We start from the raw sequence: 41,430 nt of genomic DNA, 5'->3' as shown, positions 1-41,430 counted from the left end.
TTTTGTCGGAGGTAGTATCGAACTTAATTGCGTATACATTCCAACCGAAAAAGCCGAGCTTAAATTTACATTATTTTGAATGTCGTTATCATTGATACTTGATACTTGATACTTGATACTTGATACTTGATACTTGATACTTGATACTTGATACTTGATACTTGATACTTGATACTTGATACTTGATACTTGATACTTGATACTTGATACTTGATACTTGATACTTGATACTTGATACTTGATTCTTGATTCTTGATTCTTGATTCTTGATTCTTGATTCTTGATTCTTGATACTTGATTCTTTTCTCTCCCCATTGGCTAACTGTTCGGGTGAAAAACCTGCATTATCGCCTCTATCATATTGACTATTCATATAAGAAAACTGCTCATCTGTAATCTTCTCTTTCACTACTGAAAAGCCAGATGCATTCTCTTTGGCAACGTAGAGACCTTCTTTATAAAACTGATTTAACACGACTTTAGCCTGCTCTTTCATTGACGTATTTGCGTTTGACACGCCAATTTGTCGGCCTGTTCGGTTATTCAGCATATCAATCGTTTCATCAGCAGATTCGGACGTTTTGAAGTGGCGAACACTCAAATCTAACGTGCCATATCGTTCATGTGCATCAGCAACACGAGAGGCTGTTTCCTCACCGAATTTAGCGGTAATTGCAGATTGCCATAGTGTATGTCGAAAGGCATTAACTTAGCTACCCTCCATGCGGGAATTGTCCTGGAGGACTCCGGCAGGGTTTATATTATGCTTTCCCTGCGTTGCAAAACGTATTGCACTACTTGTAATATTCGTACTTCCTCTAGTTGGCTTCCCTATAGTGAGTGCTGTTTCCATGTTACCAAGGAAAAACAGGCCTTCCTGTATGTTTCGCTGCCAATCAGCTTTCCTTCCTGAGAAGTAATCATATTGGTTTTCGACAATATCTTTATTGTCGTTATTGCGATATTCACTTCCAAGAAAATCTGTAGCTAACTTACCAATATTTTTTACATATGTGCTCATTTGACCAGATTTATTGAACTCCTTGACAAATTCATCTAACACAAAAAAGTTTTTCATTGTAGGAAGCATATTGTTATATAATTCTTTAATGGCTGAATTAATATCTCTTTTACCAAATTGGGAACTCCTTCCAGAGCCTTCCACACTACCCATATGGTGGTAAAAGTTATTATATTTTTGGTTCCCTGGTTCCCTGGTTCCCTGGATTCCTTTCCATAAGCAAATATTTGTAATGTAGTTTGATAATTAGATGATAAACTCTTAAATGAGCCTATACTAGTATCTAGTAAACATCGATCTTCAAAAAGCCCTTTTAGATTATCCGAAGTTGAATGAAATCTATTATCTTCAAGCATAGATAAATGACCCATAATAACAGGCGCCGTAGAGTTAAACATATTTTTAATATTTAACAACGGTTGACTAAAATGGTAATCACAAGTCATTAGTGCCTTGGTTTCACTATTACTATGTTTATCCAACGCTCCTAATGCCTTCTCTATTTACTTCTCTATAAAAGGACACTGTTTCCTTGAACAAACTGGACATATTCCATCTTTTCCATTTTTTTCCAAGAATTAATCATATTACGAGCGCTAATTCCTCCGCCTGGTGTATAGATGGCACCATCCGTTAGAGTTTGACTCGGCTTAGCATATGAACCATACCCAATATCAGGTAGAATGTTAGGGGGTTTGCGCCCAATTCAGCGAAAAGTTCCATGATGTTAAAATTATCTAACTATTTCAAAATGTTGAATGAAAATAATCAGCCTGCTTCCTCGTAATCATCATACTCATCATTATCATCCATCTTTGATTCGAGCAGTGGGTCTACATTTTCTAGCAGACTGTCAAGACTGAATGTGTCGTTTTGTTCTGCGAAGATGTAGTTCCCTGCCAACTGGATATGGTTCCAGGCCACTGGGGAGAGATTGGCCAGTATTTCAATTGCCTCTCTGTTACTTTGTTTTTCAAATCGTTCTACCAGTCCGGATAACAAGGCTGAATTGTAGTAGATAATGCAATTGGCGATCAGACGGGCGCAATCGTTCCATTGTTCAACCTGATAATCATTTCCACCTCGAAACTGATTTCCATTGACAGACGCGATGGCTCTTCTGAGCTGATGATAGGCTTCTCCCCGATTCAATGCCTGTTGTACAAACTGTCTCAGTGTCTGATTGTCCACGTATTCAAGCAAATAGATACATTTAACTAACCTGTCATACTCACGTAGGGCAGACAATGTCGAGTTAGTTCTCTTGCCATTTGACAGCTTTCTGACCATGGTACTCTGATTGGTTGCCTTGCGGCTCAATGAACAAACAATATGCTGGATATGTTCCCATTCATCCATGATTAACTTGTGCTTTATCGGTTTTTTCAAAGAAATATGGAGTTTTTCACTTAGCAAGGTGATATCGAACAATTCTTCAAAGATTTTTTTGAACTTGGCATAACGAGGGGCAAACTGGTAACCGAAAATATCCAGCAAGGTAAAATTGACATTATTGATCCCATGATTATCCGTCGAAACCGAGAGCGGCTGGATATCACTGCTGTTGTTATAGAGCAGGTCAAAAGCAAAATGCCTCTCAAACTCATTCGGTGCGTTCACGGTAGTATTGATTGGAACATGATTGACGACCAGCGATAATGCTGATACCTCTTTACCTTTGCGGAAATACTTGGCAGAAAAGCGAGCCTTGAATGTGTTTATCCGGCAACCGTGTTTTTGTCCATCGATACTGCCAAAAGGCGCGGCCTCATTGATGGTGTAATACTTGAATATGGATAAGCGGGCGATCGCATTGGAAATAATATCATTGGCGGCATGGGTCGTTTCCGGCCGGATATAACTATCATTGATAGCCCGGAGTGCTCCTACGCTGCGATCGGAAACGGCGGCTATTCGATGTAGGCCATAGTTTGCTCCGTTGCCGAAAATACAGGCAATCAAATCGCCTTGCCGTGCCTCTGACTCTTTCTTATAGGTTGTCAAGTTTTCAAGGGCGCTGAGATAACCTGTTTTGCGGTTGACGTAACTCATAATCTCAATAATCTCTTTGTGCTTGAGCTGGCTGTAAACCGGGTTGTCAATACCGGCTTTCCAGCGACGGTTCGCCAGACTCCATGTCAGACGATTAGAGCGGGGCTGGCATTTTACGAAATCATTGGCATCAGCATTAATGTTAGCTGTTACGCGATCAAGCAAGGTATTTAACCTCATTTCCAACTGCATCAGCGTCTGGGTAATGGGATCACTAAGACGATTAAGTCCTGTTTTTTCAATCAGCTCTGGTTTTTCCGTCATCCAGACATCCACCGGAATAAGGTCATCTTCCAGACGTTTATTCTTTTTACTCTCACTCACATAGATTCTGCCGCTGTTGATCATATGATCAATCCGGTGATACAAATAGAACTCAAACTGCTGGAGATGGACGTCATCGCCCTCAAGAAGATAACGCAGGTCGCGTGGACGGATGAATTCCTGCGTCACACACGTGATTCGTTTGTGTTTGTCCAGATCAGCTTTTGCAGTGGTTACTTGCTCAGCCATCAGAGGCTGGTCAGGGGAACACTCAATATCGATAGCCCTGAACAGCTTGCGCAGAGAGTTTGATGTTCTGCGGGCATTGATAGTCAACCAGATCAAAATTCTCCTTATAAAGATGCTGGCTGATTTTTCTCATATCAGCTTCATCAATCAGTGAAAATGCCTGCTTGCGAATTTCACCAAACGGAACATTGTCACTGAGTGTATTATCAACAAATAAGTTCAGAACGTTGCCAGCATACTTAAGCTTATTTCTGACCACTTCCAGTTCTTCAGCGACTTCTTGCTGGGAAAACGTTTTTGCGGATTCATGATGTTTTGTTACAAGATGGCAAAATGCGGTCACCATCCTGTCATTGTTTTCCCTGTATCGAAAAAAGAGATAACAACTCAGATAGAGCAGCCCCTGCCACTTGGGCATTCGCCTGATTTTATAAACTGAACGGTGCTTTACAACGGAGGCATAATAGAGCATGTTTCCACGGGATAATCGAAGAGCCTCAAGCAGAGATTTTAATTCAGGGTAAATACTTTTTATGGTTCTGTGCGTATTCAGCTCACGCTCCAGCTCTGAGGGCGAAAAGCTGCGGGCTGATCCCTTATATCCGGACAGACTGTTAAGCAGTCCTTTGTCTGCCATGATGCTCTGTAGGGTGTTAACCGTATTTTCCGACATTTATCGGGACAGAATGGCTTCGGTTCGCTTTCTTTCGGCACTGAGCGTCCGGGTAACAAGCGTCTGGATAGTGCTGTATGCCGGAAGGACAATACGCTGCTGACTAAAGAATGCGATGCATTCATCGAACATATATCGGGGATCAGTATAGATGGTTGCGACGTCCTGGAGACGTAAGACCAGATTGTCAGTCATGGGGGGTGTTAGCTGCTCAAAACTAAGCAAGGCCAGAACCTGATTGATTAGTCGGGATCGGGTTGATTTGACCAACTCAGTGTACCGTGGTTTTGCGCCTGAAAAGTAGGTCTGGCAAATATACTGAACATCCGGCCTGACGTCCTTCAAATGGAATTTGGGAATAACTAGCTTAGCCCGGAAATACCCAATAAAGAGAATGAAATAAATACGGTTTTCGAGTTTCTCCATTGCGTGGATGTGTTCAAGAAGTGTGTCATTCAGGGCAAAATATTCTTCACGTCCTGTCTGACTGAATTCCGGGCGGCGATATAGCTCATCAATTTCATCGGTTTTAAGAATTTGTATCCGGCTTGGGCGCGTCGGCTGCAAGTTTTTCCTTATAGATCTTTTTACCAAAAAAGGTTGTCAAAAACGTTCACGGCGAGTGCTGATAGGGTGTATCTTTAATGCACTGACTAAAACTCAGTGCAGAAAATAGCTCAGACTGATGTATAATGCACCGTAATAATAACACCATGTATAGTGCACTGGTGAACACCAATATGCGGATTTACGGATACCTGAGGGCATCGACTGATGAACAGGATGCTTCAAGGGCAAAAAATGAGCTGATTGAATTTGCAAGTGGATTGGGAGTTCAGGTTACTTGCTGGTTCGAAGAAAATGAATCCGGTGCCCAACTTCATCGTCCAGAATTATTTCGTCTACTTGATGTTGCTATGTCGGGCGATGTGATCTTGGTTGAACAAGTCGATCGTCTCAGTCGATTGAATACAGCTGACTGGGAAAAACTGAAATATATGATTAACCATAAGGGCCTGAAAGTCGTTTCTCTGGATCTTCCAACCAGCTACCAATTCATGAAAAATACAGACGATTTCACTGAACGTATGCTTACAGCGCTCAACAGCATGATGCTTGATATGCTTGCGGCGATTGCCAGAAAGGACTACGAAGACAGACGTCGCCGTCAGGCTCAGGGTGTAAAGAAAGCCAAGCGGGAAGGTAAATACAAAGGCCGCCCGGTGGATAAAAAACTGCATCAAAAGATAGAAGACCTTCTCAGAGGGCAGAAGAGCTATAGTTATATCGTCAATTGGCTTGGCTGCTCTAGACACACAATATCCAGAGTATCAAAAGCGATTAGAGATACAAAAAAAACATAACATTATGATTTAATTTTTTATTTATGCGTAATCGTGGAACTTTTCGCTGAAATGGACGCAATACCCCTGTGCTAGCTTATATTCGATTAAGCACATAATATATGTGCAGTCCTTTTAAAAATTTGGTGAGTGCCAGCCCTGAATACGCGTTAGGGCACCCTCCTAAACGGGAGGTTATTATTCTTGACCTGCTCTTTGAACAATTTAGGTGTGCTGACAAAGTACACACTATGCCGGAATGCTCTAGGCTTTCTTGGAGCAAGCAACCCTCTAAAAAAGGCTGGCTAATTACAATTAATGCCCCGCCCGTGTGGGGAGTCCTCATTCTTTAATATCACTGTACTGAAAAAGCACAAACTATCTTAGAATTAATGCACTCATTATATTTTCATATATAAATTATAATGCAGATTAATAATTCTATGACTTAAGCAGAAACACTAACCTTTACTCACCCCATAATCTAAAACCACGTAATTAACCTATGCAATTATTTTTCATCGGTCATTTTTGCATGTTTTTTTCACAATTAAACCAAATAAAAAAGCCAGTATTTCGCTACTGGCTTTTGGCGTCCTATTGAAAGGAGAAAACAAATATGTTGGATATAAATTTAGCAAATCAGTCAGTCGTTGTCACTATGTCAAGTATTGACTTCTTAAATGACATTATCAATCCAGCTCGTGTAGAAGCGGGAGAAAAACCAGTACGACCCTCTGACTTTCACGTTCGGGTGAATGATGAGATTGGCGAAAATATAAACTACGAAAATTTCGTAGTTGGAAATTCCTGTTTGGAGATTACAGCGTGGCAATAGCGCAATCATTATGAATCCTGTTCCGGGCGATATTGGGTTAATTGCGGTGTGTGATCAGGATATAAGCACAGTAAAGGTAACTAAAAAATCTGCTATGCCCGGCACTGGGCGAACACATAACTATTCAGATGCCATCTATCTTGGCGGTGTATTGAACTCTGAGCCAACCCAATATGTTGAGTTTACTGACAATCAGATAAATATTGTATCACCGAATAAGATTAACGTTAACGCACCTCAAGTCGAAGTAACGGCAAACACCTCCTATACTGTAAATGCCCCCGTTATTATATTGAACGGCGCTGTAACTCAGGGCGGTGGTAGTCATGGTGGTGATGCTAAGTTCGGTGGTTCTATTGATGCCAAGGGTGAAGTTACGGGGAATGGTATCAACCTCTCAACTCATGTTCATGGTGGCGTTAAGTCTGGTGGTGATAGCACGAATAAGCCGAGTTAATTTCCGGTAAGCCACGGATGGCTTTAATTTCGATGTTTTTATAACCAATGAGTGCTAAAATTGAAGTAACTTAACTCAGGATACAGAGAGGTAAACATGGGAGTGGTTATAACAAGAATTGAAGCTTTTGTTGTAAATGTTATCCATGATGACATGTGGATTGCTGAATGTGATGAACTTGGGTTGGTTACAGAAGCTAAAACTTACGATGAACTGACAGAAAAAGTTTGGGAAATAGCGCCTGAGCTTTATGAGATTAATGGACTTGGCGATCATTCTGAGGTTTTCCGCCTTAAGTTCGTCCAAGAACAATCATCTGATTCAAGAGTAGCTCTCTGATGGGTTCCGGCTTATATCCGCAACTGAAAGAAATTCTATTGGCACACGGATGTTATTTTGTAAGACAAGGCAAAGGTAGCCATGAGATATGGCGTAGCGACATAACCAACAAAGCATTTAGTGTGCCATATACAATAGTCTCCAAGCATACCGCTAATGCGATTCTGAAACAGGCAGGTATTAAAGAAAAAATCTAATGCTCGTTGCTTGCCATGCGAGCATTACCATGATGGGGTGGTAACAATGGACAATAAATTATTTTCCAGACTTACTGAAAGTATGGCGCAAATGAATGAAATGATTGACAGCGAACACGTCCTATCTAGCAAAATCACTGCTGATGCCACTAACTCTATTAATGCTCGTTCCGAAGCGTTCAGGAAAGCCTTGCTGCATACTCAAACTAAATATGCAGATATCATTAAGGCACTGGAAGATAAATAGTAAATAAATAGTAAAATTTGATTAATCACATAACGCCACTTAACTGCGTTTTTTTATCAGTACCAAACTTCAAATATACAACTCACTGAATCATGCACTCGACCAATAGACAGATTTTATAATACGCTACCCTATTTTAATGCGTATTAATTCTGTTAATGGTTATTAAATTGAGATAAAAATCCGACCTAAGTAATATTAACTGGCAATTTAGCAGTAGGGTGAAATTACCTTTATTAATAAATAATTAAGTGAGGGATTTATGTCTGAAATTAATAAGCTGGATAATAAACAGTGTCCGTTTGACTCTGAGCAATATAAGGTCAAAGTTAATGATACAGTTGCACCTGTCGGTTCATACCCATGGGCAATGATTCAAGTGTATTTAGGTAAGAAAGTATATCGTAGCAATTGGAATTTTCCTGTTGAATATACACGTCTTGCTGGTGTACCTGATGATTCACCCTATATTGAGAAGTATAATTCAGGTAACTCAACACACTGGCAGCCAACACAGAAAGATATGCTAGCTTGTGATTGGAACCTGATGGACTGCCTGTTGTCTTTTGACCTTACGTCAGGAACTGAAATATCTAGTTATTTTGGGAATGTAGGTTGGGGATATATATCAGAAAGACTAGTTGGCTGGCCGCGTACTATGGGCGCTTTAAATATTAGCCCAAACAATGAGATAGATATTACGGAAATAACATCATTCAGTTGGGGTGAAAGAAGTAATACATTTTATATTAATACATCTACTAAACAAGATAAGGAGAGTTACCAAAATGTAGGGTTCCTCTTCCAAAATAAAGAACTTCGGGTAATAGTTAATAATGAGTCTTATAATCTTGGAAAGGCACAACTAGGTCACCATGAGGGAGATGGACCTTATGATTACGAATTTTCGTATCAAAACTCTGAGGCACAAAAGTTAGGCGCTTTATTGCAACAAATGCAACAAACTGGTCAAATTAAGCTCTTCTGCCTTAACTGGGTTGATAAATAAATTATCCCAATCTATATACTGAATTCAAGGCTGCGCATTGCGTAGCCTTTTCCATATATACCGCCTCGTGCGGTTTTTTTGTATCTACCAGCAGTAAACTATGAGCTTACAACTATTTTATTGGATTATTTACCAATAACTTCATGGCATCATTGAATGCCTCGCATTGTTCATCGTAGGCACCTGAATATTCAGCATGAAAAATACAAAATATAACCTCGGCGATGGTTTCGTTACATATCGGTGTGTTTTTATCCAATAACTGACAGGTAGCGCGCCCAATCAGGGTATATGCGTTAGTGTTCATGATAAACCTTAGTGATTAAATTTTAATCTAATCTAATCCTACTGTGGCACAATTTTGCCAGTTTCTGGAAGTAGCAAGCTAGCCGGTCTGCAGGGCCTTCTGGCTTAGTCAAGGTAAAGCAGGATGTCAGGCTCGGCATCCTGTTGATGACCTTAATGAGTCACAGGGCTTAATTGTTTAACATTGCCCAGTGTTCACCTACACCTAGAGCATGCCAGTCCTTCAATACACCCCATTCGGGTGCACTCCCGTCTGTGACCAAGGGGGTATTTTGCCGTAGTGATTGTTCAACCAACGGCCAGGAAATCAACAATGCAACTTTCAGACGATTAATGATTTCTTGTTCACCATCTTCAAAGCGCCAGGTGATGTACAAATGTTTTGTTGCTCCGGAACCATGGACCTGGGGACCTGGGAGCCGAAACATCTGGCCATGCCGTCAACATCTTTGATCCGTACTTTGGTGTCAAATGCAAGCAAACCATTCAGCTCTTTCCCGCTGTGTAACAAAAATTTTTCTTTTTCCTGTAAGCCAAACAATGTTGGGCGATTGCGGTGCACAGCCGGTGCTTTTCTAGTCAATATTCTTAAATTGATTTCCACTTGTTTATTTTCTGTCATGGTAAACACCCAATAGCGAATCAGCCGACTATATCACCTAATACTACAGTCGTGCTTACTATATCGTCTATGCCCGCGAAGACCAGGCCGACCTCAACACGCTGGTTCAGGTGGCCGGACATCGCTGGGAAATCGAAAGGGGAATGCGGTCTGGATCATTACGAAGTGCGACAATGGAAAAGTTGGTACCGGATATGACAATTTGCCGAACCGTTGACGATAAATTCTGGGAATATGTCCCTGATTACCGCGGCAAAATGGCGTATCGCACCCAAACCCGTCAACCGGTAGAAATCACTGAAATTGGTGACATCGCCATCGGACTCACCTTTTTAGCCCCACAGACCCCGTTCGATAACTGGGACGGTAAACAGTGGGTAACCGATGTTCAGAAAGTACAGCAGTTACGGGTTCAGGATGCCGAACAACAAAAACGGCAATTCCTGTGGACAGCCAGAGAGAAAATTGATATCTGGCAGGATGCCGTTGATTTAGGTATCGCTACCGGTGCCGAGAAATCCGCCTTAACGGCCTGGCGAAAATATCGGGTAGAACTCTATCGGGTGGATTGCACTACTGCACCGGATATCGCATGGCCGGAGGTGCCCAAATAAGAACAAAACCGGGCGACCGGCTTATGTGCCAAGTGAAATAATATGATTTTTCACTTGGCATTGTATCAATTAGAATGTTTGTATTTTATTGGTAATATATGTTCACCCAGTTTTTAATTTATTTACTCTAGAGGGGAATACCGAGACTCTATTATGACATCGACGTGAAATTCACCTGAATTATCACCATACATACCTTGGCCATCAAGGAATAAAAGTATTAGTTCTCCATCAACAGGAACCGTTTTATGAAGCACACCATTTCCTATTTCATAGGTTTTATCGCCGATTTTAGCAATGAGTGTGACGTATGATAGATTTGGTTTTACAGGTATTTGACTCTGAGGTGCGGCCCATTGATTGTCTCCACGTCCGTACTTCACCCATCCCTTAGCAACAATAGATATAACATCTCCCTTTTTGAGAATAAGCCCTGTAGGTTGACCTTTTTCGGCTTTTCCTGGCACAGCTCCAGACCAATTGTACATAGGATTACCTCCAATCATTATGTTTTGAAAGCGACTTTATCAGTGTCTATGAAGGTGGGCTACTTCTCCACCTGTGAACATCAATAAAAAGGTTCATCAATACTGGAGAGAACTTCTGATTAGAATGGCACGGAATGGTTGGGGAAACATTAACAAAATCTATTTGCCTATGGCTGACTGATAAGTTTAGCATTTAAAGGGGCAATTATCCCCTTTAACCCAACCCCTTGATATCCCTTATTTCCGTCAGAAAACCGGAATTCCTGTCCTGAACAGTAATTAAGTAAAATAAATATGTTATGCTAAATGGGATTTGAAAGCCCACTTACGTATAGGGCAGAATTCTGCCCTGTAGTGATAGTAGCTTGCCTTTCCCCCACTCCACAATTTCCCGCTTTTCTTTCAGGTAGTCGCGGGGTCGATATCTCATCAATGTAATCAGTGAGCTGGTGGTGGGGTGGTAGCAAGTGGACAAACTCAGTAGATGAAAGTAGTATTTATTTATGTTTTTTGTGTTACTCGCCCCAATCCTATCAATTTAGTGCCTCAGAAACGCATAACACAAACTATAACACATGATTTTAGTTGATTGATTTTGCTTGCTTATATCACATGGTTCACACATATCACAATTGATGCCGCGTTTGGTAATTAATAGTGCCATTTCAGTCTCTTGCAAAAAAATCACTTAAATTAATAAGTTAATCCAATATCGTATTTGTTACATTTTCTCAGATATTATAATAAACCATTTAGATAATCCACGTCGAACTATTGTGGTATATACTTAAGTATGTTTTAACTTTTTTAAGAGAAAAACATGATTGAGTACATAGTAAAACATGGTAATGACATAGTGAAAGTCTTGGGTTCTATTGGGACTTTTATTGGCATTATTCTCTCTGTATTGAAGAAACTTTATTCTGATGTGAGTATGTTTAGAGAACGGAGAGCAGTAAAATATATTAAATATTTAAATCAGTACAATAGCTACTTAAGCGAAAACAATAAAGATTATATTAAATACGAAATTGTATCTGAAATCATGTTTGATATTACCAAAATAAAGTCTGATAAATTCAGACAAATATTTATCAAGCTAAAACAAGCTGGGTTGAGTTCTGAATATATAGATAACCTTAAAAAATTAAAGACATATACTGTTTTAAATTCAGGTGTGGTTCAGATAAATATTAAACCTTTTTATTATATGACTTATTGGTTTGAAAAGATATTTTCAATGTACTTTTTTACATTGGCATTTGTTGTATTGATTGTGTTTTTATTGCAATTCGATGGCTGGAGTGATGTGGTTGGGGGAGCTTTAGATTTATTTCTGGTTATTTTAAGTATGGTTTTTCTTATGGGAATTGGTATTTATCTATTAGTATTAAGTCCATCAAAGTATCAGATTCAAGAGCTGAATGAGGAATTAGCCAAATATAAAATTGAAAATCCAATGAGGTAAATGTCCTTTTTATCAATCAATGTTCTGTTAGTATAATCCTCTATCTTTTAAGTAGTGCCTTTGTTGGCTGCAACTTGAAGTCAATCAGACAGCTATTCCAATTATGTATGCCTTGGGAGTTTTCGTAATGAAAGTGAGTTCTTTGACGGAAATTGTGTTACCGAGTAATTATCATACGAGCGGCTTTTTGGCATTTCATCAACGAGATGAAATGGGCATTTCTGAAATTGTGCAGCAGAATCAAATTAAAAAGGGGATTATGTGGCACGACAATCCGGCTCTTTTGACGATAACCATTGAAGAAAACAGAGCTAAGCTACAACTTGATATTGATGGTGATAAGTCCCGTTATTCACATGAAGCGTTATTGGATCTGGTTTCACATATGCTAGGGTTGAAACAACCCGTTGAAAAATTTGAAACCATATATCAAGACCATCCCGTTATTGGAGAGTTGATTACCAGACAAAAAGGTTTACGGATTTATCAATCAGCGACACCTTTTGAAGCATTAAGCTGGGCAATAATGGGTCAGCAAATTAGTTTAAGTGCAGCAATATCCATCCGTCGGCGCTTTATTCAAGCCATCGGTATTCAACATTCTTCTGAATTATTGTGTCATCCAACCTATAAGCAAGTAATACAGTGTTCGGAACATGATCTGCGCCAGTGCGGTTTTTCTGTGGGGAAAGCGAATGCCTTGCTGAGTGTTAGTCGGCTGATTGATTCTGGTGAGTTGGAATTAGCTATTCCAGAGGAAGAAGATGCAGTTAACAGGCTAGTGGATAATTTACTGGCTATCAAGGGAATCGGCATGTGGACAATCAACTATGCCTTGCTGAGGGGATTTAATCATTTGAATGGTTCACTGCATGGTGATGTTGCTGTCAGACGCAATCTCCAATATTTGCTCAAGCAGGAAGATAAAGTGAGTGCTGAACAAGCTGAAACATGGTTGGCGCATTTTTCACCTTGGAAGGCACTGGTGGGTGCACATTTATGGCAGCAGCAGTCCAGTAGTGGATATTGATAATCAGGGTTCAATACCACACTAACTCTTGGTAAGGCGTTTTTCGTAATGTATCAAGACGGCTAGCAAGAGAGCCGACGTGGATTTCAAGTTGATGTCCATCAGGATCAAGCAGGTAAATAGATTCTCCTTCGCTGAGATTTTCTTTCCATTGCGGTATACCCACAAACAGTAGTTTTTCCTTGAAAGCAGGGAAATCCTCAGCCGCGATGCTAAAGGCTATGTGGGTATAATCCCTTGCGGGTTTGGCTTCATCACAAGAAAGACAAAGCCATAATTCACCCAGGCTCAAGTAAGCTCCATTTTGCCAGCGAACATGTGGGGTAAATCCAAGTTGATTAATATAGAAATTCAGACTGAGCTCAAGGTTCGATGTCGCTAATGTTAAGTGGTTAAGTCCCGTCAGCATGGAAATACCCCTTTAGAGTTAAAATGGATGAAAATTTCTTTAGGTATCAAATATCGCACATATTAGGAGAAGGTTGTTTGACACGCAAATGTTGTGCAAATGATAGACTGAATATCGGTGATATATTTTTGTTAAGTCTAGTTTTCCATTCATTGAGGAATTTTTAGTTATGTTATCTTTTTCACCGTTTGAAGCTTTAGCTCAACAACTTTTACCTGTGGCAATAGAAGGTGATGATGGAGCTCATGATGTTGCCCATCTCCATCGAGTATGGCGAAATGCTAAACACATTTGTGAGGCGGAATCCGGCGATTTACGATTAGTGTTAGCGGCTGTTTTATTGCACGATTGTGTGAATGTTGAAAAGAATTCGCCAAGTCGACCTTTTGCTTCGCGCATGGCAGCAGAAAAAGCGACATTAATATTGGAAGAGTTAGGATGGAGTGAAAAGGATATCGCTGCCGTCTATCACGCGATTGAAGCACATAGTTTCTCCGCCGGATTAACGCCGAGAACATTGGAAGCCCAAATTGTACAAGATGCAGATCGATTGGATTCCATTGGCATGATTGGTGTTGGGCGCTGTTTTTATACCTCAGGCCGCATGGGTTCCGCGTTGTATGATTTCAATGACCCGTTGGCAACACAGCGCGAATATGATGATAAAGCCTATACGGTCGATCATTTTTATACCAAGCTATTTAAGATAGAAGCTGGTTTTCAGACTGATTCGGGCAAGAAAATAGCCCGTGAAAGAACAGAGCGCATGAAACAGTTTCTTGATGCTTTTCTTGATGAAATACAGTTTGAATCAGTAAATTGAGACGAGTGAACAATATTGATGTTGGGTATAATTAGCGAGATTTTTATAAGTAAGAGAACATGTAGTGACAGAAATATATACAGTGACCGAACTCTATAGTGATGAATATTGGATGCGTCGGGCAATCTACTTGGCAATGCAGGCACAAACACAAGGTGAGATTCCGGTGGGTGCTGTATTGGTGGCAGATAATAAAATAATTGCTGAAGGGTTTAATCATCCGATTACCAATCATGATCCCACGGCCCATGCGGAAATTATTGTTTTGCGTCAGGGGGGCCTCCGATTACAGAATTATCGTTTGCTGAATACGACACTGTATGTCACGTTGGAACCCTGTGTTATGTGCGCAGGAGCGATGGTACATAGCCGGATACAGCGGCTGGTTTATGGTGCCAGCGACATGAAAACAGGAGCGGCGGGGTCATTGATTGATATATTGCGCCACCCGGGCATGAATCATCAAATTGAAATTACTGGCGGTGTACTGGCGGAAGAGTGCTCCACTATGTTGAGTTATTTTTTTAAACAACGTAGGGAGCAGCATAAGGCATTGAAGAAATTGAAACAGCAGGCAATGCTATAGCCATTCATGGATTAAGTGTTTTTTCAGATTGCGCCGGTGTTTTTTCTTCCGGCGTCTTTTCATGAGATTCGGTGTTGGTATCTGTTATTTGTTTACTTTCATCTTGAATTTCGCTGTCCGTAGTTTTATTGCTGATCGTAGTTTTATTCGCGGTGGTTTCATGTTCTTCTGCTTTTTCGCGGTTAGCTTTGGCCTGTAGATAGCCTTCTAAGCTCAGGTAATAACGCCGAATATTTTCAACATAGCGGTAAGCTTCATAGCCCCGGGCATAACCATAGGTTGTATTGGTATAGTATTTTTTCTTGCTCAGCAGAGAAAGACGCGTTTTAACATCCAACCAGCTTTCAGAATTACCTTTTTGCTCGGTAGTTAATTTCTGGGCATCAAGAACATGTCCATATCCCATATTATAAGAGGCGAGAGCAAACCAGATACGTTCATCGTCGGGAATCGTTTTTGGGAAACGATCCATGAGATGGTGCAGATAAGCCATTCCACCTTTTACACTCTCTTCAGGATCTAGCCTATCCTTGATCCCAGCCCATTCTGCTGTTGGACGAGTAAGCATCATTAAACCACGAACCCCAGTGGGTGATGTTGCCTGCGGATCCCAATGTGACTCTTGCCATGCAATGGATGCCACTAATCTCCAATCAATAGAGCCCGCGTATTTTTCAAAAATGGGCTGATATGTTGGCAAGATTTTATTGATGGCACGGATAAATGTGAGGGTATCAAAGTAGTCGAATGAACCGATATGGCTGAAGTATTTTTCTTGCAGCCTTGACATGATACCGTTTTCAGCCAGATCACTAAAAAAATCTAGCGTAGCGGAATAGAGGCTGTAATCGCCATTGCGCTTCAAGTACCAAGTCAGCGGACGTTCTTCACCGACATCAAAAGCAACAGCCAAATTGGGATGAATACGCTGTTGAAGGGCTAAGCTGATAGAATCGCTGATAGTATAGTCGATTTTTCCTTCGGATAGCTGTTCGAGTAGGTTTTGTATGTTTCCGTCTGGTGTTTCTTCCCAAGTTAAATCAGGGTAAGACTTCTCTTTCAATTTCCTCAGTTCGCTTGCATGTGCTGAACCTGCCATGATGACGAGCTTGCTTTTTACGTCATTAAATGAGCGTGGGCGTATCGCCCCCTTACGGTAAACCAGTTGTTGTAAGACTGAATAATAGGCAGGGCCTGTGCGTGTTTGATCGAGTCTTTCCTGATTATAGAGGAGACCTGCGGCCAAAAAATCAGCTTTATCGTTTTCCAAGTCTTCAAAGAGCTGATTAATGTTGGAACGAAACTTAATCACAAGTTTAACACCCAAGTAATCAGCAAATCGTTTGGCTAGTTCATAGTCGAATCCTATCGGTTCATTCTTATGGTTAAGAGAAATCAGAGGAGAGCTGATAGTGCTAACCCGAAGTTCCCCTCTTGTCAGGATCTTGTTTATCTGCTCCTGCTGTTTGTTGGGCCAATTAATGTTGAGGCCAATGATGGCAGCAGAAAGGAGCGCGATAATAACGATAACAAAATAATTTATCTTTATATTAATCAAAAAATTATCTCTTTTTAGCGCAATTAGGCTCCGAGTGAAACGTAAGATAATAGCATGGTTAAATTTCCAGTAATCGGGAATTTTGCTTAACAAAATTGGGATGTGCAAGTCTATTAAGTTAATTAAGGAACACCGTTGAGTGTATTGCTTGGTTGATAAATAGACACGCAAACGGTTTCGTCGGAGCGAACATTCCTCTATAATGTCAGGCGTTTCCCCCTGAGGCATCAGTCAGGCTTTGCTTCTAAGATGAGAGAACCTACAATTATGGAAATTCTGCGTGGCTCGCCCGCTTTATCAGCGTTTCGTATTACTAAGCTCCTTTCCCTGTGCCAAGAACAGCGTCTTCCCGTGACAGAAATTTATGCAGAATATGTGCATTTTGCAGAGATTAACGCTCCAATAATGGGGGATGAACGGGAAAAATTAAGTCGATTATTAAAATATGGCCCCTCTTTGGCTGAACATGAGCCTAAAGGTCAACTACTGTTAGTTACGCCTCGTCCGGGCACCATATCTCCTTGGTCATCGAAAGCGACAGAAATTGTCCATAACTGCGGGCTAAACCAAATTGTCCGTTTAGAAAGGGGAATTGCTTATTATATTCAGTATTCCAGGATAAATAGTGTCGGGATGAATGATGAGCAATGGCAAGCATTATCGGCGTTATTGCATGATCGCATGATGGAAAGTGTGTTCACTGAGTTTGAACAAGCTAACGCTCTGTTTTCTCACCAGCAACCTGCCCCTTTGAAGCAAATTGATATTTTACAATCAGGTCGTGCGGCGCTGGAATCTGCCAACGTTGAGTTGGGATTGGCTTTGGCCGCAGACGAAATTGATTATCTGATGAGAGCGTTCCAGACGTTGGAACGCAATCCAACTGATATTGAACTTTATATGTTTGCACAGGCTAATTCTGAGCATTGTCGCCACAAAATCTTCAATGCCGATTGGGTTATTGATGGACAGGAACAACCCAACTCTTTGTTCAAAATGATTAAAAATACATTTGAACAAACGCCAGAGTATGTACTGTCTGCTTATAAAGATAATGCTGCAGTGATGGAGGGTTCTCATGTCGGGCGTTTTTTCCCTGATCCTGATTTCGGTGTTTATGATTACCACCAAGAACCCGCCCATATTTTAATGAAAGTTGAAACGCATAATCATCCAACGGCAATTTCGCCTTGGCCCGGTGCCGCGACTGGCTCGGGAGGCGAAATTCGTGATGAGGGTGCAACCGGGCGGGGAGCCAAACCCAAAGCAGGATTGGTCGGTTTTTCGGTTTCAAACTTGAAAATTCCGGGATTTGAACAACCGTGGGAAGAGGATTTCGGTAAGCCTGAGCGGATTGTCAGTGCGTTGGATATTATGCTGGAAGGCCCTTTGGGCGGCGCGGCGTTTAACAATGAATTTGGGCGTCCGGCATTGTTGGGTTACTTCAGAACCTATGAAGAAAAGGTTTGCTCCCATAATGGTACAGAATTGCGAGGTTACCATAAGCCCATCATGTTGGCGGGTGGGATCGGGAATATTCGCGAAGATCACGTTCAGAAAGGCGATATCCCAGTCGGTGCAAAATTAATTGTGCTGGGTGGGCCAAGCATGAATATCGGTTTAGGCGGCGGGGCGGCATCTTCCATGACATCAGGTCAATCTGACGCTGATTTGGATTTTGCATCTGTGCAACGTGACAATGCAGAGATGGAGCGTCGTTGTCAGGAAGTTATCGATAGCTGCTGGCAATTGGGAGATAAAAACCCGATTCTGTTCATCCATGACGTAGGCGCTGGTGGTTTATCAAATGCCATGCCAGAGTTAGTCAGTGATGGTGGACGGGGTGGGCGTTTTGAGTTACGTAACATTCTCAATGATGAGCTGGGGATGAGTCCGTTGCAGGTATGGTGCAATGAATCTCAGGAGCGTTATGTTCTGGCTGTGGCACCAGAGCAGCTTCCTCTGTTTGAGGAAATGTGCCGCCGTGAACGTGCTCCCTACGCTGTAATTGGTGAAGCAACGGAAGAGCGGCATTTGCTGCTGAACGACGATCATTTCGATAACCAGCCAATTGACCTACCATTGGATGTCTTACTTGGTAATACGCCAAAGATGCTGAAAAATGTGCAACGACTGAAAGCGCAGGGGCAGCATCTGGAGCGTAAGGGCATTGAGCTTGCAGATGCAGTAAAACGTGTTCTGCATTTACCGGCTGTTGCAGAAAAAACATTCCTGATTACGATTGGAGACCGCTCCATAACAGGCATGGTTGCCCGTGATCAAATGGTTGGCCCGTGGCAGATTCCAGTCGCGGATTGTGCTGTCACTACCGCCAGTTTGGACAGCTATTATGGTGAAGCCATGTCAATCGGGGAGCGAGCACCGATTGCATTACTGGATTTTGCGGCATCGTCACGTATGGCAGTTGGGGAAGCTCTGACCAATATCGCCTCTGCTTATGTGCAGGATCTGAAACGAGTGAAACTATCGGCTAACTGGATGTCGGCATCCGGTCATGCAGGTGAAGATGCTGGTTTATATGCAGCAGTGAAGGCAGTGGGTGAAGAATTGTGCCCGGCGCTGGGATTGACCATTCCGGTCGGCAAGGATTCAATGTCAATGAAAACCCGTTGGCACCAAAACGGGGAAGAGCGTGAAATGACTTCACCGCTTTCATTGGTGATCAGTGCGTTTGCCCGGGTGGAAGATGTGCGTCGCACAGTCACACCAGAATTGTCTACCGAAGAAGGCAATGCCTTACTGTTGATCGATCTGGGGCAAGGGCAGAATGCGCTGGGAGGAACCGCCTTGGCTCAGGTTTATCGTCAGCTTGGTGATAAAACTGCCGATGTTCGCAATGTTGAACAGCTTGCAGGTTTCTTTAATGCGATTCAGCGATTAATTTCAGAACAAAAATTACTGGCTTATCATGACCGATCTGATGGTGGATTACTCGTGACCTTGGCTGAAATGGCTTTTGCGGGACATTGTGGATTACAGGCCGATATCAGTGTATTTGATGAAGATATTTTGGCGGCTCTATTCAGCGAAGAATTAGGAGCAGTGATCCAAATTCGTGCAACTGACCGAGAGCAGGTTGAAAATCTGCTGGCAGATAATGGCTTGAGTGAATGTGTGCACTATTTGGGGCAAGCTCAAGTCGGTAATGATTTCGTTATTTCCAGTGGCAATATGGAAGTTTACCGCCAAAATCGCAGCACATTGCGCTTATGGTGGGCGGAAACTACATGGCAAATGCAACGTCTGCGTGATAACCCTGAATGTGCTGATCAAGAGCATCAGGCAAAACAGGATGTGAATGATCCCGGTTTAAACGTGAAGTTATCATTTGATCCCGCCGAAGATATTGCAGCTTGTTACATTTCGAAACAAGTGCGTCCGCGTGTTGCTGTACTACGTGAACAAGGCGTTAACTCTCATGTTGAGATGGCGGCAGCATTCCATCGGGCAGGTTTTGAAGCCGTGGATGTTCACATGAGCGATTTATTGAGTGGCCGGGTAACACTGGAGCAATTCCAAACATTAGTGGCATGTGGTGGTTTCTCCTATGGGGATGTGCTCGGTGCGGGTGAAGGTTGGGCGAAATCTATTCTGTTCAATTCTCGTGTACGTGATGATTTTGCGAACTTTTTCGCAGGGCCGGATACTTTAGCGCTTGGCGTATGTAACGGTTGTCAGATGATGTCTAATCTGCATGAGCTGATTCCGGGAACAGAACATTGGCCACGGTTTGTCCGTAACCGCTCCGAACGCTATGAAGCACGTTTTAGCTTAGTGGAAGTGGCTGATAGCCCTTCACTATTCTTGAAAGATATGGCAGGTTCCCGCTTACCGATCGCGGTTGCTCATGGTGAAGGTCAGGTTGAATTCAGAAATAGCCAGAACTTAATTGAGCTTGAAAAAAATCAGCAAGTTGCAATGCGTTTTGTAGATAACCGCGGTTTGGTAACAGAAAATTATCCGGCAAACCCAAATGGTTCTGTGAATGGCATTACCTCAGTGACTAACTTAGATGGACGGGTGACGGTCATGATGCCTCATCCTGAAAGAGTATTCCGCACGGTCAGCAATTCCTGGCATCCTAAAGAATGGGGTGAAGATAGTCCTTGGATGCGTATTTTCCGTAATGCACGCAGACAGTTAGGCTAATTTACCTAGTTGTTCTATTCTTTCTTTGTAAAGGCCCTGAAAATTCATCAGAGCCTTTATTTTTAGTGCATTAATGAACGTGTCTCTATATAGCGACAATGGCCTTATTGGATGTCTCAAATAAGAGACATTTAATTGGTTGATATTAATATGAAAATTTATAGGTGTGGTTAGGTGTCATAAATAGGAGACAAAAATTCATATCCGTCGTTAAAAAATATGACTAAAAAACACCAGTGAATTCGGTATCTTATAAATTATCAATAAAATCAATGTAGTATAAATTATTTTACAAGTTGGCATGTAATGTGCATAATATAAAGCAGTTGCTCATTCAATTTTTTATGTCGGCCCACAATCAGGTGGAAACATGCCACATAAGCCCAGAATGACGCCGAAGTAAGGTGCCTACCGTCCAACTTAATGATACTCGCTTTCGGGCCTTATCAAGCAAAGGGCGACACGTGGAGTGAGGCACCACCTACATGCTTAATTTATTTATCAAATGGCATGGCGGCTCCTCACTGGCGGGATGGTAATAAAGCTGCTATCCCGCCATCATTATTACAGGTAAATCCTGCCCATCGTGTTCATGTATGCTCATCGCTTGCAATAGCCAACAATTTTCAACCAGTTCAAAAAAAGACAAAAAGTAACTTTAGAATTCATCATTTGGCAGACTTTTTTCTATGCCTTATGTTGATAAGCAACAATGTTATTGTAGGTTATGAGATGATTTCTTTGAAAAAATGGCGTTTATTTCCGCGTTCATTGCGTCAATTAGTTTTAATGGCTTTCTGGTTGGTATTATTGCCACTATTGGTTTTGGCCTATCAAGCCTATAAAAGCCTCGATCAACTCAGTACTCAAGCGGCTGAAATTAATCGTTCAACCTTGGCGGATGTCCGTCGGAGCGAAGCGATGATAGGTGTTGCACTTGAGATGGAGCGTAGTTATCGCCAATATTGTGTATTAGGGGATATACGGCTGGAAAAACTCTATCAACGCCAATATCTTCAGTACACGAATATGCTTGGTAAGCAGATAACCATGTTGGCAAATACAGTGTATACAAAAAAACTCAATGAGTTACTGCCAGGGTTGACCAAAATTTCCTGTAGTAATGGTGCCCCTGAACCAGCTACCAATAAACTGCTTGAACAATTCTCCACTGCCAATAACCATTTAGTACAGGAAACTCGCAACATCATTTTCAGTCGTGGTGAACAGTTACAAAAAGATATTGCAGATAAGGGGCGTTTTTTTGGTTGGCAAAGCCTTATTTTATTCCTGTTAAGTGCATTTTTGGTCACCCTGTTTACGCGTATGATCATCGGGCCTGTGAAAGGTATCGAACGGATGATCAATCGACTGGGAAAAGGACTATCGTTGGAAAATCAGATCGAATCCTTTAAAGGTCCCCGGGAATTACGCTCGTTGGCACAGCGTATTATTTGGCTGAGCGAACGCCTGTCTTGGCTTGAATCGCAGCGCCATGAATTTTTACGTCATATCTCCCACGAATTGAAGACACCTCTGGCAAGTATGCGTGAAGGGACAGAATTACTGGCTGATGAGATTGCCGGGCCACTGACCGCAGATCAAAAAGAGGTCGTGAGTATTTTGGATAGCAGCAGTAGGCATTTACAGCAGCTTATCGAACAACTACTCGAATATAACCGTAAATTGGCAGATGGCCCTGCTGAGCATCAGAGTGTATCTTTAAGAGAACTTGTTGGTGGTGTTGTATTATCACATCAACTGCCTGCACGAACGAAAAATATTTATACAAACATTCAGCTGGATATAGATTATTGCTGGGCGGAACCCAACTTATTAATGAAGGTGATTGATAATCTCTACTCCAATGCAGTGCACTATGGAGCTGAATCCGGTAACATTTGGATTTCCAGTCGGCAAATGGGGAAAAATCTTCAGATTGATATTGCCAATACAGGAACGCCTATTCCTGAATTAGAAAAAAGCATGATTTTCGAGCCATTTTACCAAGGAAAACTTCAACGAAAAGGTGCAGTTAAAGGTAGTGGACTTGGCTTGAGTATTGCTCAAGATTGTATTAAACAGATGGGAGGAGTGATTCATCTGATAGAATCTGAATTTGCTGATGTATGTTTTCGAATTGAACTGCCATTAACCGCAAAGAATGATTAAATAATATGTATAACAGGTTTACTTACCACTTTATGATGGAGATGAAACAGCAAGATATTGTGACTAAACCAATCAAAAAATCTGCTGTTAAGCAGCCCATTATGGCAAGGGTTTCAACCCTGAGTTTCCGTGCTGTGTTGCTATTGTTCGTTCCTTATTTGCTGGTAGGGTGTGCTAAAACTACCGGGGCAGATAATTTAGTTTCGATAGCGCAGTCTATTCTGCCAGAGCATCAGGTCACGGATTATCGCCTTAAGAATTGTGACTCAATTTGGGATATAACAAAATTAACGGCAATGGAAAACGGGCTTTATTGGCTGAGATTTATGGATTGTACCGATCGACTGCCTCCGTCGGAAGCTCGTGAAGTAGCGAAACGTTTCAGTTTGACTGATTGGGAACAAGTATTCAAACAGAGCATTCTGATTAACAAATCCACTCCTTCATTGGCTGAACGTCGTAAAATTGTCGAAAATCTTAATCGGTATGGTGTTCAATTTCCTGTAGTTTTGCGGCCATTATTACAATTATGGCGTGAGCAGCAATATCTGAAAATTAATCTTGCCGAAGAAAAAATGAGGTTCCAGCGATTCCAGTTTGATAGCGATAGCAAAATTGACCGCTTGAAAGAAACACGAACACATTTAGAAAATGAACTTCGTTCAATATCTCGTAAATTAGAAAATCTAACTGATATTGAACGCCAACTTTCCTCTCGCAAGCAAGATCAAAGCAATGTTGTCACTTCCGGTGAAACAGGGAATGTGGATGGCACAGATAGCTCACCCCGTAAAAGGGATACTTTATCCAATCAATTAGAGCCGGAAGATAAATCGGCAACGCAGCCGGAAACACAAACAAAAGCGACTTCCCCAGAAGAAAAAGGAGCCAAATAACAATGACAGTGCGCAGCCCTGCCCATCTTCTTTTGGTTGATGATGACCCTGGTTTACTAAAACTATTGGGAATGCGTTTGACCAGCGAAGGGTTTCGAGTCACGACCGCAGAGAGTGGCCATGAAGCGTTACGTATACTGGCAAAAGAAAAAGTAGAGCTAGTGATCAGTGATTTACGCATGGATGAAATGGATGGTATGGCACTGTTTGCGGAAATCCAAAAACAACATCCTGGTATGCCAGTGATTATTCTGACTGCGCATGGCTCTATTCCCGATGCTGTGGCTGCAACGCAACAAGGTGTATTTAGCTTCCTGACCAAACCTGTGGACCGCGATGCATTATATAAGGCTATTGGTGATGCATTAGCACTGTCGACACCAGCTATAGATGGGCAATGGAGTGAGCAAATTGTCACCCGTAGCCCCCTGATGCTGCGTTTATTAGAGCAAGCAAAGATGGTCGCTCAATCAGATGTCAGTGTGCTGATTAATGGACAGAGTGGAACCGGTAAAGAAGTGTTGGCTCAAGCTATTCATCGGGTCAGTCCCCGGGCGAAAAAACCTTTTATCGCGATTAACTGCGGAGCCTTACCTGAACAATTGCTCGAATCTGAACTATTCGGTCATGCCAAAGGTGCATTTACTGGGGCGGTCAGTAGCCGAGAAGGGCTATTTTTGGCGGCTCAGGGAGGAACATTGTTCCTTGATGAGATCGGTGATATGCCGTTAGCACTGCAAGTGAAGCTATTGAGAGTGTTGCAGGAGCGTAAGGTGCGCCCCTTGGGAAGCAACCGTGATATAGACATTAATGTCAGAATTATTTCTGCAACTCACTGCGATTTGCCAAAAGCAATGCAGCGTGGTCAGTTTCGTGAAGACCTCTATTACCGCTTGAATGTCGTTAACCTGAAAATTCCTGCCCTGAATGAGCGTGCGGAAGATATTCCTTTATTGGCAAATCATCTGTTGCGTGAATCTGCCAAGCGCCATAAACCTTTTGTTCGTAGTTTTTCCACCAATGCGATGAAATGCCTGATGGCAGCAAGCTGGCCGGGTAACGTTCGTCAATTGGTCAATGTCATCGAACAATGTGTGGCACTGACGACGGCTCCAGTCATTAGTGATGCCTTGGTTATGCAGGCGTTGGAAGGAGAAAATACGGCATTGCCGACATTTGTAGAAGCCCGTGGGCAATTTGAACTGAATTACCTACGTAAACTGCTGCAAATGACCAAAGGTAATGTGACGCATGCGGCCCGCATGGCAGGGCGTAACCGGACCGAGTTTTATAAACTACTGGCTCGTCATGAGCTGGATGCTAATGATTTTAAGGAATAACTTTCCTGCTACTTCAGAAATTCTTACACTGAATAGAAATTGGAGATACCCAATAGATTTCAAGTTGCAACTTGAAAGATGAAGGGAACATAAATGAATTGTCTTGCTAAAGCTTGTTTTGTTAAGGCTTGCCTTATTAAGGCTTGTCTTATTGAGATCCAGTAAGACGGAAAGATGAATTATGGCCCAGGAGAGCCGCATTTTATGAGTCGTACTCTTAATATCGGTCTTGCCCAGTTAAATTGGCTGGTGGGAGACATCGAAGGAAACTGTGAAAGGATATTGCAGACAGTAAAAGAACAGCAAGAAAAAGGTGCTGATCTAGTGATGTTTTCTGAATTGGCACTGTCTGGTTATTTTCCCGAAGATCTCTTGTTCCGTTCTGACTTACAGCTACGTTGCCGTGAACAGTTAGTACGTTTGCAAGAGGCCAGTTCTCAGATCGGCATTCTGGTAGGACATCCGTGGCAACAGGACGGTAAGCTCTACAATGCACTTTCCTTGTTTTGGCAAGGTGAAGTTGTTGCCCGCTATTTCAAACAATTATTGCCTAATTATGGCGTCTTTGATGAAAAGCGTTATTTCAAGGCAGGCGACCAAAGCTGCGTTATACCATTTAAGGGGTATAATCTCGGTTTATTAATATGTGAAGACTTGTGGTTTGATGCGCCCATTGACACTCTGAAACAGGCCGGAGCCGAAATTATTCTGTCGATTAACGCTTCTCCTTATAACCATGAAAAACCAAATATTCGCAGTGCATTAATTAAATCCCATTGTCAGCGTACCCAACTGCCCATCATCTATCTCAATCAGGTTGGCGGGCAAGATCAGCTTATATTCGATGGTTGTTCAAAAGTATTTGCTGCAAATGGTGAAATTACTCATCGCATGGCTGCTTTTGAGGAACAAATTGAGCAGTGCCGTTTCAATGATATGAATATTGAGTTGATGGCGGAGCCTATTCCTCAATTGTCGCCGTTGGCGCAAATCTACAAGGCACTGGTGCTTTCAGTTCGTGATTATGTACAGAAAAATGGCTTTAAAGGCATATTACTTGGCTTATCTGGCGGTATTGATTCAGGTTTGACACTGGCGATTGCGGTGGACGCGTTGGGTAAAGACCATGTACAGGCGATCATGATGCCATTCCGTTATACTTCCGAAATGAGTATCCACGATGCCAGAGAACAGGCGGAATTGCTGGGTGTTGAATTTGATGTGGTATCCATTGAACCGATGTTTGATGCGTTTATGACACAACTTGAACCGATGTTCGCAGGAACAGAAAAAGATACGACAGAAGAGAATTTACAGGCACGTTGCCGTGCGGTCATTTTGATGGCGATGTCCAACAAGCGCCGCCGCTTAGTGTTGACGACCAGCAATAAGAGTGAATCAGCCGTAGGATACTCGACGTTGTATGGCGATATGGCGGGGGGCTTTAATGCTTTGAAAGATGTCCCTAAAACTATGGTATTTGCATTGTCTAAATACCGTAATACAGTATCCCTTGCTATTCCTCAGCGTGTGATTGATCGTCCGCCGTCTGCTGAATTGGCTCCGGATCAACTGGATCAGGACAGCTTACCTCCGTATGACATGCTGGATGCTATTCTTGAGGGATATGTTGAAAAAGACAAATCAGTGGCTGACTTGGTTGCTGAAGGTTTTGACGAAGCCATTGTTCGCAAGGTGATCCGGTTGGTTGATGTCAATGAATATAAACGCCGTCAGGCACCTATCGGCCCACGTATTACGCAGCGTGATTTTGGTAAAGACCGGCGCTACCCGATTACTTCCGGGTTCGGGCGTAAAAACTGGTAATAACAGGAAAACTTCATGAAAAAGATTGATGCAATTATCAAACCTTTTAAGCTGGATGATGTGCGTGAAGCTCTGGCTGAAGTGGGTATCACTGGTATGACAGTGACTGAAGTGAAAGGGTTTGGTCGTCAGAAAGGGCATACGGAGCTGTATCGCGGTGCAGAATATATGGTCGATTTTCTGCCGAAGGTAAAAATAGAGATTGTCGTACCAGATGATATTGCTGATACCTGCGTCGAGACGATCATGCAGATTGCCCAAACCGGCAAAATCGGTGATGGTAAAATTTTTGTTTTTGATGTTGACCGTGTTGTACGTATCCGTACTGGTGAGCAGGACGAAGAAGCTATTTAGTCAAAACGTCGATCCCCTTCATTTTTCTGATAACAGAAATATGAGTAGCCAGACCACCCTTGCATGGTTATGAAATGCAAGGGTGGTCTGGCTTTGTTACTGTTATCAATTAAGTTTTTTATCAGGCGCTATACAACTGACACTGTTAAATCACTTTATGTGGGCCAAAACATTCATAATGGATGTGCTGTTCATCAACTCCCATCTCCAGAAGCTGTTTGGCAATATATTGCATGAAAGCCACAGGTCCGCAGAAATAGAATTGCATCCCTTCAATCATTATCGAATCTTTTACGAGAGAGAGATCCATAAGTCCGGAGTGTTGGTAATGTGTACCTTTTTGGTCTACATCTCTTGGCTCGCGATACCAAACCTGTGAATACAAATTAGGCATGGAGCGGGATACTTCATTGACTTTGTCTGCGAAGGCATGATAACTGCCATGTTCTGCAGCGTGGAACCAATTCACCGGGCTGGTATGATGCTGACTATGCAGATGTTGAAGCATACTCATCATCGGGGTCAAACCAACGCCAGCAGAGATCAGCGTAACGGGCGTATCATTCAAGGTATCGAGGAAAAAATCACCGCGTGGCGCTGCCAGCATGACGATATCTCCTTCTTGCACGTTATCGTGCATGTGGTTTGAAACTTTACCCAGATACTCACGTTTAATGGCAATTTGGTAACTGGTGCCATTTGGGGCTGCGGTCAGTGAATATTGACGAATTTCGCGGTTTTCAAATGCCGGATCATCCAAATAAATTCCTAAATATTGCCCCGGTTTATAGTCCATTATCTTGCCACCATCTACGGGAACAAATTCAAAGCTGGTAATTACATCACTTTGTTGCTGCTTCCGATTGACCCGGAACTGGCGTAGCCCACGCCAACCGCCTTCTAGAAATTCACCATTTTGATATATTTCTTCTTCCCGATTGATAAAGACATCGGCCAGCACATTGTAAGCTTTCCCCCAAGCGCTGAGAACTTCATCACCAGGATGAAACATTTCATCAATCGTTGCCAGTAAGTGCGTGCCCACAATTTGGTAATGTTCGGGTTGAATGTTGAGGCTAGTGTGTTTATGAGCAATTTTTTCTACAGCCGGTAATAAGGCAGATAGATTATCGATATTGGCAGCATAAGCGCAAAGAGCATTGAAAAGCGCTTCACGCTGATCACCATTGATTTGATTACTCATATTAAAAATATCTTTTAATTCAGGGTTATGCTTAAACATTCGCTCGTAAAAATGCGCAGTTAATTTTGGACCTGTAGAGACAATGAGTGGAATGGTGGATTTTATGGTTGTAATAACCTGATTATCTAGCATGAATAACTCCTGAATTTCTCAAATGATGCCGAACTTTATAAGTTGCATTTTAAATGCATCTTATTGTGTTTGGGAATACATTAAATTGAGAAAAGAGAATGATCTTGATTTAAATCAAAGAATCAGAATTTATAGTTAGGCAGATCTCGACTAAGATCACAAATATCATTAATAAATCTAAAATCGCTAACACTACAATCAATTACTCAGCTTCCATTGCGCAGTTAATGCGAGAGCAATCGTTTGCGTAAAATGGCTTGTCAAGACTATCTCATTTGATAAAAAGAGTTTACACTGTGTGGCATTCTGGCCCTCATGGGTATTTTTTAGAGACGTAGCTGAGTCAGGAGAACCAAATGTTAAAGCGTGAAATGAATATTGCGAATTACGATCCCGAACTGTGGCAAGCGATGGAACAAGAAGTCTGTCGTCAGGAAGAACACATTGAATTGATTGCTTCTGAAAACTACACCAGCCCAAGAGTTATGCAGGCTCAAGGGTCTCAGCTCACTAATAAGTATGCGGAAGGCTATCCGGGTAAACGCTACTACGGCGGTTGTGAATACGTCGATGTGGTTGAACAACTCGCGATTGACCGTGCGAAAGAGCTGTTTGGTGCAGATTATGCTAACGTCCAGCCACATTCTGGTTCTCAGGCAAATGCTGCGGTGTACATGACTCTGCTGAACCCCGGCGATACTGTTTTAGGGATGAATCTAGCTCACGGGGGCCATCTGACTCACGGCTCTCCAGTGAATTTCTCCGGTAAACTTTATAACATCGTGCCTTATGGCATTGATGAAAGCGGTAAAATTGATTACGACGATATCCGTTCCCAGGCACAAAAACATAAGCCAAAAATGATTATCGGTGGTTTCTCTGCCTATTCGGGTGTTGTTGATTGGGCAAGGATGCGTGAGATTGCCGATGAAATCGGTGCTTACCTGTTTGTTGATATGGCTCACGTCGCTGGTTTGATTGCTGCGGGCGTTTATCCAAATCCAGTTCCTCACGCACACGTTGTTACAACAACGACTCACAAAACACTGGCGGGGCCACGCGGTGGCTTGATTCTGGCGAAAGGCGGCGATGAAGAACTGTATAAGAAACTGAATTCTTCTGTTTTCCCTGGCAGTCAGGGTGGCCCATTGATGCATGTGATTGCGGGTAAGGCTGTTGCTCTGAAAGAAGCGATGGAGCCTGAATTTAAAATCTATCAGCAGCAAGTCGCTCAGAATGCAAAAGTGATGGTAGATGTGTTCCTGCAACGCGGTTATAAAGTTGTTTCCGGGGAAACTGAAAACCATCTGTTTTTGTTGGATCTGGTGGATAAAGACATTACGGGTAAAGAAGCTGATGCTGCATTAGGGCGTGCCAATATTACCGTTAACAAAAATAGCGTACCTAACGATCCTCGTAGCCCATTTGTTACTTCTGGCATCCGTATCGGAACACCAGCTATTACGCGTCGTGGTTTTCAAGATGCAGAAACCCGTGAACTGGCTGGCTGGATTTGTGATGTGTTAGATAACATCAATGATGAAGCGACGATTGAAAGCGTTAAACAGAAAGTATTGGCGATCTGTGCAAGATATCCGGTTTACGCATAAATTATAACAAAATATCGATTAGAACTATCGAGATCAGTATCATCAAATAGTTCTGTCGATAATATTAAAGCCCGACTCATAACGTTAGTTTTGAGCGGGTTTTTTTGCATTTGAAAAAATGGGGGCATTTGGATGGTTGTTCCATCAACATTTTGGTTAGGATTAGGTTATTTCACATATTTTTTCTCTTTTGGCATATTTTTACCTTTTTGGTCTGTTTGGTTGAAAGGTGAAGGCATCGAACCTTCAATGATAGGAATATTGCTTGGAGCAGGATTAGTTTCCCGTTTTATCGGCAGTTTAATTATCTCTCCTACGGTAAAAGATCCTTCAAAATTAATTAAAGCGTTGCGGCTTCTTTCCCTGTTGACATTGATTTTTGCTATCAGTTTTGTATTTGGTAGCCATTGGGCATGGCTTTTCTTAGTCATGATAGGTTTCAATTTATTTTTTTCACCATTGGTACCTTTATCCGATGCACTGGCTGGAACATGGCAAAAACAATTTACGTTTGATTATGGCAAAGTCAGGGTTTGGGGATCGATTGCTTTTATTATTAGTTCTTCGCTAACGGGCATATTAATGTCTGCCGATGGAATAAGCTTCTCAATCAGCAGTCTCAATTTTGGATGGAATTTGTCATTTGACAGTCTGAATAGTTGGATTGGCAGTGATTTATTTGGAACACACCATATCATTCTCGTCTTTTTGATTTTTAGCATTACGGTCATGTTACTGGGAATGATGTTGAAACCCTCGATTATGCCAGTAGGTAAAATCAAAGTTGCAAATACTAATACGATCTCTTTTAAAGAACTTTTGTCTGAAAAGCCTGTATGGCAATTTTTAGTGTGTGTAACGCTATTACAGGCAGCACATGCTGGTTATTACAGCTTCGGTTCTATTTATTGGGAGAATGCGGGTTATTCTTCATCAACCATTGGTTATCTTTGGTCATTAGGTGTTGTGGCAGAAGTTGTTGTCTTTACTTTCAGTAACCAACTGTTTCGTCGTTGGAGCGCGCGTAATCTGTTATTGTTGTCGGGTATTTGTGGTGTCATTCGCTGGGGGTTAATGGGAACCTCTACTGAATTAGCAGCGCTAATTCTTATTCAAATTTTGCATTGCGGTACCTTTACCGTTTGTCATTTGGCAGCGATGCGTTTTATTGGTGCCAGAAAAGAAAATGAAATCATCCGATTGCAGGCGACTTATTCTGCTTTGGCGATGGGAGGCGGTATAGCAGTCATGAGCATAATTGCTGGTTTCATGTATGAAAGTATGGGGAACGGCATCTTTTGGATTATGGCATTGGTTGCATTACCTGCACTATTTCTGCGGCCGAAAGTGGAAGCTCATGTTCACTGATTAAAAATCATGGCAATAAAAAAGGGCACCCAGGAGGTGCCCTGAAACATTTTTGCTTAAAAAAGCATTCTTGCTCAAAAAACATTGCTCAAATTATTTTTATTTAAAGATTAACGTTTCAGTGCTTCAGTTAATTCTTCACGTATTTCTGACAGAATGTCTTTAACGATACGTGGGTTACCCGCTACGATATTTCCAGAGTTGATATAGTTATGACCACCAACAAAATCGGTGACGATGTTGCCTGATTCACGCACCAGCAATTCACCGCCCATGAAATCCCATGGTTTCAGGCCAATCTCGAAGTAACCATCTACACGCCCAGCAGCAACATAAGCCAAATCCAGTGCAGCAGATCCTGTGCGACGGAAGTCTGCACAGCGATCAAATAATTTACCCAGTACATTCATGTAAGGAGTTGTGTGCTGCTTGGCTTTGAATGGGAAGCCTGTTGCAAGGACAGTACCATCCAGACCACGGGCATTGGCACCACGCAGACGATAGCCGTTCAATTGAGCACCTTGACCACGAACCGTAGTAAACAGCTCATTGCGCATTGGATCATAAACCACGGCAACTTCAGTACGGCCTTTAATGCGCACAGCAATGGAAACTGCAAAATGGGGGAGACGTTTAATAAAGTTGGTGGTGCCATCCAGTGGATCGATAACCCATTGGAAATCGTCTTCTTCACCTAAGTGCTCACCACTTTCTTCAGTGATCAGTGTATGCTTAGGATAAGATTTGCGGATAATGTCAATGATCAGCTTTTCTGCTTCACGATCAACATTGGTGACGAAATCGTTACTGCCTTTTTGGCTCGCTTCAATAGCATCAGGAGTTTCGTAACTTTTGGCAATATAATTGCCGGCTTTACGCGCTGCGCGTATAGCGATGTTTAGCATCGGATGCATGGGGTATCTTCCACCAGGATTTTAAAGAACGGGAAACAAATCGGCGCGCAGTATAGCAGTAGTTCGTCAAAATGACTAATGCTGTGTTAAGATATTCGATTCTTATACTGAACTTAAAAGCCGTCATGTTAGAGAATATTCGCATTATTCTGGTAGAAACCTCCCACACGGGTAACATGGGGTCAACCGCCAGAGCCATGAAAACCATGGGATTGACCAACCTATATCTGGTGAATCCGCTCGTTCAGCCTGACTCTCATTCTATCGCACTCTCAGCCGGTGCAAGTGACGTTATTGGCAATGCAACCATTGTAGATACGTTGGATGAAGCGTTGGCAGGTTGTGAATTGGTTATAGGAACCAGCGCACGCTCCCGAACCCTCTCTTGGCCAATGGTTGCCCCTCGTGAATGTGGGGAGCTTTGTGTCAAAACAGCCAGCCACTCTCCGGTTGCAATTGTGTTTGGCCGTGAACGTGTTGGTCTGACTAACGAAGAACTGCAAAGATGTAACTATCACCTTTATATTCCAACTAATCCGGAATACGGTTCATTGAACTTAGCGATGGCTGTTCAATTGGTTAGTTATGAAATTCGCATGGCACACCTTGCGGCTGAGGAACAACCAGAACAAGCAGCTTCTCCAGATCATGAGGCAGAGTATCCTGCTATCGAAGATATGGAGCGTTTTTATCAGCATTTTGAGCAGATACTGAACGAATCTGGCTTCATCCGCAAAGCGCATCCAGGTCAGATAATGAACAAATTAAGACGTCTTTATACCCGCGCTCGACCAGAGACTCAAGAGTTGAATATTCTGCGTGGTATACTGACTTCCATGGATAAATGGGCCAAAAAATAATCGTTTCTTTGCAAAAAACCGCCGTAAAAACGTAGGTAAACGGGTGAAAAAAGGCGTAGGGCAGCCAAATAATAGTTGAGTAAATTACTAGGTTAAATAGTTGACTAAAATAGTCAGGAATGTCACAATTTGACCCATATTTCACCATGGAGTTTTTGTTATGAGACTGACATCAAAAGGACGTTATGCGGTAACTGCCATGCTAGATGTGGCGTTGCATTCACAAGAAGGGCCGGTGCCATTAGCCGACATTTCTGAACGTCAGGGAATTTCCCTTTCCTATCTTGAGCAGTTGTTTTCCCGCCTGCGTAAAAATGGTCTGGTTTCTAGCGTCCGTGGTCCAGGTGGCGGTTATTTGCTGGGCAGAAATGCTGGTAAGATTTTCGTTGCCGAAGTGATTTCAGCTGTTGATGAATCCGTTGATGCAACTCGCTGTCAGGGCAGAGAAGGCTGCCAGGGCGGTGATCGCTGTTTGACTCATGCATTATGGCGTGATCTCAGTGATCGTATCACGGGTTTCCTAAGCAGCATCAGTTTAGAAGAATTAGTGAACAACCAAGAAGTGTTAGACGTTGCTGATCGTCAAGACAGCGATAAGCGCCGTACACCTAACGGCAGGCCTCAAGAGACGATTAACGTTAATCTGCGTGCGTAATTGTGGCAAACAGAAGTATTAAAAGTGTCTTACGGAGCATGTGAGCAATGAAATTACCCATTTATTTGGATTATTCAGCAACAACACCAGTCGATCCACGTGTTGCTGAAAAAATGATGAACTATCTAACTATTGACGGGATCTTTGGTAATCCGGCTTCCCGTTCACATCGTTTTGGCTGGCAGGCAGAAGAAGCCGTTGATATTGCGCGTAATCAAATTGCTGATCTGATCGGCGCTGACCCGCGTGAAATCGTGTTTACTTCTGGTGCAACAGAATCAGATAACCTTGCAATTAAAGGTGCTGCAAAATTTTATCAGAAAAAAGGCAAGCACGTTATTACCTGCAAAACTGAACACAAAGCGGTTTTAGATACTTGTCGTCAGTTGGAGCGCGAAGGTTTTGAGATCACATATCTTGCACCAATGAGTAATGGCATGATTGATCTGAAAGAGCTGGAAGCCAGCATGCGTGATGACACTATTCTGGTTTCCATCATGCATGTCAATAACGAAATTGGCATTGTTCAGGATATCATGACCATCGGTGAAATGTGTCGCAGCCGCGGTATCATTTTCCATGTTGATGCGACTCAAAGTGTCGGTAAATTGCCTATTGACCTCAGCAAACTGAAAGTTGATCTGATGTCGTTTTCTGCGCATAAGATTTATGGGCCAATGGGTATTGGTGGTCTATATGTTCGTCGTAAACCCCGCGTTCGCATTGAAGCACAGCAACACGGTGGCGGTCATGAGCGCGGTATGCGTTCAGGTACATTACCTGTTCACCAGATCGTTGGCATGGGCGAAGCCTATCGTATTGCGAAAGAAGAACTGGAATCAGAGGCAGAACGTCTGCGTGGCTTGCGTCTGCGTTTGTGGAACGGTATCAAAGATATCGAAGAAGTTTATCTAAACGGTGATTTAGAATTAGGCGCTCCGCACATTCTAAATGTCAGCTTCAACTATGTTGAAGGTGAGTCCTTGATGATGTCACTGAAAGATTTGGCGGTTTCTTCTGGCTCGGCATGTACTTCAGCGAGTTTGGAGCCTTCTTATGTCCTGCGTGCATTGGGCATGAATGATGAACTGGCACACAGTTCTATTCGTTTCTCTTTGGGGCGTTTTACCACAGAAGAAGAAATAGACTATGCAATCAAGTTGATTCACAACGCGATTGGTCACCTGCGCGATCTTTCTCCATTGTGGGAAATGTTCAAACAGGGTGTGGATATTAGCACCATCGAATGGTCTCATCATTAATCAGACGGTTTCAGGAGTAACGATATGGCTTACAGCGACAAAGTAATTGATCACTACGAAAACCCACGTAATGTTGGTTCATTCGACAGTGAAGATCCTTCAGTTGGTAGTGGCATGGTAGGTGCACCTGCTTGTGGTGACGTCATGCGGCTGCAAATCAAGGTCAACGATTCAGGTATCATTGAAGACGCACGTTTCAAAACCTATGGCTGCGGCTCTGCGATTGCATCCAGCTCTCTGGTAACAGAATGGATGAAAGGAAAATCGCTGGAACAGGCAGAAGCGATCAAAAACACACAGATCGCTGATGAATTGGAATTGCCACCAGTGAAAATTCACTGCTCTATTTTGGCAGAAGATGCGATTAAAGCTGCCATTGCAGATTATAAGAGCAAGCGTCAAGCCAAGTAATGCGTTTAGCGAAAAGCAAATAACTCTGGTGGATATTGGTTCAATATCCACCTTTACTAGTTTTAAAAGTGAGGTGTTGTATGTCAATTTCCCTGACAGAAAGTGCAGCCCAGCGTATTTTGGCCTTTCTTGACAATCGCGGAAAAGGTGTCGGGTTGCGTTTGGGAGTGAGAACATCCGGCTGCTCTGGTATGGCATATGTGTTTGAATTTGCTGATACAGTTAATGAAGAAGATCAGGTTTTTGAAGATAAGGGCGTGAAAGTTATCATTGACGGTAAAAGCATCCTTTACCTTGATGGCACTGAGCTGGATTTTGTCAAAGAGGGCCTGAATGAAGGCTTTAAATTCAACAACCCCAACGTTTCCAGCGAATGTGGTTGTGGGGAAAGTTTTCACGTTTAACCTCGTTTAATACCACACTTTGCGAAACTATCTGTATTTGCAAAACAAGAGTAATTTATGGACTATTTCACCTTATTCGGGTTGCCTACCTGCTATGCGATTGACCGTGAACAGTTGGCGACCCGTTATCAGGAATTGCAGCGTCAGTTTCACCCTGATCGTTTTGCCAACCAACCAGAACGTGAAAAAACGCTGGCACTTCAACAAGCAGCTACCATCAATGATGGTTATCAGACGCTGAAACATCCCCTGAAACGTGCAGAATATATGCTATCTCAGCAAGGGTTCGATCTATCCAATGAACAGCATACGATGCAGGATATGGCTTTCCTCATGCAGCAGCTAGAGTTGCGCGAAGAGCTTGATGCCATTGAGCATAGTGCAGAGCCTGAAACAGAACTTGCTGGTTTTTCATCTCGCTTGAATAAAATGATTAAAACTCGCAGTGAGCAGATGGAACAGCAGCTTGATGCTTCTGAATGGACAATTGCAGCCGATACAGTCCGTAAATTACGCTTTTTAGATAAATTGCAACAGCAAGTTGAACAACTGGAAGAACGGCTGCTGGATGATTTTTAGCTGAACAGCATTTATTTGAATAGCTTTAGCTGAATGGATTTCGGTTGAATACATTTCAGTTGAATAAATGTCGGCTGATATAGATTTATAGGGGCACACATGGCTTTATTACAAATCAGCGAACCTGGTTTATCTGCCGCACCGCACCAGCGTCGCCTGGCTGTGGGAATTGATCTTGGTACCACTCACTCTCTGGTTGCGACTGTCCGAAGTGGTCAGGCGGAAACGCTGGCTGACAGTGAAAACCGTCACTTGCTTCCTTCTGTTGTGCAATATCGCAAAGAGAACATTCAGGTTGGCTGGCTGGCGCGCCAGCAGGCGGCATCTGATCCTGTCAATACAGTTAGTTCTGTCAAACGCATGATGGGGCGCTCTCTGTCTGATATTCAGCAGCGTTATCCTAACCTTCCATACCAGTTGCAAGCGAGTGAAAATGGTTTGCCGCTGATCAATACCGTAGCAGGCTTGGTCGATCCTATTCAGGTTTCTTCTGAAATATTGAAATCGTTGGCTCAACGGGCAGAAGAAACTTTGGATGGCAAACTTGATGGTGTCGTGATTACGGTTCCAGCTTATTTTGATGACGCACAGCGTCAGGGCACCAAGGATGCCGCACGTTTAGCGGGTCTGCATGTTCTTCGGCTTTTAAACGAGCCGACCGCCGCTGCTATCGCTTATGGTCTTGATTCTGGTCAGGAAGGTGTGATCGCTGTTTACGATCTGGGTGGTGGAACGTTCGACGTTTCCATTCTTCGTCTCAGCCGGGGGGTGTTTGAAGTACTGGCGACGGGAGGCGATACCGCGCTAGGTGGTGATGATTTTGACTTGCTGCTGGTCAATTGGATTCGTGAACAAGCTGGGATCAGCAATAACACAGATCATGGATTACAGCGTCAACTGCTGGATATCGCAACTCAAGCCAAAATCACTTTGAGTGAGGCAGAGAGCACAGAAATCAGTATTGCTGACTGGCAAGGCCGCATTACCCGCACTGAATTCAACGAACTGATTGCTTCTCTCGTCAAACGCACATTAATCTCCTGCCGCCGGGCATTGAAAGATGCTAGCGTGACAACTGATGAAGTTTTGCAAGTGGTCATGGTTGGTGGTTCAACGCGAGTGCCTCTGGTGCGCAGCATGGTGGGAGAATTCTTTGACCGTGAGCCATTGACTTCTATCGATCCAGACAAAGTCGTAGCTGTTGGTGCTGCAATTCAGGCTGATATTCTGGTAGGCAACAAGCCTGACAGTGAAATGCTGTTACTGGATGTTATCCCGCTTTCACTCGGTTTGGAAACAATGGGTGGTTTGGTGGAAAAAGTCATTCCACGTAATACCACGATTCCTATTGCACGAGCGCAAGAGTTTACTACTTTCAAAGATGGCCAAAGTGCGATGAGCATCCATGTGGTGCAAGGTGAGCGAGAATTAGTCAGTGACGGCCGTTCATTGGCGCGCTTTACATTGCGTGGTATTCCGCCACTGCCGGCTGGCGGCGCACACATTCGCGTGACCTTTCAGGTCGATGCGGATGGTTTACTGAGCGTCAGTGCATTGGAAAAATCCACGGGTGTTGAAGCTTCCATTCAGGTGAAACCTTCCTATGGTTTATCGGATGAAGAAATTGCTCGTATGCTCAAAGATTCAATGAGTAATGCACAAGAAGACATTCAGGCGCGTAAGTTGGCAGAACAAAAGGTTGAGGCAGCTCGAGTTTTGGAAAGCTTAACTGGCGCGTTGGAAAAAGATTCTGACTTATTAAGTCAGGAAGAGCAGGCCGCCATTGATGCTGCCGCGCAAGTATTAATTGAAAGTGCTCAGGGAACATCTCCTGATGCGATTGAAAGTGCAATTAAACAATTGGACAAACAAACGCAGGAATTTGCAGCGCGCCGTATGGACACATCAATCCGCCGGGCTTTGGCGGGTCATTCTGTGGATGAAATTTAATTATGCCTAAAATTGTATTTTTACCTCATAACGAACTTTGCCCTGAGGGTGCAGTACTGGACGCGAAGGAAGGCGAATCAATTCTAGACGTTGCACTACGTAATGGTATAGAAATTGAACATGCTTGTGAAAAATCCTGTGCGTGTACCACTTGTCACTGTATCGTCAGAGAAGGTTTTGACTCGTTAGGGGAAAGCACTGAACTGGAAGATGACATGTTGGATAAAGCATGGGGATTGGAGCCTGAAAGCCGGTTGAGTTGTCAGGCTAAAGTAGCTGATGAGGATTTAATCATTGAAATCCCGAAATACACCATCAACCATGCGCGTGAACACTAATTTATTGACACGACGAATAGATATAGGCACGACGAATAGCTATTGACACGAATGGCTATGAGCACAAATAGGAGAATGAAAAAATGAAATGGTCTGACAGTCGTGATATTGGTGAAGCACTGTATGACAATTTTCCGGATTTAGATCCTAAAACAGTGCGTTTCACCGATATGCATGAATGGATTTGTCAACTGAATGGCTTTGATGATGATCCTCAAAAATCCAATGAAAAAATCTTGGAAGCTATTTTGCTCGTGTGGCTGGATGAATATGAGTAGCATGAAATTTGCGCAAAGCAAAAAGTGCACAAACTCACCTATTCTTGCCTAATAACTTGGCATAGTTGGCATTTAATGGAAAACTGGCAATCGCCAGTTTTTTTACATTAAAAAACCCTTACTGTGAAACAGTGAACAATATGTGAAGCAGTAGACAAAATAAGATAAGAAGTGAGAAAAAAATGACAAAGCAAATCATGCCAGTAACACTGTCTTATGAACCCGCTCATGCTTGCTGGGGTGAAAAAGCGCTTATTAGCTCAAGCGACCAGGGGATTGCCATCCACGTGGATAACAATGGAAAATTAGGGGCTATCCAACGCGCAGGACGTAAAATTGATGGACAAGGAATTCGTAACGTTGCCTTAGCCGGTGATGGCTGGGATCTAGAAAGAAGTTGGGCATTTTGGTTGGGGTTCCGTTCGCCCAAGGGATTACGCACTATTGAATGGCCACAACTGCCTGCGACAGAAAAACAAGAACTCGACAGCAGAATCAAATTCATTGATTGGGTACGTGATACGATCAACCTTCCGGCAGAAGATTTAGGGCCAGAACAGCTCGCTCAGAGAGCCATTGACTTACTCAGTGGTGTAGCGGGTGATGCGGTGAGTTATCGAATTATCAAAGGTAATGAACTGCACGAACAAGGTTATTTAGGTGTACATACTGTTGGCCGTGGCTCTTCCCGTGACCCTGTTTTTCTGGCATTGGATTTTAACCCGACAAAAGATGCAAAAGCGCCCGTCTTTGCTTGTCTGGTCGGTAAAGGTATTACCTTCGATTCAGGCGGATACAGCATCAAACCTTCTAGCTCAATGGATTCCATGAAATCGGACATGGGCGGCTCGGCAACATTAACTGGTGCACTGGCTCTGGCAATCAGCCGTGGGTTGAAACATCGTGTGAAATTGTTCCTGAGCATTGCAGATAATATGGTGAGCGGGAATGCCTTCAAACTGGGTGACATCATACGTTATCGCAACGGTAAAACCGTTGAAGTGATGAACACTGATGCAGAAGGGCGTCTGGTTTTGGCTGATGGTTTGATTGATGCCAGTGCGGAAAAAGCGCGGCTTATTATTGATGCTGCAACGTTAACCGGAGCAGCAAAAATGGCGGTAGGAAACGATTACCATTCTGTATTTAGTTTTGATGATAAATTGGCATCTGAGTTACTGGCTGCGGCAGAGACTGAAAACGAATTATTCTGGCGTTTGCCGCTGGCTGAATTCCATCGCAGCCAATTACCATCCAATTTTGCTGACCTGAACAACATTGCGTCACCTGCGCATTCAGCGGGAGCCAGTACCGCAGCAGCATTCTTGTCTCACTTTGTGGAAAATTATAAAAAAGGCTGGGTACACATTGATTGCTCCGCAACCTACCGTAAATCATCTGTTGAACAATGGGCTGCAGGTGCAACGGGATATGGTGTGCGTACTATTGCTAATTTGTTGTTAACCAAAGAGAAATAAACAGTCATATTTTCAAATACCTTTCTTGATAGCCTCTCAGATGGGAGGCTATGATTGAATTTTTAAGGATCCTAATGACTACATTTAACTACAGTTTAAATAGCACTATTCGGAGATTTTCATGAGCTTGTCAAATGGGCCTGTCGCTACTGAAATAGAAGTTCCCAGTGGAAGCCATATCACTCTCAGCCAGCCAGAGGAACAACCCGCTCAGCTTATTGAGGCCTTAATTGATTTATTCAAACAGCATAAACCCGTTCGGCGTGCTTTTCTAATCATGGCTCATGATAAAAATCTGGATGAAGAGCCTAGTTTGTTAATTGGCTTGGAATTCAGCGGAGTGTTAACAGACAACGAGGTTAACTTGCTGCTTCAAGAAGCTGGAGAACAGGCTTGTGAATATCTTGATGAAGACAAATCCGTCGATTTTTGTCTGGTCAATGAAAATGAAGGAGGGATTAGCCATTATTTGATCCAGCATACGCAACCTTTCTATCAACGGAAATTAGGTAGCTGGCTGCGGGATACCATTCCTGTTATTAATCAATAATAGGCAAACGCTGTACCAGAAAACCATTTTTTCTGCGCTTTGGTTATGTGAGGTAGGAAGTACCATAATGAACTTCTAAAAAAAT

General features: G+C 42.8%; 43 protein-coding genes and 2 pseudogenes. 32 read left to right on the top strand and 13 right to left on the bottom strand.

What is annotated here, in order from left to right; genetic code table 11:
• Positions 1–88: 88 nt before the first annotated feature.
• The 5 genes and pseudogenes from Xhom_RS14640 to Xhom_RS36640 all read right to left on the bottom strand — a co-directional run.
• A pseudogene (locus tag Xhom_RS14640) lies at positions 89–694 on the bottom strand (DUF6973 domain-containing protein); the annotation flags it as partial.
• Positions 695–709: 15 nt separating this feature from the next.
• On the bottom strand, positions 710–1,165 hold the full coding sequence (locus tag Xhom_RS14635) for a hypothetical protein (protein WP_145957461.1): 456 nt from the start codon (positions 1,163–1,165) through the stop codon (positions 710–712).
• Between the two features lie 624 nt (positions 1,166–1,789).
• Positions 1,790–3,682: a transposase gene (locus Xhom_RS36650; RefSeq protein ID WP_232326215.1), complete on the bottom strand. Its 1,893-nt coding sequence runs from the start codon at positions 3,680–3,682 to the stop codon at positions 1,790–1,792.
• A complete protein-coding gene (locus Xhom_RS36645; protein WP_232326216.1) occupies positions 3,609–4,223 on the bottom strand; it encodes a hypothetical protein in 615 nt (204 codons plus the stop codon). Before Xhom_RS36645 ends, Xhom_RS36650 begins: the two co-directional genes overlap by 74 nt.
• A gap of 36 nt (positions 4,224–4,259) precedes the next feature.
• Positions 4,260–4,826 carry a DUF4158 domain-containing protein gene (locus Xhom_RS36640; RefSeq protein WP_069315042.1) on the bottom strand — a complete coding sequence of 189 codons (567 nt, stop codon included), beginning with the start codon at positions 4,824–4,826 and terminating at the stop codon, positions 4,260–4,262.
• 125 nt (positions 4,827–4,951) lie between these two features.
• On the opposite strand from Xhom_RS36640, the gene Xhom_RS14620 reads away from it, so the two are divergent.
• The 7 genes from Xhom_RS14620 to Xhom_RS14590 all read left to right on the top strand — a co-directional run bounded on the left by Xhom_RS14620 (position 4,952) and on the right by Xhom_RS14590 (position 8,689).
• A complete protein-coding gene (locus Xhom_RS14620) occupies positions 4,952–5,623 on the top strand; it encodes a recombinase family protein (RefSeq protein WP_244590784.1) in 672 nt (223 codons plus the stop codon).
• 598 nt (positions 5,624–6,221) lie between these two features.
• The gene (locus Xhom_RS14615; RefSeq protein WP_069315043.1) at positions 6,222–6,440 is read left to right on the top strand and encodes a hypothetical protein; all 219 of its coding nucleotides are present in this window, start codon (positions 6,222–6,224) and stop codon (positions 6,438–6,440) included.
• Between the two features lie 10 nt (positions 6,441–6,450).
• Entirely contained in the window at positions 6,451–6,897 is a 447-nt protein-coding gene (locus Xhom_RS14610) for a hypothetical protein (RefSeq protein ID WP_069315044.1), read from the top strand.
• A gap of 96 nt (positions 6,898–6,993) precedes the next feature.
• The gene (locus tag Xhom_RS14605) at positions 6,994–7,236 is read left to right on the top strand and encodes a DUF1902 domain-containing protein (protein ID WP_069315045.1); all 243 of its coding nucleotides are present in this window, start codon (positions 6,994–6,996) and stop codon (positions 7,234–7,236) included.
• Complete coding sequence (locus Xhom_RS14600; RefSeq protein WP_047963020.1) at positions 7,236–7,433, top strand: type II toxin-antitoxin system HicA family toxin; 198 nt, start codon at positions 7,236–7,238, stop codon at positions 7,431–7,433. The genes Xhom_RS14605 and Xhom_RS14600 overlap by 1 nt, the downstream gene beginning before the upstream one ends.
• Before the next feature lie 46 nt (positions 7,434–7,479).
• Complete coding sequence (locus Xhom_RS36635; RefSeq protein ID WP_069315046.1) at positions 7,480–7,680, top strand: hypothetical protein; 201 nt, start codon at positions 7,480–7,482, stop codon at positions 7,678–7,680.
• A 262-nt stretch (positions 7,681–7,942) separates the two neighbouring features.
• Positions 7,943–8,689: a Thoeris anti-defense Tad2 family protein gene (locus tag Xhom_RS14590; RefSeq protein ID WP_069315047.1), complete on the top strand. Its 747-nt coding sequence runs from the start codon at positions 7,943–7,945 to the stop codon at positions 8,687–8,689.
• 112 nt (positions 8,690–8,801) lie between these two features.
• On the opposite strand, the gene Xhom_RS14585 is transcribed toward Xhom_RS14590, so the two are convergent.
• From Xhom_RS14585 to Xhom_RS14580, 3 genes are all read right to left on the bottom strand, one after another.
• A complete protein-coding gene (locus Xhom_RS14585) occupies positions 8,802–8,996 on the bottom strand; it encodes a hypothetical protein (protein WP_069315048.1) in 195 nt (64 codons plus the stop codon).
• A gap of 169 nt (positions 8,997–9,165) precedes the next feature.
• Entirely contained in the window at positions 9,166–9,423 is a 258-nt protein-coding gene (locus tag Xhom_RS45875; RefSeq protein WP_418384818.1) for a DUF5990 family protein, read from the bottom strand.
• Entirely contained in the window at positions 9,318–9,617 is a 300-nt protein-coding gene (locus Xhom_RS14580; protein ID WP_069315049.1) for a hypothetical protein, read from the bottom strand. Before Xhom_RS14580 ends, Xhom_RS45875 begins: the two co-directional genes overlap by 106 nt.
• 53 nt (positions 9,618–9,670) lie before the next feature.
• On the opposite strand from Xhom_RS14580, the pseudogene Xhom_RS14575 reads away from it, so the two are divergent.
• Positions 9,671–9,809, top strand: a pseudogene (locus Xhom_RS14575) (IS701 family transposase); the annotation flags it as partial.
• Entirely contained in the window at positions 9,761–10,231 is a 471-nt protein-coding gene (locus Xhom_RS14570) for a tail fiber assembly protein (protein WP_084022927.1), read from the top strand. The pseudogene Xhom_RS14575 and the gene Xhom_RS14570, both read left to right, overlap by 49 nt.
• A 122-nt stretch (positions 10,232–10,353) precedes the next feature.
• Here Xhom_RS14570 and Xhom_RS14565 read toward each other — a convergent pair whose 3' ends face one another.
• Positions 10,354–10,719 carry a LecA/PA-IL family lectin gene (locus Xhom_RS14565; protein ID WP_069315051.1) on the bottom strand — a complete coding sequence of 122 codons (366 nt, stop codon included), beginning with the start codon at positions 10,717–10,719 and terminating at the stop codon, positions 10,354–10,356.
• 820 nt (positions 10,720–11,539) lie between these two features.
• On the opposite strand from Xhom_RS14565, the gene Xhom_RS14560 reads away from it, so the two are divergent.
• Together Xhom_RS14560 and Xhom_RS14555 are read left to right on the top strand one after the other, a co-directional pair.
• Positions 11,540–12,187: a hypothetical protein gene (locus Xhom_RS14560; protein WP_069315052.1), complete on the top strand. Its 648-nt coding sequence runs from the start codon at positions 11,540–11,542 to the stop codon at positions 12,185–12,187.
• Positions 12,188–12,314: 127 nt separating this feature from the next.
• The gene (locus tag Xhom_RS14555; RefSeq protein WP_084022930.1) at positions 12,315–13,217 is read left to right on the top strand and encodes a DNA-3-methyladenine glycosylase family protein; all 903 of its coding nucleotides are present in this window, start codon (positions 12,315–12,317) and stop codon (positions 13,215–13,217) included.
• A gap of 10 nt (positions 13,218–13,227) precedes the next feature.
• On the opposite strand, the gene fos is transcribed toward Xhom_RS14555, so the two are convergent.
• Positions 13,228–13,626 carry a fosfomycin resistance glutathione transferase gene (gene fos / locus Xhom_RS14550; protein WP_069315054.1) on the bottom strand — a complete coding sequence of 133 codons (399 nt, stop codon included), beginning with the start codon at positions 13,624–13,626 and terminating at the stop codon, positions 13,228–13,230.
• A 169-nt stretch (positions 13,627–13,795) separates the two neighbouring features.
• Between fos and Xhom_RS14545 the strand changes: the two genes are divergently transcribed.
• Both Xhom_RS14545 and tadA read left to right on the top strand, forming a co-directional pair.
• The gene (locus Xhom_RS14545; protein ID WP_069315055.1) at positions 13,796–14,449 is read left to right on the top strand and encodes an HD domain-containing protein; all 654 of its coding nucleotides are present in this window, start codon (positions 13,796–13,798) and stop codon (positions 14,447–14,449) included.
• Positions 14,450–14,531: 82 nt separating this feature from the next.
• On the top strand, positions 14,532–15,035 hold the full coding sequence (gene tadA / locus Xhom_RS14540; RefSeq protein ID WP_211287894.1) for a tRNA adenosine(34) deaminase TadA: 504 nt from the start codon (positions 14,532–14,534) through the stop codon (positions 15,033–15,035).
• 4 nt (positions 15,036–15,039) lie between these two features.
• Here tadA and mltF read toward each other — a convergent pair whose 3' ends face one another.
• Positions 15,040–16,593: a membrane-bound lytic murein transglycosylase MltF gene (gene mltF, locus Xhom_RS14535; protein WP_069315057.1), complete on the bottom strand. Its 1,554-nt coding sequence runs from the start codon at positions 16,591–16,593 to the stop codon at positions 15,040–15,042.
• Positions 16,594–16,860: 267 nt separating this feature from the next.
• On the opposite strand from mltF, the gene purL reads away from it, so the two are divergent.
• The 6 genes from purL to glnB all read left to right on the top strand — a co-directional run bounded on the left by purL (position 16,861) and on the right by glnB (position 27,352).
• Positions 16,861–20,763 carry a phosphoribosylformylglycinamidine synthase gene (purL, locus tag Xhom_RS14530; RefSeq protein WP_069315058.1) on the top strand — a complete coding sequence of 1,301 codons (3,903 nt, stop codon included), beginning with the start codon at positions 16,861–16,863 and terminating at the stop codon, positions 20,761–20,763.
• Positions 20,764–21,495: 732 nt separating this feature from the next.
• Complete coding sequence (locus tag Xhom_RS14525) at positions 21,496–22,935, top strand: sensor histidine kinase (RefSeq protein ID WP_069318371.1); 1,440 nt, start codon at positions 21,496–21,498, stop codon at positions 22,933–22,935.
• Between the two features lie 5 nt (positions 22,936–22,940).
• Positions 22,941–23,831 carry a two-component system QseEF-associated lipoprotein QseG gene (qseG, locus tag Xhom_RS14520; RefSeq protein ID WP_069315059.1) on the top strand — a complete coding sequence of 297 codons (891 nt, stop codon included), beginning with the start codon at positions 22,941–22,943 and terminating at the stop codon, positions 23,829–23,831.
• 2 nt (positions 23,832–23,833) lie between these two features.
• Positions 23,834–25,171, top strand: a complete 1,338-nt coding sequence (gene glrR / locus Xhom_RS14515; protein ID WP_069315060.1) for a two-component system response regulator GlrR — start codon at positions 23,834–23,836, stop codon at positions 25,169–25,171.
• 204 nt (positions 25,172–25,375) lie between these two features.
• The gene (locus Xhom_RS14510) at positions 25,376–26,998 is read left to right on the top strand and encodes an NAD+ synthase (protein ID WP_069315061.1); all 1,623 of its coding nucleotides are present in this window, start codon (positions 25,376–25,378) and stop codon (positions 26,996–26,998) included.
• A 15-nt stretch (positions 26,999–27,013) separates the two neighbouring features.
• On the top strand, positions 27,014–27,352 hold the full coding sequence (gene glnB / locus Xhom_RS14505; protein WP_069315062.1) for a nitrogen regulatory protein P-II: 339 nt from the start codon (positions 27,014–27,016) through the stop codon (positions 27,350–27,352).
• Between the two features lie 145 nt (positions 27,353–27,497).
• On the opposite strand, the gene hmpA is transcribed toward glnB, so the two are convergent.
• Positions 27,498–28,688, bottom strand: a complete 1,191-nt coding sequence (gene hmpA / locus Xhom_RS14500) for an NO-inducible flavohemoprotein (protein ID WP_069315063.1) — start codon at positions 28,686–28,688, stop codon at positions 27,498–27,500.
• A 356-nt stretch (positions 28,689–29,044) separates the two neighbouring features.
• Here hmpA and glyA point away from each other — a divergent pair, with 356 nt between their 5' ends.
• Positions 29,045–30,298: a serine hydroxymethyltransferase gene (gene glyA, locus Xhom_RS14495; RefSeq protein WP_069315064.1), complete on the top strand. Its 1,254-nt coding sequence runs from the start codon at positions 29,045–29,047 to the stop codon at positions 30,296–30,298.
• 132 nt (positions 30,299–30,430) lie between these two features.
• Positions 30,431–31,666 carry a 3-phenylpropionate MFS transporter gene (locus Xhom_RS14490; RefSeq protein WP_069315065.1) on the top strand — a complete coding sequence of 412 codons (1,236 nt, stop codon included), beginning with the start codon at positions 30,431–30,433 and terminating at the stop codon, positions 31,664–31,666.
• Between the two features lie 110 nt (positions 31,667–31,776).
• Here Xhom_RS14490 and suhB read toward each other — a convergent pair whose 3' ends face one another.
• Complete coding sequence (gene suhB, locus Xhom_RS14485) at positions 31,777–32,580, bottom strand: inositol-1-monophosphatase (protein ID WP_069315066.1); 804 nt, start codon at positions 32,578–32,580, stop codon at positions 31,777–31,779.
• A 125-nt stretch (positions 32,581–32,705) separates the two neighbouring features.
• Here suhB and trmJ point away from each other — a divergent pair, with 125 nt between their 5' ends.
• The 11 genes from trmJ to Xhom_RS14430 all read left to right on the top strand — a co-directional run bounded on the left by trmJ (position 32,706) and on the right by Xhom_RS14430 (position 41,345).
• Entirely contained in the window at positions 32,706–33,440 is a 735-nt protein-coding gene (gene trmJ, locus Xhom_RS14480) for a tRNA (cytosine(32)/uridine(32)-2'-O)-methyltransferase TrmJ (protein ID WP_069315067.1), read from the top strand.
• Positions 33,441–33,600: 160 nt separating this feature from the next.
• Positions 33,601–34,095, top strand: coding sequence for a Fe-S cluster assembly transcriptional regulator IscR (iscR, locus tag Xhom_RS14475; RefSeq protein ID WP_069315068.1), 495 nt, complete (start codon positions 33,601–33,603; stop codon positions 34,093–34,095).
• 47 nt (positions 34,096–34,142) lie between these two features.
• Positions 34,143–35,357 (top strand): IscS subfamily cysteine desulfurase, encoded by a 1,215-nt coding sequence (locus tag Xhom_RS14470; RefSeq protein WP_069315069.1) that lies wholly within the window; start codon positions 34,143–34,145, stop codon positions 35,355–35,357.
• Positions 35,358–35,381: 24 nt separating this feature from the next.
• The gene (gene iscU, locus Xhom_RS14465) at positions 35,382–35,768 is read left to right on the top strand and encodes a Fe-S cluster assembly scaffold IscU (protein ID WP_069315070.1); all 387 of its coding nucleotides are present in this window, start codon (positions 35,382–35,384) and stop codon (positions 35,766–35,768) included.
• 80 nt (positions 35,769–35,848) lie between these two features.
• Complete coding sequence (iscA, locus tag Xhom_RS14460; protein ID WP_069315071.1) at positions 35,849–36,172, top strand: iron-sulfur cluster assembly protein IscA; 324 nt, start codon at positions 35,849–35,851, stop codon at positions 36,170–36,172.
• 57 nt (positions 36,173–36,229) lie between these two features.
• Positions 36,230–36,751: a co-chaperone HscB gene (gene hscB / locus Xhom_RS14455; protein ID WP_099139781.1), complete on the top strand. Its 522-nt coding sequence runs from the start codon at positions 36,230–36,232 to the stop codon at positions 36,749–36,751.
• Between the two features lie 99 nt (positions 36,752–36,850).
• Entirely contained in the window at positions 36,851–38,701 is a 1,851-nt protein-coding gene (gene hscA / locus Xhom_RS14450; protein ID WP_069315072.1) for a Fe-S protein assembly chaperone HscA, read from the top strand.
• A gap of 2 nt (positions 38,702–38,703) precedes the next feature.
• Positions 38,704–39,039 (top strand): ISC system 2Fe-2S type ferredoxin, encoded by a 336-nt coding sequence (gene fdx / locus Xhom_RS14445; protein WP_069315073.1) that lies wholly within the window; start codon positions 38,704–38,706, stop codon positions 39,037–39,039.
• An 83-nt stretch (positions 39,040–39,122) separates the two neighbouring features.
• On the top strand, positions 39,123–39,317 hold the full coding sequence (gene iscX, locus Xhom_RS14440; RefSeq protein WP_069315074.1) for a Fe-S cluster assembly protein IscX: 195 nt from the start codon (positions 39,123–39,125) through the stop codon (positions 39,315–39,317).
• A gap of 182 nt (positions 39,318–39,499) precedes the next feature.
• Entirely contained in the window at positions 39,500–40,795 is a 1,296-nt protein-coding gene (gene pepB / locus Xhom_RS14435; RefSeq protein ID WP_069315075.1) for an aminopeptidase PepB, read from the top strand.
• Positions 40,796–40,916: 121 nt separating this feature from the next.
• A complete protein-coding gene (locus Xhom_RS14430) occupies positions 40,917–41,345 on the top strand; it encodes an enhanced serine sensitivity protein SseB C-terminal domain-containing protein (RefSeq protein ID WP_069315076.1) in 429 nt (142 codons plus the stop codon).
• Positions 41,346–41,430 lie beyond the last annotated feature (85 nt).

This window comes from Xenorhabdus hominickii (genome assembly GCF_002632725.1).
Lineage (GTDB): Bacteria > Pseudomonadota > Gammaproteobacteria > Enterobacterales > Enterobacteriaceae > Xenorhabdus > Xenorhabdus hominickii.
This window is presented reverse-complemented; position numbering and strand designations above follow the sequence as displayed.

Excerpts from the sequence above, each read along its gene's own strand:
- Xhom_RS36645 (WP_232326216.1), bottom strand. The coding sequence starts at position 4,223 with ATGGCAGACAAAGGACTGCTTAACAGTCTGTCCGGATATAAGGGATCA.
- Xhom_RS14620 (WP_244590784.1), top strand. The coding sequence starts at position 4,952 with ATGCACCGTAATAATAACACCATGTATAGTGCACTGGTGAACACCAAT.
- Xhom_RS14615 (WP_069315043.1), top strand. The coding sequence starts at position 6,222 with ATGTTGGATATAAATTTAGCAAATCAGTCAGTCGTTGTCACTATGTCA.
- Xhom_RS14610 (WP_069315044.1), top strand. The coding sequence starts at position 6,451 with ATGAATCCTGTTCCGGGCGATATTGGGTTAATTGCGGTGTGTGATCAG.
- Xhom_RS14605 (WP_069315045.1), top strand. The coding sequence starts at position 6,994 with ATGGGAGTGGTTATAACAAGAATTGAAGCTTTTGTTGTAAATGTTATC.
- Xhom_RS14600 (WP_047963020.1), top strand. The coding sequence starts at position 7,236 with ATGGGTTCCGGCTTATATCCGCAACTGAAAGAAATTCTATTGGCACAC.
- Xhom_RS36635 (WP_069315046.1), top strand. The coding sequence starts at position 7,480 with ATGGACAATAAATTATTTTCCAGACTTACTGAAAGTATGGCGCAAATG.
- Xhom_RS14590 (WP_069315047.1), top strand. The coding sequence starts at position 7,943 with ATGTCTGAAATTAATAAGCTGGATAATAAACAGTGTCCGTTTGACTCT.
- Xhom_RS14585 (WP_069315048.1), bottom strand. The coding sequence starts at position 8,996 with ATGAACACTAACGCATATACCCTGATTGGGCGCGCTACCTGTCAGTTA.
- Xhom_RS45875 (WP_418384818.1), bottom strand. The coding sequence starts at position 9,423 with ATGTTTCGGCTCCCAGGTCCCCAGGTCCATGGTTCCGGAGCAACAAAA.
- Xhom_RS14580 (WP_069315049.1), bottom strand. The coding sequence starts at position 9,617 with ATGACAGAAAATAAACAAGTGGAAATCAATTTAAGAATATTGACTAGA.
- Xhom_RS14570 (WP_084022927.1), top strand. The coding sequence starts at position 9,761 with ATGCGGTCTGGATCATTACGAAGTGCGACAATGGAAAAGTTGGTACCG.
- Xhom_RS14565 (WP_069315051.1), bottom strand. The coding sequence starts at position 10,719 with ATGTACAATTGGTCTGGAGCTGTGCCAGGAAAAGCCGAAAAAGGTCAA.
- Xhom_RS14560 (WP_069315052.1), top strand. The coding sequence starts at position 11,540 with ATGATTGAGTACATAGTAAAACATGGTAATGACATAGTGAAAGTCTTG.
- Xhom_RS14555 (WP_084022930.1), top strand. The coding sequence starts at position 12,315 with ATGAAAGTGAGTTCTTTGACGGAAATTGTGTTACCGAGTAATTATCAT.
- fos (WP_069315054.1), bottom strand. The coding sequence starts at position 13,626 with ATGCTGACGGGACTTAACCACTTAACATTAGCGACATCGAACCTTGAG.
- Xhom_RS14545 (WP_069315055.1), top strand. The coding sequence starts at position 13,796 with ATGTTATCTTTTTCACCGTTTGAAGCTTTAGCTCAACAACTTTTACCT.
- purL (WP_069315058.1), top strand. The coding sequence starts at position 16,861 with ATGGAAATTCTGCGTGGCTCGCCCGCTTTATCAGCGTTTCGTATTACT.
- Xhom_RS14525 (WP_069318371.1), top strand. The coding sequence starts at position 21,496 with ATGATTTCTTTGAAAAAATGGCGTTTATTTCCGCGTTCATTGCGTCAA.
- qseG (WP_069315059.1), top strand. The coding sequence starts at position 22,941 with ATGTATAACAGGTTTACTTACCACTTTATGATGGAGATGAAACAGCAA.
- glrR (WP_069315060.1), top strand. The coding sequence starts at position 23,834 with ATGACAGTGCGCAGCCCTGCCCATCTTCTTTTGGTTGATGATGACCCT.
- Xhom_RS14510 (WP_069315061.1), top strand. The coding sequence starts at position 25,376 with ATGAGTCGTACTCTTAATATCGGTCTTGCCCAGTTAAATTGGCTGGTG.
- glnB (WP_069315062.1), top strand. The coding sequence starts at position 27,014 with ATGAAAAAGATTGATGCAATTATCAAACCTTTTAAGCTGGATGATGTG.
- hmpA (WP_069315063.1), bottom strand. The coding sequence starts at position 28,688 with ATGCTAGATAATCAGGTTATTACAACCATAAAATCCACCATTCCACTC.
- glyA (WP_069315064.1), top strand. The coding sequence starts at position 29,045 with ATGTTAAAGCGTGAAATGAATATTGCGAATTACGATCCCGAACTGTGG.
- Xhom_RS14490 (WP_069315065.1), top strand. The coding sequence starts at position 30,431 with ATGGTTGTTCCATCAACATTTTGGTTAGGATTAGGTTATTTCACATAT.
- suhB (WP_069315066.1), bottom strand. The coding sequence starts at position 32,580 with ATGCATCCGATGCTAAACATCGCTATACGCGCAGCGCGTAAAGCCGGC.
- trmJ (WP_069315067.1), top strand. The coding sequence starts at position 32,706 with ATGTTAGAGAATATTCGCATTATTCTGGTAGAAACCTCCCACACGGGT.
- iscR (WP_069315068.1), top strand. The coding sequence starts at position 33,601 with ATGAGACTGACATCAAAAGGACGTTATGCGGTAACTGCCATGCTAGAT.
- Xhom_RS14470 (WP_069315069.1), top strand. The coding sequence starts at position 34,143 with ATGAAATTACCCATTTATTTGGATTATTCAGCAACAACACCAGTCGAT.
- iscU (WP_069315070.1), top strand. The coding sequence starts at position 35,382 with ATGGCTTACAGCGACAAAGTAATTGATCACTACGAAAACCCACGTAAT.
- iscA (WP_069315071.1), top strand. The coding sequence starts at position 35,849 with ATGTCAATTTCCCTGACAGAAAGTGCAGCCCAGCGTATTTTGGCCTTT.
- hscB (WP_099139781.1), top strand. The coding sequence starts at position 36,230 with ATGGACTATTTCACCTTATTCGGGTTGCCTACCTGCTATGCGATTGAC.
- hscA (WP_069315072.1), top strand. The coding sequence starts at position 36,851 with ATGGCTTTATTACAAATCAGCGAACCTGGTTTATCTGCCGCACCGCAC.
- fdx (WP_069315073.1), top strand. The coding sequence starts at position 38,704 with ATGCCTAAAATTGTATTTTTACCTCATAACGAACTTTGCCCTGAGGGT.
- iscX (WP_069315074.1), top strand. The coding sequence starts at position 39,123 with ATGAAATGGTCTGACAGTCGTGATATTGGTGAAGCACTGTATGACAAT.
- pepB (WP_069315075.1), top strand. The coding sequence starts at position 39,500 with ATGACAAAGCAAATCATGCCAGTAACACTGTCTTATGAACCCGCTCAT.
- Xhom_RS14430 (WP_069315076.1), top strand. The coding sequence starts at position 40,917 with ATGAGCTTGTCAAATGGGCCTGTCGCTACTGAAATAGAAGTTCCCAGT.